The sequence below is a fragment of the Paenibacillus sp. CF384 genome (genome assembly GCF_900106745.1).
Lineage (GTDB): Bacteria > Bacillota > Bacilli > Paenibacillales > Paenibacillaceae > Paenibacillus_Z.
Genome location: NZ_FNNV01000032.1, coordinates 1 through 40543 on the forward strand (window position 1 = coordinate 1; position 40543 = coordinate 40543).

A 40543-nucleotide genomic window follows, 5' to 3' on the forward strand; every position below is an offset into this window, starting at 1 on the left:
GTGCAGCAATGCATGCAGCTGACGAATACTAATCGGTCGAGGGCTTATCCTACGAACATTCGCTCGGATGTTCAACTTCGGACAACATCAGCTAATTAAGACCTTCGCAAAGGTTCGTATCCAGTTTTCAAGTTGCAAACCAACCAATTGAATAACCCATTCGTGGGTTTTATTTCATTGAGTTGGGAAGACTTGAAACGTATACACATGCCGGTGTAGCTCAGTTGGTAGAGCAACTGACTTGTAATCAGTAGGTCGTGGGTTCGACTCCTATCGCCGGCACCATTTTTTCAAACTTGAGCCATTAGCTCAGTTGGTAGAGCACCTGACTTTTAATCAGGGTGTCGTAGGTTCGAGTCCTACATGGCTCACCATTTTCGTTTCACGACAATGGGGGCACATCACATTATGCGCGTATGGCGGAATTGGCAGACGCACCAGACTTAGGATCTGGCGGGCGACCGTGGGGGTTCAAGTCCCTCTACGCGCACCATATTTACCTGCGGAAGTGGCTCAGCGGTAGAGCATCGCCTTGCCAAGGCGAGGGTCGCGGGTTCGATTCCCGTCTTCCGCTCCATTTTTACAACCTTCAAGACCGCTACTCAGATCTCTGAGTAACGGTCTTTTTTGCATGCTGGAATAGAAAAGCCGCTGCTCCGATATTCAATATCGGCACAGCGGCTTTTTACTATTTCTCTTCAAATGGCAGGATTGTTTCTTTCACGAGCGGCTTATAGGATGGATCAAAGTAGGCGGTATATACAATGTTGGCCGATATAGGTTTGGAACTAGCGTTTATGCTCCCTGTTTTAGCAACGTCGAACGAATCCACTGTAATCAATCGTGGCAGCTTCTGCAGCTCTTCGATATAACGGAGTACATTGGAATAGCTTCCTTTAATGACGGAAGCGACCTTTAGTTTCTTTACATTAGGACCCAAAGGGTTGATGGAATCAGTAGTGCCTTCGTTCGTATCTGAGTTTTCGCCAGCGATTGATTGTCCCTCTTCAAGGTCAGGCGTAAAGCTCGCGGTTAACGTTTCCGTTCCGGTAACGGACTCAATTTGCTGTAGATCCAGCAGCAGCTGTTCTGTATTATCCCAGAGTGGAAGCGCGAGCTGTACAGCTGATTTGGAGTACTCATCGCTTGCTTTCTTCTTCTCGGCGAGTTTATTGCTTAATAGGGAGTATTGGTTGTTTAGACTTTCAATCTCAATTTGCTGATTTGCAATCTTATCCGTAGACGGTTTGAGCAAGTACGTGTAAATGACAAACAAGACAAGGAACAGAAGTGCGAGCAGGAGAACGGTCAACGAACGGTTCTTAGTTAGTTGTTCCATTGTTATCCTCCTCAGTTGCTGTTTTCATCTTGACACTGAAAGTAGCCGAGTACGCTTTAGATACCGCTATGTCACCGTCAGCACTTGCAGTTGCCGCTGTATGCTTGCCGAAGCTTCAGCTTAATCTCCAACATCCCGCTGCTGCAGCCCGATTGATCGTTTAAACATTTCAATCGAATGAAGGAATCGTTGTGCGTTGAAGCCTCTTGACCTAAATCCAAGGGCACAGCATTTGGTACAACGATAGATTCAATTGCAATTTCGCGATCGTTAATGAATAAGGCGTGTTTACCTGAATCATTCGGTTTAATGGCGATCCCTTCTTGAAGCGACGTGCCACCCGAATTCGAGTCATCGTCTGAGACAACCTCAGGGAACATTAATACAATCGATTGCCGCAGATTTCCGTTCGTCTGTAATTGCGAGATTCGACTTGGCCCCACGCGGTATAATTCTGAAATAATGGAAGACATGAGCAGGTCGCCTTCATCACGCAGTGTATTCTCGATCCGAATTTTGTTATATGTATTGAGGCCAAATGTGATAGAGGAGTAAATAACCCCCATTACGACGGACAATAAGGCCAGCGTAGCGATGAGCTCGATTAACGTATAACCGCCCTCTGCATGTTGACTGATCTTTATTCGCCGCCTTAATTTGTTAACGAATCGCTTCATCGGTTATGTATCCCTCCACTTCGGCGCTTTCACGCTTACTCGAGCTGACATCTTCTCCATCCGAAGGAGCTGATGTCACTATAACTTTAATCGGAATCAGATATTTGCCGATATTTCCATCTGTTGTGCTGTCTAGATCATTGAGCTCATCCTGGTATATGACCTTCACACGATAAGCGATACCGTTAATTTCGGGATTCAAAATATAGTAGAGTGACTGTGGATCTGAAAAGAGACTTTCATATTGCAAGCAAGAACCACTGTCCTTTAAGCAGTTTTTTGAATCAATATCATCTATATCATCACCAATTCCGATCGGTTGTCCGATCTTATAAAATTTGGTTATCGCATCAAAATTCGACTGCTTCTGCATATAAAACAGCGTGTTACGCGCCAGATTGACCATGACTGTCTTATTCTGGTTACCCTTGGCGTAGGAGAGGGCATGGACGAAAAAACCTGTCATCGCGAGTCCGGCGACGGAGAGGATGATGAGGCAGGTTAAGATTTCAACGAGTGTAAAGCCACTCTCTCTAGATGGCTGCTGCAGCTCGTGTGCTTTCATAAGCAATCACAGCTCCCTTCAATTAACATACATTTCCTAATTATCTTCGACACAGAACGTCGCAATTCCACCTAGTTCTAAAGTCTCATGAAATAAAAATAAGCCGCTCTCTCTCAAGTGTTAACTCAAGAGAGATGGCGTTATGGTAATAGGACTAATTACTTAGTATTCATTGGACCGGAGCCTAGCTTAACGGATAAGTGCCACTCGCTCTCAGAGTGAGGAGCAATGCGGAGAAGCTTGTCTCGTCCAACTGCTTCAGTTAGGCTGTCGTAGTAACCATTGCATGGCTCCAGTGCGCAAACAGCTTGCTCGTTGCATAATCCTTCGTCAATCCAGATGCCCAGGTAAGGCACGGATTCAGCATCCCACTCCAGCTTTAAGTAATCCTCGCTGTCTTGTTCATAAAGTCCGGTCCATCCCTCATCGACTGCCCCGTCAATATAGAATTTACGAGCATCCTTGGCAGAAGAGGGTCCAATCGTATCTAGGCGAAGCTTCGAACCATCCATAACCGTTTCCGGCCAATCGTACAGCTCGCCTTGCTGCAGCAAACCACCACCGTATACGCAGCGCACTTGTTTAGTGGCCCCAGGCAGCATAATCCGCGTGTTTGCCGTGGCAACAAATTGGGGATGCGCAAGCCAAAATGCCGCTAGCGTCTCCGAACTGAGGTTCCGAACTGTGTATTCAAACCGCAGCTGTTGATCACTCTCGAAGCGAATTGTTCTTGTCAATTCATAGGGGAGCGCTCGGCCGACTACTTTGCAAACGAGTGCATCCTGTTCTTCGAAAGAAACCTCCCATGGGATGGACCATACATCGCCATGATCCGGCATGAGTTGTCCAAAGTTGGCGCCTTCTAACGGATAGGTGCATGCGGCGACGGTAGGGAAACATTCATCCCAGCCGCTCATATCCGCTGCGAGAAAGTCAGAGCCATGTTCGACCTTGGCGAGTGGCCGGGCCCCCGTGCCGACGATCCACTCTTTACCGGTAAGGACGTTCTCTAGGGAGACGATTTTGCCTCCCAGCTCGGGAATGATGGTAATCCGCAGTGCCGTAGATTCCATGAGGACGGCGGGCCAGTCTTGATAGGTGGTATGGGTAATGATACAGCGTGATTCCATAGGGGTGCATCTACCTCCAAAATGGTTCGTTTATTAACCAGTATAACGCAAATAGTGGAGGGGATTGGAAAGAAATTCAGAGTAGGAGCGGAGCGACCGAAACGGCCTCGTACATCGGACGCCGCTGCAAGTGACTCTGATAGAGGGTTATGGCATCTGCTTGCCACTGGAGCGGGCTTCCACTCGGCAGCTTCCATCCCATCAGCTGCGAAGGCTCGAATGAGCTCTCGCCGGCGTAGTTCCGTGCAAGCGTGAGATGCGGATGGTAGGAGCGGCTCTCCGGCATAAGGCCGAGAGGCTTTAATACGCGGACAACGTTCTGCTGCAGCTTGTGCAGCTGCTCGACATCCCCTGCGACGTCGGCCCACAGGACGGAGGGGCGAATCGGGCGCCCGAAGACGCCAAGCGAAGTCACATGTAACGAGAAAGCTAGAACGGACGACGCTGCTTCACGTAGTGCTGCCGAGATGGCAGGGACAAGCTCTATTGGCGTATCGCCCAGAAATTGCAGCGTGATGTGATAATCGGCAGGATGTGCCCATTTACGAAAGGGAAGCTGTGGCTTGATATCCTCGCACCCTATCGAAAGGGACTGTTTAATGGAATCCGGTACAGGGACGGCAGCGAATAAGCGGACGGTCTGCGCCGGAGCGGCTGGCGTATTCACAGGCTTATAGCAACCCCTCTCTTCTCAAATATAACGCTAGCTCGTCTCACAGATGGAATCCTATTAGTCGTGATCCACGATGATATAGCCTTGCCCCAATTCCATCTCCATAAACCCGGCCATTCGGCGAGTCTGGTAGGATAGCGGCGTATTGCTGCCGGTCAGGATGTAATTTCGACGATCCGCGGCATTCTCAGCTGGCAGGGCAAATGCTTTCACGAATCGAAACACTTCTCGAAGTGTTGTATAGATGGCGTTAATATGTGCATCGTTCTCACGCTTCCCCATGAGATTGATAAGGATTGCGCCGCTCTCATCCAGCTTGTCGGCAGCAAGTTCGAAGAAGCTCATCGAGGTCAAATGCCTCGGCGTTCCCTTATCGGAGAAGGCATCGAGCACAATAAAATCAACCGTATGCTCAGCTTCGCATGAGAGCAGCTCACGGCCATCGCCAACCACCACATTATCGTCCCCATAGCCAAAGTATTGCTTGCTTAACGCTACGACTCGCTCATCCAGCTCAGCAACTTTGATCGTTGTCCCCGTATGATGTCGGGCAATTGTTCCGACGCCATGACCAATGATAAACAGACGCTGATCGGCCTGATTGCTGTCATTCATGAGGTGAAGCATAGCCTGTGGATATTCGAATAGAATCCGCTCCGGCTGATCCAAATCCACAGCGCCTTGCATGGCGTTGTTAGAGAACTGAAGGACGCGGAATCGCCCATGTTCCTCGCCGTATTTATTCGTATCGTAAACGGTAATCTCGTTTAGCAAGCTGTTTTCCCGGTGCAAAATCTGCACGATGTTCCAATCTCCTTCGTCCCGGCAAACCTACCGGACCTATTATAGATTCCAGCGTATCGCATCTCGAGGTCACATTCAATTGCTATGTGAGAGCAATGTGCCTCCCTCCCTGATGTTGGCATCACAGGCTGAAAGGTTTGGCAGTATTCCTTTGATAATCCAATTGAAAAGAATGGGTATGCAGGATGAAAGCGAAATCATGCGCACAATTCGATAGAATTGGCGGAATTAGCACGTAAATCAGGTTTTACATTCTCCTCGCACAAGAATAAGATTTGATTCATCAACGGAATACATTGCTTGAAACGCTGAGTCCTCGCAAGAGGAACGGGGGAACCAATCAGAAGCCGATTTCGATCAGAACGGCTTCTTGGGGTGAATCCATAACAGGTGTTATTTGTTAAGGTAGGGTACTCTCAAGCCCGAATCCGACAGCTAACCTCGTAAGCGTATGAGAGAGAACCCCCTTCAATCGAGCTTCCAGCAGCTTGTTTCTTTACGCATGCTGTGAAAGAGGCCCGGGAGTAGAGTTTCTCTGCTCCCGGGCCTCTTTGTGTTTTCCACCAAACGATTCAGGAGAGTGAGTATTGTGAAAGATTGCAAGATTCAGGCGATCGAGCTGTTTCAATTTGATGGGGAGCTCATGGATGAACGGCTGCCCGGACATAGTGAGGACTGCATTTGCGGTTTACTCGCCATCACCACGAATGACGGAGGCTGCAGCCTCATTGAATTCCAGATGCACGGCTGTAACCTGAAGGGGGACATTGTGCAGTGGACGGCCGTCTACCAGCGAATGAAGGGACTGACACTCGATGAGAGTATGGACTACATCCATCAGAAGCAAGACGCATGGGGGATGGAACGCGCGCATTTAATGGAATCGGCATTAATAAGCTTGGCCGAGCAGCTGGATTGCACAGCGAAAGGCATAACCAATCGAAATTGCGCCGAATGGAATCGTGCCTATTTATTCGACCATTCGCAGGCCTATGTCTCTTTCTAGACGGGGTTAGTGAGCGATTTTTATACTTTTTTTACACCTGACAGCCGGTTTCTTTACCCCCTTTTTACGGTAACCCGTATTAAGATTTTCGTATACCGACGAGGGGGAAATGATAAGCAGCATAATAAACGTCAAGCACATGGAAAGACAAAGAATAGTTTCAATCCGGCAGGGGAAAATATTCTCAATTCACTGCATGCAGCTATAGGAGGTAGTCAGAAGATATGGTCAATGATTTTACGATGGTGGTATTGTTTGTTGCTGCATTCGCTATATTCTGGGGATTCCTTAAATTCTGTGAGAGAGCCTAGGGAGGTAACGCTATGATTATCGTCGGCATTATTGCAGCTATTCTAATTTTGTATCTAGGCTTTGTATTAGTTAAACCAGAAAAATTCTAAATGGCCAGGGCGGAGGATTCATGACATGAGTATGGGGTTCGTACAGGTAGCCATTACGCTGATCATCATTATGTTGTTGGTTAAGCCGGTAGGCAGTTATCTTGTAAAAGTGTTTCAGCATGAGAAAACAGCATTGGATCGCGTGTTCGGTCCGTTTGAACGATTGCTGTATCGGTTGATGGGCATACGCGAAGATGAAGCAATGGGCTGGAAGAAGTATGTAGCAGCCGTCCTGCTCAGCAACTTTGTGATGATGCTCCTCTTGTATCTTGTATTACGGTTTCAAAGCTTTCTGCCGCTTAACCCGGACGGTATCGCAAATATGCCGGCAGGGCAGGCCTTTAATACTGCCGTATCGTTTATTACGAATACGAACTGGCAGTCGTACTCAGGTGAGAATGGACTATCTTACTTGTCTCAACTGCTCGCGATTACCTTTCCGATGTTCACGTCGGCGGCGACCGGCTTTGCAATAGCAGTTGCGTTCATTCGTGGACTCGTCGGCCGTCAGGATAATCTCGGTAACTTCTATGTGGACATCACTCGCGGAATTACGCGCGTATTCCTGCCGCTGAGCTTCTTGGTCGCTTTGTTCTTCGTGTTCCAAGGCATTCCGCAAACGTTCCAAGGTGCTGTAGATGCGACCACGCTTGAAGGCGCTCAACAGACGATAACCAGAGGATTAGTTGCAACACTTGAATCCATTAAGCACATCGGTACGAATGGCGGAGGCTGGTTCGGCACGAACTCGGCGCATCCGTTTGAGAATCCGACGCCGCTCACAAATATGATTGAAATTATTTGCATGATGCTGCTTCCAACCGCGCTTGTGTATGCGTTTGGTCTGATGGTCAAGAACAAGAAGCAAGGATGGGCCGTATTTGGGGCTATGGGGCTTATCTTCTTGGTCATGCTCACAGTCGTTTTTGTATCGGAATACAAAGGTGTTCCAGCGCTTGATGCAGTAGGTTATCACGGAAATATGGAAGGCAAGGAAGTCAGGTTTGGCGAATCTCAATCCGCCTTATTTACAGCAGTGACAACAGCAGCAACGACTGGTTCTGTAAATAATATGCACGAATCATTAACCCCGATGGGCGGGTTCGTTGCGTTAGCCGAAATGATGCTGAATAACGTATTCGGCGGTAAGGGTGTCGGGCTGCTCAATGGGTTATTGTATCTCATATTATCGGTATTTATTTGCGGTTTGATGGTCGGACGTACGCCGGAATTCCTCGGTAAGAAGATTGAAGGCAAGGAAGTGAAGCTGGCTGCCATTGCGCTGCTGATTCACCCTTTAATCATTCTTGCTCCGACCGCACTTGCACTTGCAACGCCGACAGCCGTCGCGTCCATAGCGAACGCCGGTACGCACGGACTATCTGAAGTGCTTTATGCCTTTACATCCGGCGCGGCAAACAATGGTTCCGCATTTGGGGGGCTGACCGCGAACACCGACTTCTATAATGTAGGAATTGGTTTAGTGATGTTGTTCGGCCGTTATATTTCAATCATTGCGATGCTTGCGATTGCCGGATCTCTCGCGGTTAAACGAGTTGTTCCGGTGACAACGGGAACATTGCGCACGAATACACCATTGTTCACGGGTATTCTCATCATGATCATTCTCGTGATCGGAGCGCTTACGTTCTTCCCGTCCCTTGCACTGGGACCAATCGCTGAACATCTGGCCATGTCGCACTAAACTTAAGGAGAGATAACGATGGCTGCTGCACGCAGAAAGACCATAACGAAGGAAATCGCATCGCAGGCGATACTTGATGCCTTTAAGAAACTGAATCCGGTCGTTATGATGAAGAATCCGGTTATGTTTATCGTTGAAGTAGGTACAGTGATTACGCTGCTGTTATCCATATGGCCGGATCTGTTTGGGACGGATACAGTAGGCCGAGGCTATAATGTGACCGTGTTTTTCATCCTGCTCTTTACCGTACTGTTCGGGAATTTCGCTGAAGCTTTAGCGGAAGGCCGAGGCAAGGCGCAGGCAGATACCCTTCGGAAAACAAAATCCGAAACGATGGCGAAGCTTGTTCAGCGGGATGGTACCTATAAGCAGGTGCCTTCCACGCAGCTGAAGAAAGGTGACATTGTTCGTGTGGAAGCCGGCGAGCTTATTCCGACCGACGGTGAGATTATAGAAGGTCTCGCATCCATCGATGAATCAGCGATTACAGGTGAATCTGCACCTGTAATCAAGGAAGCCGGAGGCGACTTCTCCTCGGTTACAGGGGGAACGCGAGTGGCCTCGGACTTTATCGTTGTGAAGGTCATGACGGATCCCGGTGAATCGTTCCTGGATCGCATGATATCGCTCGTAGAAGGTGCCAAACGGCAAAAAACACCGAACGAACTGGCGTTAACGACGCTGCTTGCGGTGTTAACGATCATATTCCTTATTGTTATTATCACGATGGTGCCAATGGCCAAATATCTGAATGTCAATTTGGATATCGCCACTCTAATTGCTTTGCTCGTCTGCTTAATACCGACCACCATCGGCGCGCTGTTGTCCGCTATCGGGATTGCCGGCATGGACCGGGTTACGCAGTATAATGTACTTGCGATGTCTGGTAAGGCGGTTGAGGCAGCCGGCGATATCGATACGTTGATCTTGGATAAAACCGGCACGATAACCTACGGGAATCGGATGGCTGCGGAGTTTATTCCTGTGAAAGGCGTCACCGCCAAGGAGATGACGTTCGTCGCATTGCAGGCTTCTGTGAAGGATGAAACGCCTGAAGGTCGTTCGATCGTAGAGCTGGCCGGCAAACTGGGCGAATCTTGGACGGCGAGCGAATATGCAAGTGCTGAAATCGTCGAGTTTACGGCAGAAACACGAATGTCCGGACTCGATATGGCAGGCGGCATTCAGATTCGCAAAGGCGCGGTCGATGCCATTAAGAAATTTGTTGCCGCGAGTGGCGGCAGCATTCCGAGCGACTTAGAAGAAATCTCGAACCGGATCGCCAGAGCGGGAGGCACGCCGCTGGCTGCGGCCGTAGGCAATCGCATCTATGGCGTCATTTACTTGAAGGATACCGTGAAGCCTGGACTGAAGGAACGTTTTGCAGAGATGCGGGCAATGGGCATCAAGACGATCATGTGTACGGGCGACAATCCACTCACGGCGGCTACGATTGCCCTCGAAGCGGGCGTCGATGACTTCATCGCCGAAGCGAAACCAGAGGATAAAATCGCTGCCATTAAGAAAGAGCAGCAAGAAGGCAAGCTCGTTGCGATGACCGGCGACGGTACGAATGATGCTCCGGCACTGGCGCAAGCCGACGTAGGTCTGGCCATGAATTCAGGAACGATGGCTGCCAAGGAAGCCGCCAATATGATCGATTTGGATTCCGATCCGACGAAGCTGTTGTCGGTGGTTTCAATCGGCAAACAATTGCTCATTACCCGGGGTGCACTGACAACATTCTCGATATCCAATGATATCGCCAAGTATTTTGCGATTATCCCGGCTATGTTCATCATCGCGATGCCTCAGCTGCAATCGCTGAATATCATGCACCTGGCTTCGCCGAAATCGGCGATTCTGTCGGCGCTTATCTTTAACGCCGTCATCATTCCGCTGCTCATTCCGATTGCGATGAAGGGCGTGAAATACCGTGCGATGACAGCAGATACGCTGCTTACGCGCAACGTTCTGATTTACGGCCTCGGCGGGGTTATCGTCCCTTTCGTAGGTATCAAAATCATAGACCTGGTGCTTCATGGTCTTCAACTTGTTTAAGGAGATAATCATATGAAGATGACACTGACCGCGATCCGCCTGTCCGTAGTGCTAATGCTGCTTTGCGGGCTCCTATATCCTCTTGTCACGACGGGTTTTGCCCAGGTATTATTCCCTAAACAAGCCGAGGGCAGTTTAATTAAAGTAGACGGCAAAGTTGTAGGTTCGGAGCTGATCGCCCAGGACTTCCAATCGCCGAAATGGTTTCACCCGCGAGCATCCAATGCGAAATATGATCCGACTTCCACGGCAGGCTCCAATATGGCTGTTGCTTATCCGGAGTATGTGCAAGCGATGAAGGAGCAAATTGACGCGCTTCGGAAGGAAAATCCGAGCTTAACGGACATTCCGGCCGATCTAGTAACCATATCCGGCTCCGGGTTTGATCCGGATATATCCCCGGAAGCGGCCAAGTTTCAAGTGCCGCGAATCAGTAAAGAAACTGGGATATCGGAGCAGGAGCTTAATAGGCTTGTAGATGCCCATACGACAAGCCGCCAGCTTGGCATATTCGGGGAACCGCGCGTGAACGTAACGGCAATCAATATGGAACTCATGAAGCAAGTGAAGTGATGATTAAGCAGCCGCCTCCATTTCATATGGGGGTGGCTTTCTCGGTTTAGTACATCGTTCACATAGGGGAGTGAAAATCGCCAATGGAGAGCTTCAAACGCAGAACGCCGGAAGATATCTTGCACTCCATCTCTAAGCTTCATCGCGGGACGCTGAAGATCTACATCGGTCCGGTGAGCGGCTCAGGCAAAACCTATCATATGCTGCGTGAAGGACAGACCTTGAAGCAGCAAGGCATTGATGTGGTGATTTGCGCAGTGTCGACGCTGCAGCGACCCGAGACGGTAGAGCAAGTAGGTGATCTGGAGCGGGTCCCTAGTATTCATTGGTATACAGACGGTACGGAATTCAAAGATTTGAACTTGGATGCTCTGATAGAGCGAAATCCGGAAGTCGTTCTCGTCGACGGACTCGCACACCGGAATCGACCGGATGCTCGGTTTCCTACAAGGCTGGAGGATATCAAATTTCTGCTCTCCCATGCGATTAGCGTGATCACAACCGTTAACGTCTATGAGCTTGAAGGTTACACGGAAATCGCGCATAAGCTTACGGGAATTGAAGCGGCATGTACGGTTCCGGCGGATACGCTTGAACTGGCCGATGAGGTAAGGCTGATTGACGTCACTCCGGAAACGGTCTTAAGTCGAATGGCGGAAGGACATTTGAAAGGCAACAAGGATGCAACGTTGTTTAAACGAGGCAACTTAGGCGTGCTGCGTGAACTGGCGCTTCGGCTGGTTGCGGAGGATGTGAATGGTTCTCTGAAATCACATCGTGAAGAAATGGGGCTCATCGGCCCATCGGGCGCAGCCGAGCGCATCTTGGTTACAACGCAATATCACTGGAACGGTTCGATCTACGTCAGACGGGGGCAGCAAATTGCCAAACGACTGAACGGAGATTTGGTAGTGATTACGTTTCGCAATTTGAAGAAGACGTTATCCAAGGAAGAGGCCACCTTCCGTAGGAGCACGATTAAGCTGGTAGAGAAAGTGGACGGCCAGTTTGAAGAGCTGCCTTTTCCGAGACGCAGGCGCATTCCAAGGACGTTAGTGAACTATGCGACCCAGCATAGTGTGACGCGCATCGTGATGGGACATTCGAAGCAAACGCGGTGGCAGGAATTATGGCAGGGGTCCATTATTAGTGAGCTTCTGAAGATCACGAGAAATATTGATTTGTTTCTGGTTGCCGATTCGACAGCCAATGAGGGGGAGCGGGTTCTCCCTGCCCAAATGACGGCTGCCACGGAGCAGCAGCAGTATAAGCGGCTCAGTCAGCAGGAGGTAGCGGAGAAGATCGACCAGATCAGACGCGGCAAGTTTAAAGTGTACATCGGCGCTGCTCCCGGCGTAGGTAAAACGTATATGATGCTGCGAGAAGGGAATGACCTTCTGAGGAAGGGCATTGATGTGCAGATTGGACTGCTGGAAACGCATAACCGAGCAGAGACGATTCAGCAAATCGGCAGCTTGAATGTCATTGATCGAAAGCGTATGGTGTATCAAGGGGTTTCCCTCGAAGAAATGGATACCGAAGAGATTATCCGAAGATGTCCCGAGGTCGTACTGGTCGACGAGCTTGCGCATACGAATGTACCTGGAAGCAAGTACAAGAAGCGCTATGAAGATGTGCTGGACATATTGGATGCCGGCATTTCCGTCATTTCAACGGTCAACGTACAGCATCTGGAGAGTTTGAACGACGCCGTCGAACAAATTACTGGGGTTCGCGTCCGGGAGACGGTACCCGACAGTATTCTTCATTTGGCCGATGAGGTGCAGCTCATTGACGTTTCTCCGGAAGCGCTCCAGCATCGGATGCGGGAAGGCAAAGTCTACGCCATGACGAAAGTCGATCAGGCGCTGAATAACTTCTTCAAGACAGGTAATCTGATTGCGCTGCGAGAGCTGGCGCTTCGCGAAATCGCCGACGATGTCGATGAACGATTGGAATCGTTCGAGCGGAAGAGCTCGCTGCGAGGTCCGTGGAGAAGGAAAGAAGTGATCTTTATCTGCGTCAACAGTACGCCGCATGCCGAACGTTTGATACGGCGCGGGTTCCGGACGGCGTACAGGCTGAAAGCCGCCTGGTATGTCAATTATGTACAGGTGGGCGGCAGCTGTTCGGAGGAACTGAAGAAACGGCTGGCCGCTTTGGAGAAATTGACGGAGCGATTAGGCGGAAAGTTTATTATCCACGAAGAGCATCAGAATAGACAAATCGCCGTTGTCTTAGCTTCCAAAGCGGAAGAGGTTGAAGCGACGCAGCTGGTCATCGGTCAACCGAAGATTTCCTTCTGGGAAGCACTGTGGAAGGGTTCCGTCGTCAATCAGCTCATTCGGCTTACCAGGCATATGGATGTATTAATTGTGGCTGACTTTGATGTTCAAACGCAATAACTTCAGGCAGCATATAGTCTCCTCCAGGATGTGATGAACATGAATCTGACCTATCGAATCAGAGCCTTTTCGATGAAGCCTTATGTTTGGGTTACCCTATGCGTCACCTTGTTAACCATTGTCCTCCATGCGTTTGAGCTGGCCTTCGATATGGTTAACATCGCCCTCATCTATTTATTTCCCGTGTTGTTCAGTGCTGTCTATTGGGGACTTGGACCTTCATTCTATGCGGCGGCATTAGGCGTGATTGCTTTTGACTTCTTCTTTGTCCCGCCTTTTCTCAGCTTTACGGTAGAGGATCTGCGTTATCTCTTCTCCTTTGTGGTCTACCTTGCCGTTGCAGCATTAACAGCCAGTCTAGCAGCAAGACTCAAACAACAGCTACTTCTGGCCAAACAAAGAGAAGCCCATACGGCATCGCTCTACACCTTAAGTCAGCAAATGACGGCCATTGCGGACCTTCAATCCTTGCTTGAGAACGTGTGCCGCCAAGTATCGACTACCATTAACTCGCAGGTGGCGCTATATCTGCCGGACAGCCAGGATGAGCTTACTTTAGCCGCGTCTTCTGCAAGCGGGGACTGGGGCAAGGGAGAATCGGAGACGGCAATCGCCAAATGGGTATATGCACACGGCGAGATGGCCGGCCGAGGTTCAGGCACGCTAAGAGAATTTCCCGGCTTGTATGTGCCGCTGTTAACGGAGGAGCGGGTGTACGGCGTAATAGCTATGAATCTTGCGAGTAATGGAAATTCGACGACTACTCTATCCATGGAGAATAAGAGGCTTCTGGAAGCCTATGCCGGACTGGCAGCGAGTGCAATTGCAAGGGTGAAGTTAGGGGAAGAGGCCAAGCTTGCCCATTTGACGGCTGAATCCGAGCGCCTCCGAACAGCATTGCTGGACTCCGTTTCCCATGAATTACGGACACCGCTCGCAACGGTTATTGGGTCGGCAACGGGACTCATCGAAGGTGATCGGATGTTCTCTTCCGAGGATCGACTTGAATTGCTAGAGACAATCAGAGACGGGGCATTGCGTATGAATCGGCTCGTCACGAACTTGCTTGGCATGGTCCAATTAGAGAGCGGCATGCTCCGGCTGCGCAAGAACTGGTGCGATGTTGAAGACATTATCGGAGTCGTCTTGTCCCAGGTGAAGGACTTTCAGCGCAATAGAGAGATACGGGTGAGCCTGCCGGAGCGTGTTCCAATCGTGCTTGGCGACGAGGTGCTGCTGGAGCAAGTGCTGGTTAACGTGGTCAGCAATGCGATCAAGTATTCGCCGGATGAGAGCACCATTGTGATTTCCGTCAGACAGGATGAAACGCATGTTATCATTAGGGTAGCGGATGCCGGTTTAGGTATCGCGGATGCGGACTTTGAGCGGATATTCGATAAATTTTACCGTGGCAGCACGACCAAGCATGTGCCCGGAACGGGTCTTGGACTGGCGATTTGTAAAGGAATTATAGAAGCGCATGGGGGAACGATTACTGCGGAGCCTCAACTGGCCAAAGGTGCCGTTATCCAAATTTCGCTGCCTGTAGGCGACCAGAGCTTCCTAGATGAATTATTGCCGAAGGGGAGCAGTGAATAGTAATGACAACTACAAGCGGTGCACGTATTCTAATCATCGACGATGAGCCCCAGATCTGTAAGCTGCTGAAAGTAACGCTGCAAGCGCATCACTTTGACATTCATACCGCAGCAACGGGAGAAGAAGGCGTCTATCAAGCGAGTATTTCCCATCCCGACCTTATCGTGCTCGATCTTGGCTTACCCGATATATCCGGAATGGAAGTGCTGCGCCGAGTCCGAGAGTGGACGCGGGTACCGGTCATCGTATTGACGGCCAAGGACCGAGAAGACGATAAGATTGCGGCGCTCGACAGCGGAGCGGACGATTACGTCACCAAGCCCTTTGGCATGGGGGAGCTGCTCGCGAGAATACGAGTTGCGCTTCGTCATGCAGCCAAATCTGCCGATGAGCCTGTTCTTCAGTTCGGCCGTCTTATGATTGATTTGGCGCAGCGGATCGTCGAGCTGGACGGCAATCGAGTGAAGCTGACGCCTACGGAGTACGACCTGCTTAAAGTATTAGCCTCGAGTGCGGGCAAGGTCATCACGCAGCGCCAATTGCTGCAGCAGGTGTGGGGCGGCCATCACCACGAATCAGACAGCCATTATCTGCGCATTTACATTGGCCATTTGCGCAAGAAGCTGGAGGAAGACCCGACGAGACCGGTCTTCATTGAGACGGAGCCGGGTATCGGGTATCGGTTCTTGCTGCAAGATTAGCGTCGCCACGTTACAAAGAAAGAAGTCGTACAGCTGAGCTGCACGACTTCTTGTCATTGAATATTATTTCGCTGCTTTCCAAGCATTAATTTGCTTCTGCATTTCCGCGATAATTTTGTCCGCACCGGCATCTTTCATCTTCGCTACGAACTCGTTGTATTTCTCCTCGGATGTAACACCCAAGCTAATCGCACGGGAGTACTCGTCGTTGACGGCAGAGGCTTTCGCGATTTCGCCTTTTACAGGCTCGGCATCGAACGTGAAGCCAAGAAGCTTGGAAGGCTCAGCTTCTGCATTCACTTTCTTCGTTTGCTCCCACACATCTGCAGGCATGCCTTTCTCAACATTAGCCAAGAAGTTGGATGCGAACATCCAAGGCACTTGCGGGTTGTAATCGGCTTGCGTAGGTCCTGGGATCATTAGACCGTCCGCGTCGAAATCGTATTGCTCGCCTTTAATACCGAAGTTCAAGAGGTTATACAGATCTTTGTCCGTATTGAGCAATTCCAGCAGCATCATCGCTCTTTCCGGATTCTTGGAATTGCGGTTGATCGCTTGCATCGTAGCCGTGATACCGCCTGTCGTCAAATGGGCAGTACCAGCAGGAACTTCAAGGTACGGCTCTCCGCCAAGCGCGGAGTCAAGGTTAGCACCGCCCGGCTTGAATGCGCCGCCGATGTTCAGTACCCATTTGCCGGCTTTGCCGTCTGTCCAATCATCGGTTTTCTTCGAAATCCGTTCTTTGGAGTGCAGGATGCCCTGCGCGCTCCAATCACGCAATGTCGCTGCGAATGTCTTCATTTCATTGGATTCGAACTGATTCACAACCGTAAGGGAATCATCGCCGAATTTCACTACGCCGGGAATATTGAAGCCTACGATGGCTTCCATGTTAAAGAAGTCCGGGTCGATCCCGATAACCGGGTATTTCTGAGGATTATCCTTCTGTACGGCTTGGATAAACGGCAAGAGCAGGTCTAGGCTGTCATAGCCGATCTTTCCGCCGATGGCATTCATGTCCAATCCGTATTTATCGATCAGTGCTTTTGGAACGGCAACAGCCGGTGTTCTTGCGGAAATTTGCTGATTCACGAAACCATAGATTTGCCCTTTGATTTTCGTTGCATCCCAGAAGGATGCTGGCATGGAGTTTAAAGTTGTCGGTGCGTACTTGGCAAGCAGGTCATCGAGCGGGAGGAATGCGCCTTTGGCTACGTTTTGCGTATAGTTGTTGATCCAGCCGGCCGTGAACGTGATGTCGTAAGGCTCGCCGGAGGCAATAACGACTTGCATTTTCTGATCAAAGTCACCGAATGGAATTGCCTTGAAATCAACGGTAGCATTGATTTTCTCTTTGATTACTTTATTGACTTCCGCGAAAATCTTATCTTGTTGAGGTTGCGGGAAGTTACCCGGGAAATACCATGTCAGCTTAACCTCGGGAAGATCTGCAGCCGTATTTCCATCCGTAGCTGCTGTATTATTAGTAGTCGCCGAGTTGTCTGTGGTTGCCGTGTTAGTTGAATCGTTCTTCGCTGCATTGCCGGACGTGTTCGCGTTCCCTCCATTGTTATTGGAGTTGCCGCACGCGACGGCCAGCATGCTGAATACAAGAAGCACAATCGTACATAGAAGGCCTAACTTGGACAAGCGGAATGCTCTTGCTCGTTGCATTGTGAATCCTCCCTTTTTTATAATGGCTCTTGCTATCTTAAATTGGATCATGGATCCACGTTTAAGCTATCCCTTGACTGCACCTACCGTAAGTCCTTTGACAAAATACTTCTGGAAGAAGGGGAAGACAGCGAGCATCGGTCCGGCTGCCAGGATCGCCATCGCCATCCGGGCGGATTCCGATGGGAGCTCAGCATTCTTCATACTAGGCGGCATCATGTTGGTTGAGCTGGTGAGATAGGCGATGTTGTTCATCATGCGGTAGAGCATATATTGCAGCGGAACAAGGTGTTCGTTCTCGATGTAGAGCAAACTGAGCCACCAATCGTTCCAGTACATCAGCAGGGTGAATAAGGAGACCGTAGCCAAACCCGGTTTGGCAAGCGGGATGATCATTTGGAAGAAGATTCGGAACTCGCTCGCACCGTCAATCATGCACGATTCGATAATGTTGAAAGGAATCTTCTGCATGAAGGAGCGCAGCAGCAGAATGAACCAAGGTACGGCCAAATACGGAAGGATAAGCACCCACATGGTATTTTTCAGATGCAAGTAATTGCTGATCAAGATATAGGTTGGCACCAAGCCGCCGTTGAACAGCAGCGTGAAGAACACGTAGAAGCTGAGGCTGTTCTTGAATTTGAAGTCGGAACGCGAGAGCGTGTAGGAGATGCCGGCCATGAACAAGACGGCGAGAAAGGTGCCGATGAAGCTGACCATGATGGATACTTTGAACGCGCCCAGAAGCTGGACAGGACGATATAAGACGTACGAATAAGCCTTCAAATCAAACATGCGGGGTATTAAGCTGTACCCGTTCTTAAGAATATCCACTTCATTGCTCAAGGAAATGGACAAGACGGAGACGAGCGGCAGGATACAACATAGGCTAAAGAGAATAAAGATCAAATGGATGAGAAGCTGCGATAGCTTCTGTTTCATCTGTGGCATGGGCTCATCTCCAGACGTCTTCTAAAATAATTTATTGTCATCATCGATTTTCTTCACCACGTAGTTGCTGGCCAATACGACGATAAAGCCCATCACGGATTGGAATAATCCGACTGCCGAGGACATGCCGATATCGCCTGATACTTTGAGCATCCGAAACACATAGGTGTCGATAACTTGAGTGACTGGGAACAATTGCCCGACCTCCCTTGGGACGAAGAAGAACAAGCCGAAATCCGAGTAGAAGATTTTGCCGATGGAAAGCAGGGTCATGATCGTAATGAGCGGCATGATGAGCGGTATCGTAATGTTGCGGATAATCTGGAGTTTGGAAGCGCCGTCGATCTCGGCCGCCTCGAAGTATTCCTGTGAAATGCCCAGAATACCGGCGTAGAAAATAATGCTGACATAGCCAAGCCCTTTCCAAATATTAATGAGGGTTAGCAGAATAGGCCAAACCCACGTCGTGGAGTAAAAGTCGAATGCTGCGAAACCCAGCTTCTCGGTCAACATCGTAAGAACGCCGTATGGACCGATGAAGGAGTACGCCATATAGGCCACGATGATCCAGGAGAAGAAGTAAGGGAAGAAGAAGACCGTCTGATAGGCTTTGACCCATCTGCGGCTGACGACTTCATTGAGTAGGATCGCGAATACGACGGATAAGAACGTGCCTACAACGATAAAGATGCTATTATATAGAAGCGTGTTTCTGACGACCATCCAAGCGTCGCTGGAAGTAAAGAAGAACTTGATGTTATCAAACCCGACCCACGGACTGTGCAGAATGCCATCGGTATAGTTGATATTTTTGAAAGCAATGAAGATCCCGCCCATCGGAAGGTACGAGAAAACGAAGATCACTAGAAAAGCGGGCAGTGCGAGCAGCGACAGCTGCAGATTCTTCTTCAGATGACGTGATGAAGTTAAGAACGGAATTTTGTTCAATGCAGCCAGACCTCCTTTAGGTAAGAATGTAAACGCTATCAAGGACTGACTTGATCATAGTTGATCGGATGGGGAGCTGACAATTTCTAAAATGCCTATTCAGTTCACTTTCGAACGAATGGAACAGTTCTCAAAATCACTTTTTGTTCTGAAAACAGGAATTTGAAGGGAAATCGGCAAACAAATTGAATCATTTTCGCGTTGTGTGATAGTCTTGGAAGTAGAGGAGTTGCATGCATAATGTTCAAGAAATTTGTTCTGAAGAACCCGTTTCAGCTCTTCCTGACGATTCTGCTTCCCTTCCTGGTCAGCACCGTGCTGCTGCTCTTCGTTCAATCCTCCTTATTGAGCCGAAATTTCGAGAATTTCGCATTGAAACAGGTGTATCGCGAGCAGCTCGCGGACCTTCAATATACGAGCCGAAACGTAAGCACGCTTGAACAAACGGCCAGATCGGTGTCGACAACGGCGTTCTTCGATGACATCATTACAGACTTGCTTTACTCGGATATTGATTCCGACGACTACGTGAAATACCAAATCAAATTGCAGTCGTACAAAAATATTTATCCGTTTCTCCAATCCATCTATATCTACAATGGTGAGCAAATCTATGCCGTCCCCCGAGCACAATTCATCTATGACCGCACATCCTTTGATGACCAAGGCATCTTCCCGATTCTCGATGACATTAAGAACCACCCTTCCCACAGTATCGTGCTGCGCAAAATTCCGAATATCATGTCCGGTATCGCCACGGGCGCCGTCAAGGATATGTACGTCTATTCGTATTTGTTCTTTGATTCCCAGGTCGCGAGCGGCAAAGTAAATGAAGCGATCATTCTCAACATATCGGAGGAATGGCTGCGTCAAAGCATTCATTCGCAGAACGGTGGCGGCAGCCGGATCTTCGTAACCGACAGTACGGGCATGCTGCTATCGGCAGATCAGGTGCATCCTCTGCTTGCCGATTTGTCGGACAAGCCTTATATCCAGCAGATTAATGCTTCTAAGGTGCAGGCTGGGAACTTCCGCATGAATGTGGAGGGCGTCGATTCGTTTATTACGTATACGAGCACAGATGCCTTCGACTGGAATCTGGTCAGCATTACGCCCTATCACGACATTGTCAAAGACGTGGAACGGATGAAGCAGAAGACGTATCTGTTCGTTGCCTTGTTCATCATCGGCAGCATCCTGCTCACCTTCTATTTCTCGCGAAGACTGATGGTGCCCATGTCGCTCGTCATTCAGAAATATAACCAGCTGGAGATGGAGAAGCGGGGGGAGTCCTACGACCGGAAGCAGCAGTTTCTACGCAAAATCATGCATTCCAAGGGGCCGTTGTCTGCGGACGAATTAAGGCGGCAATTTCTCAAATACGATATTTCTCTTGATCCTTCCACGGCTTTTCTCATCGTGCTGTTCAAAATCGATCACTTCTCGGACTTCTGCGCGACATACGGCAGAGGAGACCGAAGTTTATTAAAGTTTGGCATCGTCAATATTGTTACTGAGCTGATGCAGCAGAAGGCCGCACATGAATGCTTGGAGCTTGAAGAGGATCAGGTCATGCTGCTGCTCAATGTGGATTCGCTTGGTGCACCTTCCGAGCAGTTGGCGCTGGTGGAATGGATGCAGCAGATCCAGCAGCATACGAAGCAGTATTTGCGCCTTGCCGTATCCGTTACGTTCAGCGAGCCGTTCGAAACGCTCTCCCAGCTGAATTTTCATTATTTGAAGACGCTGGACTTGTCTTATTACCGACTGATTTACGGGCATGAAAGTATGATCTTTAGCGAGCACATCACGGTCCGAACGGATGACTTCAAATCGTCGCAGGAGAAGGATGATGAATTGAAGGATGCTCTTATCCAGGGGCATTTTGGGGAGGCGAAGGATGCGCTGTCGGCGATGCTCAAGGATGCTTCGGCCTACAGCTATTCGGCGCTGAGCTCCATGTTTATCCGAATCCTGCTGCTCATTCGTCATGCCATTGAGGTGCTGGAGACCAATCATGCGATGAAGGTGGATTTTCATTTCAACGCCTATCTCATGAAGCTGCAAAAGATGGAAACGATCGAGCAGATCATGGCGGACTTCTCCGCGCTGTTTGATCGTTTGGCACAGGAGCTTGAAGCGAAGAAAGACAATAAGTATTTGAAGCTGCTCGATATGGTGAATCAGATCGTTCATCGTGAGCTGGCGAATCCGGCATTGTCGCTGGATTACATTGCGGATGAAGTTGATCTGTCACCGCCATATCTGGGTAAACTATTTAAGAAGCATAGGCTTGTGTCGGTATCGGACTTCATTAATAATGTGAGGCTCGCATACGCTAGCCAGCTGGTTGCGACCTCCACGGATACGATCACGGATATTATGGATAAATCGGGGTTCGCGAGCCGGAGCCATTTCTTCACCCAATTCAAGAAGGCCTATGGCTTAACGCCCAGCCAATATCGCATGAATGCGAAGCAATCCGGCTATACGGACAAGCCAAACATTGACTTTCCTGAATCATTCTAGTAGCGTGTATAGAATAGTTAATCGAGGGAGCTTGATCGAAATTGGAACATACCGAAGAAGAAGTAGTAGAACAACCCGTTAGTTATGAAGAGTTGAAGAAGGCTGCTGGTCGTACATCGAACTGGCGTGAACGCCTTCGTGCTGTTGAGGAGCTTGGACAATTGGGCGGCGAGCAGGCAACTTTGTTGCTAAAGCGGATTGCGCAAAGCGATATGACGCATCAAGTACAGGCTGCAGCCCATCGTGTGCTGAAGGAGCTTGGCGAGGACGTGCAAGTGCCGGCACGCAAGACAGGCGAGCTGGTCAAAGGCGTGAACAAGATTCTGGTGCGGATCAAGAAGAGCTTGCCGGATGGCCACACCTACGAAGAGTTCAAAGAGAAGCTGAAGAAGATGAGATCCGACGTGTACGATATCTATGAAGGCGATAAAGAAGCAGATTTCGATAAGTGGCTTGAGAGCACTTGGGCTTCGCTTTCGAGAAGGTAGGCTAGTCATGGCGAAGAGTAAAGGCGGCGGTACAGGCCGCGGTACAGGCAAGAAAGGCTGGAATCGCTGGCAGGCTGCCGAGAATCGGAAGAAGAGCGCGCCGAAGCCGTATACGAGCAAAGGTACGAAGAATAATCCCGAGGGCACCAGCGGTGCCAACGGTTCATAGTTGGAATCAAGGCTGTCCCAATGGCGCGCATTCGCGGGTTGTGGGGCAGTTTTTTTGTTCGTGTGGCAGCTGGGAGTGGCGCCGCGACCCTGGCCTCCGTCCAGGTCCGCCGAAGCTCTAACGAACCACAGAGGTCTTATTTCACCCAAATGATGGGTGCTGAAATTCTAACGAACCGTACAGGCCTTATCTAGGTTGAAAAGGCTCATTTCAACCCACTTTACTAAAATAAGGCCGCCACGGTTCGTTAGATTAATATGCGGTCCAATTTCGCCCGAATAAGGCCTGTACGGTTCGTTAGCGTTCCGCGCCACCGCCGTCACTAGCACCATTGCCAATACCAACGGCAGCACCAGCATCAGCATCAGCATCAGCATCAGCATCAATGCCACCACTAGCATCAACACCTGGACCAACATCGTCCAATCCCAAGCATTAACGCCAGCACCACCACTGCACGATTACCGATACCAACGCCAGCACCAACTTCATCGCCGCCAGCACCAATTGTCAGCAGGAGCACCAACCCCAACCCCAGCATCAACGCCACCAACAGCATCATTCAATCGCAACACCAACACCAACACCAACACCAACACCAACATCCGCACCAGTACCTGCGCAACACCGCACTCGCACTAGCCCCAGCACCAACAGCGAACTAGTTCTCAAACCAGCAAACGACAGTTAATGTGGAGGCTGAGAGTTCCATTTTCGCACTCTCAGCATCCTGTGAAAGTGATGATTGGTTAGTGCGGAGACTGAGAGTTCCACTTCTGAACTCTCAGCATTTTTTCGAAGCAGTTTCGGCACTGAGAGTTCCATTTTCGTGTTCTCAGCATCCTGTGAGGGTGCAGATTGGTTAGTGTGGAGACTGAGAGTTACTTTTCTGAACTCTCAGCTTTTTTTCGATACAGTTTCGGCGTTGAGAATTCCATTTTCGCGCACTCAGCTTCTCGTCCCCCTACAATACCCGCGAGAGTTTGCGGTACATGCTTGGCGAGAGCCCTTCCTGCTTGCGGAATTGCCGGCTGAAGTAGTGGATGTCGGGGCAGCCCGTGCGTTCGCCGACTTCTTCGACGGACAAGTCGGTTTCGCGGAGCAGTCGGCGAGCTTCACGGTGCCGAATAGAGCGCAGGAATTCGCCGGGCGGCTGTCCGGCGACCTGTTTGAACAGCTTCGCAGCGTGATCCTCATTCATGAGCAGCGAATCGGCCAATCGTTTGTTGCTCCACGACTCGGATAACGATGACTCCATCTGCTTCATGAGCGACAAGAGACGCTGACCGTGAACCGTATCGGCAGCACGCTGATGGAGCGTGGATCTGGAACGCTGCAGCTGTGACAAAATGTTCAGCATCAGCGCCTTGCACGCCAGCTCGTATCCGGGAGGACGCGTAGTGAATTCCTCGACTAACTGCTCCATGAGCTGTACACAGAGCAGGGAGGGAGTATAGATAATTTGCTCCGATAGCGGCGGGAAGGTCTCGTTCATAGCCTCGCGGCAAAACTTCTCCGCAAGTGGATGCGTCTCATTCACAACCATATCCTCGTCGGAGCCTACCTCAAGCTCATCGAAGTAGTCGAAATGGATGCCGAGAAATTGCGCGTTTGGCTGGGAGACAACCTCATTCTGATGAAACAAACCCGCTGGTAAGTAAATCAGCTGGCCGGCCTTCCATTCGTAGCGCGTTTCCCTGATCGTCGTCGCGGCTTCGCCTTGGCTGACATACAGAATCTCATAGTCGTAGAGCCGCCGCCTTGGCAGTTTCCCGGGGGGCAGGCTTTGATATTTGGCATAATGGATGCTTGGCGACCACTCGCGATAATGGGCGTAAGCAAGTTGATGACGATCTTCCGCATGCAGCTGCTCCATCTGATCGAACCTCACTCTTCTTCACCGATTATGATCTCGGAAAAGTTCAAATTATATCTGTTTACGCTAAATATTTTTCTCGTCATATCTACTATACTTTGATTATTGTTGGCAGTTTTATTATAAATGATCAGCTACGCAATAAACAGGAAAAATACAAATGACTTAGGAGGCAAGCCGGATGAAAAAGGGTGTTAACATTTGGTCTTTTCCACAAGGGACGACAATTGCCGAATCGATACGCATTGCCAAAGACGCAGGCTTCGAAGGAATCGAGCTGTCCTTGAACGAAACAGGCGAGCTTAGTCTGGAAGCTACAGAGCAAGAGGTTCGCGATATCAAGTCTCAATTGGAGCAGGCTGATCTTGAAATTTGCGGTCTTGCTACAGGTCTCTACTGGTCCTATTCCATGACAAGTGAATCGGCGGCTAACCGCACGAAAGCCATGGATATTACTCGCAAGCAATTGGAGCTTGCGGCATCTTTTGGCGTCGATACCATCTTGGTTATTCCAGGAGCAGTTGGCGTTGATTTCATTCCGGACAGTGAAGTAGTGGACTACGAGCGTGCTTATGAACGCGCGCTTGAATGTATCAGCACGCTCTCTTCTGATGCGAAGGCTGCAGGAGTGTCGATCGGCATCGAAAACGTGTGGAACAAGTTCTTGCTTTCCCCGCTCGAGCTTCGGACGTTCATCGATACGGTTAATTCCGATTATGTCGGCTCCTACTTTGATGTGGGCAATGTCGTGGCTAACGGATATCCAGAGCAATGGGTACGGATTCTGGGCAACCGGATCAAAAAAGTGCATTTCAAAGATTACCGCAGACAAGCCGGCGGATTGCACGGGTTTGTTGATCTGCTTGCCGGCGATGTGAACTATCCTGCAGTAGTGGAGGCACTTCGTGCCATCGATTATAACAACTATGTCATCGCAGAGATGATTCCCGGATATACGCATCATGGCGAGCAAATCATTTACAACACATCCCGTGCGATGGATGCCATCCTGGGACGAGGCAACAACTAATAAGGGGGAAGCAGCATGATTAAGGTAGGTCTGATCGGCTTTGGTTTTATGGGACGTATGCATTTTGACAACTATACACGGCTTATGGCAGAAGGCGCGCCGGTGCAATTGAAGGCGATTTGCGATGTGCTTATCGAGGAATTGAAGGACGGCAAAGCAATCGGTAATATTGCGACGAATCAGGAACTGTATAACCTTGATCCGTTCAATCTCTATACCAGTATTGAAGATATGATCGCCAATGAAGATCTGGATATGATCGATATCACGCTGCCGACAGGGCTGCACGCCGATATTACGATCCGCATGCTGGAGAAAGGCTACCACGTGATGTGTGAGAAGCCGATTGCTCGCACCGCTGAGGATGCTTGGCGAATGGTAGCAACTGCGGAACGCACAGGCAAGAAACTGATGATCGGTCAATGTCTGCGCTTCTGGCCGGCCTATGAATATGCCAAAGCGTGCATCGAGGATGGACGTTACGGTAAGCCGCTTGGCGGCTCATTCTTCCGCGGCTCAGGCTTGCCGGCTGAATGGTTCCTTGATGGCAGCAAGAGCGGCGGCTGTCTGCTCGACATGCATATTCATGACACGGACATGGTTCATTGGCTGTTCGGCGTTCCGGATAAGGTTTCCACAATGGCTCGCAACGTTATTCCGGGCAGCGCTTATGATATCGTGTCGACGCACTATGTGTACGACAGCGGTCTCGTATTGAATGCACAAGCGGATTGGACGCTCCGTGGTGATTTCGGCTTTGAAATGAACTACCGCTTGAATTTCGAAGGCGGGAACCTCATCTTCGCGGACAATAAAGTGAAGGTTAATCCAAACGAAGAGCCAAGCTTCATAGCTGAGCTGTCCGATGATATGGGCTACTATTTCGAAATTCGCTCCTTCATCGATTCGTTGGCAAATGATAAGCCAATTACAGTATGCACGCCGGAGAGCGCAGCGCGCACACTGGATATTATCGAAGCAGAACAGAAGTCGGCAGACGCCGGCGGTGCCTTCATCTCCCTATAGAATCAAGAAAGCCGCATCCCGGTTGAGGGGTGCGGCTTTTTTTACGATATGCACGAATTCAACGCACAGGAAGGGAACTGCCGTTCCACCTTATCCAATCGAATAGTTGACCCACTCATCTTGCACGCCGCCCATTTTGTCAAAGAAGCACTGCGCTCTGGTGTTATCCTTAGCGGTGATCCACGACATGCGAGCATAGCCGAGATCATGCGTATAACGCTGACAGGCGAGGAACAGCTGCGACTCCACCTGCGTATCTCGATAGGGCTCCATAACATAAAGGTCGTTCATTACGGTGATCCGTTCGGCTTTCAAGGTGCTATATGTAAAATAGAGCGTGGCAAAGCCCACCGTTTCTCCATCTTTAATCGCTACGAATTGAATGCCCTCTTGTTTCTCGAGCAGTGTTTGAATCAATTGGCGAACAACGCGATCTCCCGGCCATGCCTTCTTATAGAAGTCTACGATATAATTATGCATTAAGGCTGCTAAGCCGTTTACGTCCCCAAACTCTACATTGCGTACTACGAGTGACATTAATGATCCTCCCTCACAATCTTATTACGGATAATTATATGACAACGTGTATAAATATACAACACGCTTCATGAAATTTTAACATGATTGATCGGGATTTCATTCCATATCCAACTGAGCTTGAAACGGAGCAGTGACAATGAAGTTATATTCAGTAATACTCACTGAAAACGACTAAAGCGCAAACGATTGCGCGAATCTCCACATGGATAAGAAGCACGCTGCGAATTTCGCCAATGATTTTCCTTAATGGATATCATTGACTGTAAAGCGTTTTCATACTAAGATAAAAGCAGTGATCTACACTGATTATCGCTAAATTAAGGGAAATGCTTTCCGGTCTTCGATATGCGAAGCGGAACAACCCTGGCTATCTCCTCCTTCTGGAGACAGCTCTTTTTATCGGCGGAAAGGGGATTTTATGGGCAATTGCGCAAACGTTTGCGCGAAATTTCATGTTTTTATCTACTCAGCTCAAGAGGCACAGCATCGTCAGTCATTTTAACTTAGGAGGCAAAGGAATGATAACCATGAAAGGCAAACGCCAAACTCGCATGTGGGCACTTCTTCTATCCATACTTATGGTGGTACAACTTGTAGGTATCTTTCCACAGCAGGCAAATGCAAACGCTGTCACTGAAACTGAATCCGCGATTCAAGCGGATACTTTCGTAGAGCAGCCGGGCGGCAACCACAAGTGGGTTGTAGTCGGCTCCTTCCAAGGCTGGAGCAACGATTCCGCCGTGACGCAGATGAAGCATCTCGTTGGTGAGTTTTACGCGTACTCCACCGTGCTGGAGGCAGGTCAATACGCCTTTAAAGTCGTGCACCAAGGCACGTGGGACGGCTACTCCAACGGCGGCAATAATATCGAATTTACACTGACGGAGCAGACGAAAGTCAATTTCTATCTTAATGATGACCTAGGTCAAGTGCGTATCAGCTTGCCAGGCGTAGCCGGTGCACAGCAGTATACACCGGCATTAAGTTCCACGGAATGGCCGCGGCTCGTTGGCAGCATTCAAGCCGTGTTCGGCGAATCCGAATGGGCACCGGATCAAGCGCAGCAGCTGTTCGTAGATTATAACTTCGACGGCTCGGTTTATAAGCTGCAACGCTCCCTTCCGGCTGCACGCTATGAAATGAAAGTCGTGCAAGGCAATAACTGGGATGCGAACAACTACGGTGCAGGCGGCGACAACTTCGTGCTGCAAACGCTGGATCCTGCGGATGTGACATTCACCACCGTTCTCGCGGATCGCACGATTACGACGGACTATAAACCGGCGGACAGCCAGTTCGACGGCATGATTCACCGCGATAAGCTGGTATTTGACTCCCGTTCGGTTACGTACAAGAAGCCGTTCGGCGCGATCAAAGAAGGCAGCGAGGCGGTAACGCTCCGCATCGCGACAGAAGCGGGCGACGCACAAGTGGTGCGCGTCGAGCTGAGCAACCCGCAAGGGCTGGCTTCGGCGTTCGATATGCGCAAAGCGACTTCTTTTGACGAGAAGGATTATTGGGAAGTAACCATCCCGGCTTCTGCGTTCCAAGGGATCGGCGTTTGGGGCTACAAATTCATTCTGATCGACGGTCCTGCGAAAGTGGAATACGGCGACGATGGATCGCGTGGCGGCAGCGGTGCTTCTGCGGATGAAGGCGTTCTTCCTTACGATTTGACTGTGTATGACAAAGATTTCAAGACGCCGGATTGGATGAAGAATGCGGTCGTCTATCAAATCTTCCCGGATCGTTTCTTAGATGGGGATTCTTCCAACAACCGCGCTAAGATCGTGGACGGCTATCGCGGCGGCGAAGTTCTTCCGGGCGAGAAATTGACAACAAAGAACGGTCATAAGCTGCAATATTTTGATGGCGGCGTATCGAATGATCCTGCATCCGATCAAGTGTGGGGATCATGGAATGACGTGCCTGAGAATCCGGATCGGACAACGCCTGAGCAGCAACCGTATTTCCCGGAGGCTGAATCCGATGGTCTATGGACGAATGAGTTCTATGGCGGCGACATTGCAGGTGCATCACAGAAACTCGACTATTTGAAGTCTATTGGCGTCAATGTCATCTACTTCAACCCTGTCGCTTGGGCGGCTTCGAACCACAAATATGATGCGACGGATTATAAGCATCTGGATCCGATGTTCGGCGAGCCGGTCTACAATACACCGGGCAATCCGGCTTCCGGACTTGATTATGAAGCAACGCGCATTGCTTCCGACCGTGTGTTCACGGCTTTCACGAAGAAAGCAAGCGAGATGGGCATCAAGCTGATCGTGGACGGCGTGTTCAACCATGTCGGCGATGACTCCATTTATTTTGACCGGTATGAGAAGTATCCGGAGATCGGCGCTTACGAGTTCTGGGCACAAGTGTACGACAAAGTGAATAACGATGACGCAACGTTAGCAGCTGCGAAGCAGCAGACAATCGATGCGTTCACGGCACAGATCAACCCTGCTACCGGGGAGCACTATGCATATCCGAATGATTTTGACTTTACCACGTGGTTTACCGTTTCCAATGAGCAAGTAGACGGTCACTACAAGTATGAAGGCTGGTGGGGGTACGATTCCTTGCCGGTTATCGATGCGCCGCAAGCAGCGGACGGTGACAACGATGCACTGCAGGGTAACCATGAGTGGAACGTGCAGGGCTATCGCGATCTCGTTATCGGTCACGACCTGAGCGGCAAGACGGACGAGGACGCAGATGCCTTGATGCAAAATGCGAACTCGCAGCGCTGGGAGTGGATGGGCGCGAACGGCTGGCGTCTTGACGTTGCGCCGGATGTGTCCTCAGGTACATGGCAGCAATTCCGCAAAGCGGTGAAATCGACAGCCGGCCGCGTAGACAGCAACGGCAACACGATTCCGGACCCGATTATTCTCGGCGAAGAGTGGGGCGTTGCAACTCGCTTCCTGCTTGGGGATCAGTTTGACTCCGTTATGAACTACCGTTTCCGCGGTGCGCTGCAAAGCTTCATTATCAGCGGTAACGCAGCACAGTTTAATGATGCATTGGAATCCATTCGCGAGGATTACCCGTTAGAGGCATGGCAAGTGATGCTGAACCTCGTGGATTCCCATGATACGATTCGCTCCATTACGAAATATGACAAGCCGGAGTGGGAAGAGGAGCATTTGGCGATTGCGCCTGATGCATCGGACAAAGCCCTCCAGATGCAGGCGCTTACGGCGATTTTCCAATTGGGTTATCCGGGTGCGCCTACGATCAACTATGGCGATGAGGTTGGTTTGACGGGCACGAAGGATCCGGATTCACGCCGCACATTCCCGTGGGAACGCGTTACGGGTTCCGACGGTGAATATGCAGGAGTAGGCAAGTACGCAGCGTTATTTGATACGTATCAGAAAGCAGCCAACATCCGCGAGGATAATGAAGTATTCCGTACAGGCGAGCTGAAGACGGCTTACAACCAAGGCGATGTAATTGCCTATGCCCGCAAGACGGACAGCCAAGCAGGACTTGTCGTTGTGAATCGCGGAACGACAGATGTGACAATCGAAGCTAATGTAGCTGGATTCCTCCCTGAAGGCATCACACTAGCTGATCAGTTGGGCAGTGAGATTGAAGGTACGGTCACAGGTGGCTCCATCGCACTTACAGTGAAAGCGATGAGCGGATTGATGATGACCTCCAAGACAGCGCTTGTTACAGTACCGCAGGTGCAGAATGTTGCAGCCGTCGGCGGTAACTGCGAGGTTGCGCTAACATGGGATGCTGTTCAAGGTGCAACGGGCTACAATGTGTACCGTGCGGCAATCGAAGGTGCTGAGCTGGAATTGGCCGGCCAAGCAGAAGGCAACACATGGACAGATGTGAACGTGGAGAACGGGAAGAAGTACTACTACACCGTGACTGCAGTTACGGGCAGTGGTGAGAGTTTGCTGAGCGAGTATGCATCGGCGACGCCTTCTTTTGCAGTGAACGGGGTAACGATTACGAAGCAATCGGATGCGGTTACGCTCGGCGTAGGTCACAAGACCTCCGAAATCCAAGTCACCATCGACATTCCGGGACTTACCGATAACGCAGCTTATGCAGGCAGCGAAGCGCCGAATTTGATTGCACGCCTTGCTTATTACAAGGAAGGTTCAAGCCAATCTGATGCGGTAGAAACTAAGCTGCGCTATAAGCAGGACACACAAGACGGGAAGAAAATATATTGGGCAGCGTTTGAGCCGATCGAGTCAGGTGCTTACTATTACTTCGCGAAAGTCTCCAGCGATAACGGGGATACATTCACGGAGTCCGAACAGCAGAGCGTTGATGTACACGCAGATAGCAGCGACACAACGGCACCGGAAGCACCTGTGCTCGCTGATATTATGACAGAGTCGAACCGTGTTCAATTGACCTGGACTGCGGCAACGTCTGAGGAAGCGGCGCATCATTATGAGGTGTATCGCAAGAAAGCGGACACGGACTTCGTGCGCATTGCAGTTGTAGACAATACGGCTGCATCGTATGTGGACTTTACGGTCAGCAATGATACGGCGTACACGTACAAAGTGGCAGCAGTGGATAGCGCCTATAATCGCGGTTATTCCGACGAGAAGTCGGTTACGCCGAAACTCGTTATGGTGGATGTGAAGCTGCGCGTTCATCTGCCAAGCTACACGCCGGTTCAAGATGATATTTACTTGGCAGGCGATCTTAACGGCTGGAATGCATCGGGCAACAAGCTGAATGTGCCAAGCGGTGCAACGACGCGCGATGTGGTGGAATACAGCTTCAAGATGATGGCCGGCAAAACCATTCAATACAAATATACACGCGGGGCATGGTCAACGGAGGCGCTGACTTCCCATACTCGTAAAGCCAATGATACCGAGGATGCAGGCAATTACGCTTACTCCTCGACGGATACGAATATGCAGCTGACGATCAAGAACCAAGGCGGCAACACGATGGTTGTGGACGATTACGTGCTGCGCTGGGTGGATATGCCGATGATCGTGACGATGCCGCGTATCTCCTACGGCGATGACATTGCATTCACAACGTCCGAGAAAGAATTTACGCTAAAAGCAAACGTGCCTTATGGCGTGAACTTTACCATTAACGGTCAGCCAATTGATGCAGCTGATATGGATGCAGCGGGAAATGTGCTTGTCGAGAACCTGCCGCTTGCAGTAGGCGCCAACAACTTTACGCTGCATATTGAGCCAAGCGCGGAGACGCTGGCACTTCCGTGGTATACCGATGCAGGACGTGCGAGCCAAGCGACGAAGACGCTGGAGCTGACGATTACAAGAGAAGGCGAGCTTTCGCCGCCTCCGTCAAGTACTTCCGGAGGAACCGTTAGCGAAACAGATAAAGGTACAGATAGACGTACAGAAGCACAATTGAAAGAAGTAATCGGCAAAGCAGCAGGCGACAAAGTAACCATCCATACGGAAGGGAAGAGTCAGCTGCTTCTACCTGTGAATACGGCAGAGCTTCTTGGCAACAAATCACTGGAAGTGAACCAAGGCGGCGTTAAAATCGGTGTTCCGACTGACGTGTTGAACGATCTGGTCAAGCAAGGCGAAGGCGGCAGTGCGAACGGAAGCGGCAGCCAAATTTCACTTCATATGCAGCCGCTAAGCGAGCAAGCTAAACAAGCACTTCTGGCTAAAGCCGAGCAAGAAGGCACAACAGAGCTACATGCGGCATCGGAAATTTACGATTTCCGTCTCGCGCTTGTAGATGCGAAGGGCAAGGAAACAGCAGTACTGAGCAAGTTTGCAGAACCGCTTACCCTTACCTTCAAGGTGAACGGCAATGCCAATGCGAAATTGATCGGAGTCTACTATATCGCAGATAATGGTCAACTTGAGTTTGTTGGAGGAAAGCTGAATGCTGACGGCACAATGACCGTCCGGATTTCGCACTTCTCCAGCTACGCTGTACTTGAGTTTACGAAGCACTTCTCCGATGTGTCCGCGTCTCACTGGGCAGCTTCGATGATTAGCGAACTAACGGCGAAGCATATCATGAACGGTGCAAGCGCGGATCGTTTCGAGCCAAATCGCAGCATCACCCGTGCTGAGTTCGCTGCATTGCTTATTCGCGCGCTGGAGCTCAAAGCGACGAAGTCGGCTGCATTCGCAGACGTATCAGCCGGCGCTTGGTACGCGCCTTTCGTGGCAGCGGCAGCTGAAGCGGGTATCGTGAACGGACGCAGCGCATCAACATTCGCGCCGAACGGCACGATTACACGTGAAGAGATGGCCGTCATGCTCATGCGTGCGTATGAAGTGAAGCACGGCAAGGGGACAGCTAATCAAGCTGAAGAGCTGAAGAACTTCTCCGATGCGAACGCCATCAGCAGCTGGGCTGCAGCATCGATCGGGGCGGCGAAGGAACTGGGCCTTCTAGATGGCAAGAATGGCGGCAGCTTCGAGCCGCAAGGTCATGCAACACGCGCCGAAAGCGCGAAAGTGATTTACAAATTGCTCGAGGCATAAGCTTTTATCTAACCTGCTTCCCGTTATGGGAAGCAGGTTTTTTTATCATAAGCCAGCAACAAGGCTCTCTAAATCTCGCTCTCATTGACGAATTGGATCATTGACGGGGTCCAACCGTCGTGCCTCCAGAAATGTCTCGAACATACGATGGTACTACGACAACGTATGACCACTTCCGCGCCGGAGCAGCTATCCCGGCAGTTGACGGATGCAGGGAGAGAGGACAGCATGAAGATATTGTTGGCCACCTTTTGGCAGGTTCCGCATGTTGGCGGCGTGTGGAAGTATATGATGCAGCTGAAAGAGCGTCTTGAGCTGATGGGACATCAAGTGGACCTGCTCGGCACCGCTCCTGATAAAGTGCATATGCCGGGCCTGAATAAGGAGATTGCCAAAGAAGCGCTGCGCCCTCTGATCGCCGCCAAGCTAAGCGCGTCTCGTGTCCCGCAGATTCACGTGGACCCTTATGTGATGCATTGCGAATATGAGCGCTATTATTTGGAGCTGGCTGCTGCGTATTTTGGACTCGAACAATACGACATCATCCATACCCATGATATATTCGCCGCTAGAGCACTTAGACGGGTGAAGTCCAAGGGGACGGCACTTGTAGCCCATGTCCATGGCTCCGTTGCGATAGAAGTGACGATGAACTATCGACTAAACCCTCAGTTAGGCGTTGCGGAGAACTCGCCGGCTTGGAATTATTTTAACGGCATCGAGCATTACGGGGCGACCTCGGGCGATGTAACGGTGACGGCGAATAACTGGCAGAAGCAGCTGCTAATGAACACGTTCGGAGTGCCGGAAGAACGAATCAAGGTGTTTCCATATGGCCTGGACATCGACGCCTTCGAGCGGCAGGCAAGAAAAGGAACGACGATGCAGCGCCCGCCAAGTAAGAAAATCATCATATGCCCCGCACGCCTTTCATTCGTCAAAGGAATTGACATCCTCATCGCGGCGCTGGGCATTCTGAAGTGGACACGCCGCGATTGGGTGTGCTGGATCGTGGGAGACGGAGAACAGCGGGCAGAGCTTGAGCAGCTGACGGCAGCTCATCAACTCCAGCAGGATGTGCTGTTTCTGGGTGTTCGGGATGATATTCCGGGGCTGCTGCGGATAGCCGATATTTTCGTTCATTCCTGCATACAAGATAATCAGCCCTTCTCTTTGATGGAGGCGCAGGTGGCAGGGCTTCCTTCCTTAGTATCGACGGCCGGCGGACTGCCTGAGATGGTCGAGCATGAAGTGACAGGTTTAATCTCCCCCGTGCGGGATTCGGTTAAGCTGGCTGAACAGCTGGGGCTGCTGCTTGCAAACGACAGTCTCCGAGAACAGCTTGGGCATAACGCAAGAATATGGGGCACCGCCCATTGGTCGATGGATAAGATGATGGAGCGGGTACTGGACGTCTATCAATCCGTTATGAAGAAGTAACGGTCGAGAAGTGAGGAGGGCACCTATGCCGAATGAGAGATTCATGGTGAAAGGCGATTTGTACAACCGTATATTTGCCGACCAAACGCCGGATCCCGGGGTCATGGTGGACTATGAGGTGTGGAACCGAATATTAGCCGGACTTAGACGAGCGAACGGCGGCTATAAGCTGCCGGATTGGCCTGTACTCTCGACAATGGTCGATAATCAACATAAGCCGTAACAAGAAAAGGGCGATCCGATTTGGATGCCCTTTTCTCCTTTACTCCTCATGGAGCGCAATTCCTTGAAAAATCTCTTTCCACAGCAGGTCGTTCCCATGCCATATTTCCTCATCTGGCAGTTGAATGGCGCATACATGCGGCAATGGCCAATGCTGCTCTACGATACCGCTCACCGGCGCGTGATTCACAATCAATAGGCGATAGCTGCCTGCTACCATAGCAGAGAGAACGTCGGTCAGTTCCTTCGTTTGCTCCATGGTGGCTTCGGTACGAATGAATAGAATGTGGTCGCTCAAAGCGGCTTTTTCCAGGAAGCGGGCAACCCTGCGGTCATACTTGGCTTTCACCTCCGGGTACGCGTTCAATTCCGGCGGAAAATTGTTGTGTGTGTAGAAGTCGTGATTCGAGTACACGTTATATTCGGTCTCTTTGACATAATACAGCTTCTCGCTTGCTTTGCTGATGACCTCCAAATGGCTGTAATCCATGAAGCGGGCGAAACGGTTTCGAAGCAGTCGGGTGACATCGGAGAGGTTCTGCGATTGCATCCAGTCCAGCGGACCTGCGAATGGTCGAATCTCGTTAAGCTCCATTTGGATGGCCGGCAAACAAAGATCGCCAAGGCTGTAGATGGCGTCGTAGCTCCCCTTCAAGTCTATGAGTTGCATCGTCCACACATCCTTCCTTTCGTAGATAGACTCTATTTAGTTAATGCTAGTGATAGGGAATCTGCTTGGACAAATGGTTGCGTTACCCTTGTTTTTGGGTGGCTGACCGGGGCGGTTTGGCCCTTGCGTTTGGATCTGCTGCTCATACGATAATAGAAGAAAGACGTGCGGAGGAGGGAGTTCATGGCTATATTTCGGCTGGATGCCGCTGCTTTTGCGAGAATTGATTGTCGGTATATTGAGTTCATTTCATGGTCCATCGTCAATGACGGCGATGACGTATTTGATTGCCTCGTGCACGTCTATAATAACGGGACTTTATTCTACGAGACGCTGCAGGAGATGGAAGCGCGGAAACAAATTGATTTGCCTCCATTAGCGCCGAACTATGCACCGTTCAGTCTGCTGATTGTTACGAATTATTCGACGCATAAGCCGATGCGAATTAAAGCCGTACTTCATAATAAAGGTACGCTGATTGCAACATTAACGGAGAAGGATTTTGATCGGCTGGATTGAGGACGGAGGAGGGGATGAAGCCGTTGAAGGTGCTGTTTGTCTACTACCTGCCAAGCGGAGGCATGGACACGCTGAACCGAATAAGGTGCAAGGCGCTGCGGGAAATCGGAGTGTATGGGCATTGCCTGTACTACAAGTGGGGGGCCGGTCTGCAAAATAGGGATGATTCCTCGGATGTACGCATTACCGATAGCGATATTGCGATTAAACAGCTGATCGATGCAGGCGGTTACGAAGCCATAATCGTCACGACGGACCATAAGAGTCTCACTCGTTTCCGGATGCTCGGTTATTATGGGAAGCTTATTTACGAGATTCAAGGCTATGGCCCCAAAGAAGATGCGAGACAGGCGCTTACGGCGGCCTCGCCGGTTATTCAGAGTCACGCTTCAGCGCTGCTTCATCCACGCACACCGCATATTGCCGCGATATTTCGCGACTTGTTCCCGAATAAGCTGCAGTTTCACTTCAATAATGCATTTGACGCAGCTGCGTTCTCGTATCGTCCCGCGCTCCTGACAGATGCATCTCCAATCATTGCGTGGCTTGGTCGATTGGAGGATAACAAGAATTGGCGCGAGTTTCTGCAGATTGGGTATCAATTATCGCTTACTTATCCGAGCTTACGACTGTGGATGTTCCATGATCCCCATTTGGCAGATCCGCAAGAACGGTTATCATTCGAACAGCTTGTAGGGGAGCTTGGAATTTCAGGACTCTTAACCGTGAGGTCTAATGTTCCTCATACCGAAATGCCTGATTGGTTCTCGATGATCGGAGATTCAGGAGGGTTCTTATGTGCCACCTCCAAAGTAGAAGGAGCCCCTTATGCGGTCCTAGAAGCGATGAGCTGCAGATGTCCGGTGCTGACGACCGATTCGGATGGCGTGGCCAGCTCCATCATGCACAATAGGACGGGGAAGTATTATACGCTTGGCGATATTGCTGAGGCACTGAGGGAAGCGCGCGAACTGATGGAGAACGCGGAGCTGCGAGAACGAATACGCACAGAAGCAATGAGCTTTGTGCATATGGAGTTTTCACCTCGAAAGTATGGGCAACATTTCTTGCATATGCTGCAAACCATCTAAAGGAATCGGAAGGAAGTGTGCGGTATGAAATATTCGGATAAAAGCAGTGCAGACGTCGGCAGCTTCGATCCTATCCTCGTGGGCCCAGAGCAGCTTGTTCTCACTTCAATATGGCTTGATTCCGTAGCGCCCGGCGACCGATTGGTGCTGCGGTTTGAGGTGGGGTGGGAGAATCCGGATCTAGCGAGCTGGGACTCGGGCGAGATGGAGATCATGCTGCGTGAGGATAGCCCGGATGGCGTGGTTGTTTATTGGAATATGGAATCTTGTTTTGCAAAAGGAAGATCGAAGGAGCAGCTGACGTTCGTTGGAACCATTCCGCAGCGGCGCTACTACTTGACCGTGCGTTCTAATGACACACGTGCGCGGATTACAGGTCCGTACACCCTTCAAGGTTCCGTATATGCACCGTGACAATCATACAGCCCCTTTCTTCACACTGAACGCTTTCAGAGTGAAGAACGAGGCTGTTATTATTTTGCCGCACATGCAGTCTGCTCGGTTCACTTCATGGCTCGGTCCAGAAACGGTACGTTTCACCGACTCCTCGTTCTATGCCGGTAATCGGCTCCCATTGTAGGATGTGCCGTGTTCGCTCACATGACAAGCAGCTGTGCATGATATCTCCCGGTTTCGCCGGTTGATACAGTACCTCGATTTCATCGGGGTGTAGATCTCGAAGCAGCTCAGCTAAATGGTTGATAGACGTTCGGAGCCCCGTGCTTACATGAAGAGTTTCGTGATCTCCGAGTGCCGCCGCCGCCAAATTTGCCGAGACAATATCGCCTACATAGATGAAATCCCTTGTCTGAAGTCCCTCTCCGTTGATCACGAGCGGCAAACCTTTTACCGTTCTCTCTATAAAATTCGCAATGACGCCGCCTTCGCCTTTGGCCGTTTGACCGGGGCCGTATACGTTGCCGTAGCGAAGAATCGTATAGCCCAGCCCGTAGAATCGGCTATAGAGGCGAATATATCGTTCGGCTGTCAGCTTGGACATGGCGTAGAATGAAATGGGATCCGTGGGATCCTGTTCGGTGATACGCTCCCGTTCTAAATTGCCGTATACCCCTGATGTGGAGGCGAAAATCATTTTGTGAACGCCGGCTTGTATACAGGCTTCAAGCATATTAATCGTACCGCCGACATTAATAGAAGCATCTCTGTTTGGATGTGCGATAGAACGCTGTACATCTGCCTGAGCGGCGAGGTGATAGACGACATCCGGCTTGACGGACGTGATGATTCGTTTGGCTCTACCGAATCGAATATCCTCTATATGAAGGCTTGCTTTCGGATGTACGCGTTCCGCCGAACCCGACGAGAGGTTGTCGATGACATGGACTTCCGCTCCGCGCGCAATTAAACTTCTTACGAGATGCGAGCCGATAAACCCGGCCCCTCCTGTGACAACCACTTTCATGCGTCTGTTCCTCCCGCGATGGAATCCCGATGTTTTATCGTACGCAGTGATTGGGAAATCCGCATGGGGCACAAGCCTTGCGAAGCTGGTGTTTTTTATCCGGAATCTGTTTAATCTGTGTCATCATCACGGTATAATAGGCTCGAAGTGAGGAATTTATTAGAATTACTTCCTAAAGAAGGAGCCCTTTGTATGCCTACATACAATAAGCTTGTTCGCGACCGAATTCCGGAAATCATCGCAAACAACGGCAAGACGTGCACGACTCGTATTCTGGATGAAGCTGCTTATCACGAAGAACTGCGCCTTAAATTATCGGAGGAACTGCGCGAGTACATGGAAGCGGAGGATAACAAGAGTGCCCTTGAAGAGTTGGCCGATATCCTTGAACTCCTTCATGCGCTCTCAAGTGTCCATGGCTTCAACGCGGCGCAATTAGAAACGATAAGAGCGGAGAAATCCGCACAACGCGGCGGCTTTAATGAACGAATTTATCTGGAAGCAGTACAAGAAGCTTAATCCACGCAGTTATTCAAATTCATGAGGAGGAACCAGCAATGTCCCAAGATCAATTAAAGCTGGCAAAAGAAAAGTTTGATCGTGATGGCTATGCCGTCTATCCGGATGTTCTCGATGCATCATTGATTCATGAAGCCCAGCAGCATGTGGAGTGGCTGATGGAGAAGAACCCGGGACTTCGCCCGGAGAACCTGGGTCATACGCTATTGGCGGATGATCCATTCTGGCTGCGTCTAGTCAGCGATGATCGGCTGCTCGATATTGCAGAGCAGTATATTGGTCCGGATATCGCCTTGTTCGCTTCCCACTATATTAGTAAGCCGCCATTCGATGGCCGCCCTGTTCTCTGGCATCAAGATGGCAGCTACTGGCCGCTGGAACCGATGAATGTAGTCACATTGTGGCTCGCAGTCGACGACTCCCTGCCTGAGAACGGCTGTCTGCGAGTGATCCCGGGCACGCAAACGATGGAGCTTCAAGAAATGAAAACCAACACGACAACGGCGAATGTTTTGGAATCCGAAGTGGATCCTGCGCTGGTTGAAGAGGACAAAGCGGTGGATCTCATCTTGCGTGCAGGCGGCGTTTCCGTTCATCACCCGAGCATCATTCACGGATCGGAAGCTAACCACTCCCCGCTGCGTCGCTGCGGCTTAACGATTCGCTATATTCCAACCAGCACGTTAATTAAAGTGCCGCAGTGGCCTTCGGCATTCTTGCTGCGCGGTAATGCTGTCCCGGGTATTAATGATTACCTGCCATTCCCTAAATTTGATGAAGCGCGTCATATGCCGTTTCAAAGCAGTGAAGAGTGGAAATAATGCAGTACTGAAAGCTAGGATGGAGGCGCGCTTGTTCTCGCAGGCGCGCCTTTCTATGAGATATATGGGATGTCAAATAATACCTGTTGCAACTGTGCAGACAATCATGGTATATTCTAATTCCGCCGCTGAGAGATACGGGATGCGGTGAACGAAACAAATAACAAGTTGAAAAATAAAGCTTGCAATTATGTTTCGAAGTATGGTAAGATCTGATTCTGGGTCATTGAGCCAGAGGGAAATAAACAAAGTATTTGTTCTTTGAAAACTGAACAATGAGCGACCAGTCAAATGGTCATAAATCGCGAAACTAACGTTTCGCAAAGCTAGTTTTTTGAATGAGCTAATAAGCGAATTCTTAAAAATGGCCAAGCCTTCGGGCTTACCACTTTTATGGAGAGTTTGATCCTGGCTCAGGACGAACGCTGGCGGCGTGCCTAATACATGCAAGTCGAGCGGGGTTATTCCTTCGGGGATAGC

At 50.3% G+C, this 40543-nt stretch carries 35 protein-coding genes, 4 tRNA genes, 1 rRNA gene and 1 riboswitch; of the genes, 26 read left to right on the top strand and 14 right to left on the bottom strand.

Translation table 11 applies throughout. From position 1 onward, the window contains the following. Window positions 1-209 precede the first annotated feature (209 nt). The 4 genes from BLW29_RS30035 (at window position 210) to BLW29_RS30050 (ending at window position 577) form a co-directional block, all read left to right on the top strand. A tRNA-Thr gene (locus tag BLW29_RS30035) sits at window positions 210-285 on the top strand. Window positions 286-298: 13 nt separating this feature from the next. Then, window positions 299-374: transfer RNA gene (locus BLW29_RS30040), tRNA-Lys, on the top strand. Window positions 375-410: 36 nt separating this feature from the next. Then, a tRNA-Leu gene (locus BLW29_RS30045) sits at window positions 411-493 on the top strand. 9 nt (window positions 494-502) lie between these two features. Next, window positions 503-577: transfer RNA gene (locus BLW29_RS30050), tRNA-Gly, on the top strand. Between the two features lie 111 nt (window positions 578-688). Here the strand turns inward: BLW29_RS30050 and BLW29_RS30055 are convergent. The 6 genes from BLW29_RS30055 to BLW29_RS30080 form a co-directional block, all read right to left on the bottom strand. Next, window positions 689-1339, bottom strand: coding sequence for a hypothetical protein (locus tag BLW29_RS30055; protein ID WP_090986630.1), 651 nt, complete (start codon window positions 1337-1339; stop codon window positions 689-691). A gap of 77 nt (window positions 1340-1416) precedes the next feature. Further along, window positions 1417-2016, bottom strand: coding sequence for a PulJ/GspJ family protein (locus BLW29_RS30060; protein WP_090986632.1), 600 nt, complete (start codon window positions 2014-2016; stop codon window positions 1417-1419). Next, window positions 2000-2581, bottom strand: coding sequence for a type IV pilus modification PilV family protein (locus tag BLW29_RS30065; protein WP_090986634.1), 582 nt, complete (start codon window positions 2579-2581; stop codon window positions 2000-2002). Before BLW29_RS30065 ends, BLW29_RS30060 begins: the two co-directional genes overlap by 17 nt. Before the next feature lie 158 nt (window positions 2582-2739). Next, window positions 2740-3711: an aldose epimerase family protein gene (locus tag BLW29_RS30070; RefSeq protein ID WP_090986636.1), complete on the bottom strand. Its 972-nt coding sequence runs from the start codon at window positions 3709-3711 to the stop codon at window positions 2740-2742. A gap of 76 nt (window positions 3712-3787) precedes the next feature. Further along, window positions 3788-4378: an RNA 2',3'-cyclic phosphodiesterase gene (gene thpR / locus BLW29_RS30075; protein WP_090986638.1), complete on the bottom strand. Its 591-nt coding sequence runs from the start codon at window positions 4376-4378 to the stop codon at window positions 3788-3790. A gap of 63 nt (window positions 4379-4441) precedes the next feature. Next, window positions 4442-5185 carry a spermidine synthase gene (locus BLW29_RS30080; RefSeq protein WP_090986640.1) on the bottom strand — a complete coding sequence of 248 codons (744 nt, stop codon included), beginning with the start codon at window positions 5183-5185 and terminating at the stop codon, window positions 4442-4444. 299 nt (window positions 5186-5484) lie between these two features. After that, window positions 5485-5653, top strand: a riboswitch (cyclic di-AMP (ydaO/yuaA leader). 124 nt (window positions 5654-5777) lie between these two features. On the opposite strand from BLW29_RS30080, the gene BLW29_RS30085 reads away from it, so the two are divergent. The 8 genes from BLW29_RS30085 to BLW29_RS30120 all read left to right on the top strand — a co-directional run bounded on the left by BLW29_RS30085 (window position 5778) and on the right by BLW29_RS30120 (window position 15639). Continuing rightward, the gene (locus tag BLW29_RS30085; RefSeq protein WP_090986643.1) at window positions 5778-6194 is read left to right on the top strand and encodes a hypothetical protein; all 417 of its coding nucleotides are present in this window, start codon (window positions 5778-5780) and stop codon (window positions 6192-6194) included. Window positions 6195-6517: 323 nt separating this feature from the next. Further along, window positions 6518-6595, top strand: coding sequence for a potassium-transporting ATPase subunit F (locus BLW29_RS32210; protein WP_090986693.1), 78 nt, complete (start codon window positions 6518-6520; stop codon window positions 6593-6595). A 31-nt stretch (window positions 6596-6626) separates the two neighbouring features. Continuing rightward, a complete protein-coding gene (gene kdpA / locus BLW29_RS30095) occupies window positions 6627-8300 on the top strand; it encodes a potassium-transporting ATPase subunit KdpA (protein ID WP_090986695.1) in 1674 nt (557 codons plus the stop codon). Window positions 8301-8318: 18 nt separating this feature from the next. Beyond that, window positions 8319-10361, top strand: coding sequence for a potassium-transporting ATPase subunit KdpB (gene kdpB, locus BLW29_RS30100; RefSeq protein ID WP_090986645.1), 2043 nt, complete (start codon window positions 8319-8321; stop codon window positions 10359-10361). Window positions 10362-10373: 12 nt separating this feature from the next. Next, window positions 10374-10934 (top strand): potassium-transporting ATPase subunit KdpC, encoded by a 561-nt coding sequence (kdpC, locus tag BLW29_RS30105; protein WP_090986647.1) that lies wholly within the window; start codon window positions 10374-10376, stop codon window positions 10932-10934. Window positions 10935-11017: 83 nt separating this feature from the next. After that, complete coding sequence (locus BLW29_RS30110) at window positions 11018-13339, top strand: histidine kinase (RefSeq protein WP_090986649.1); 2322 nt, start codon at window positions 11018-11020, stop codon at window positions 13337-13339. Between the two features lie 39 nt (window positions 13340-13378). Continuing rightward, a complete protein-coding gene (locus BLW29_RS30115; protein ID WP_090986652.1) occupies window positions 13379-14938 on the top strand; it encodes an ATP-binding protein in 1560 nt (519 codons plus the stop codon). 2 nt (window positions 14939-14940) lie between these two features. Continuing rightward, the gene (locus BLW29_RS30120) at window positions 14941-15639 is read left to right on the top strand and encodes a response regulator (RefSeq protein WP_090986654.1); all 699 of its coding nucleotides are present in this window, start codon (window positions 14941-14943) and stop codon (window positions 15637-15639) included. Between the two features lie 63 nt (window positions 15640-15702). Here the strand turns inward: BLW29_RS30120 and BLW29_RS30125 are convergent, their stop codons facing one another. The 3 genes from BLW29_RS30125 to BLW29_RS30135 form a co-directional block, all read right to left on the bottom strand. After that, window positions 15703-17313: a DUF3502 domain-containing protein gene (locus BLW29_RS30125; RefSeq protein WP_177186866.1), complete on the bottom strand. Its 1611-nt coding sequence runs from the start codon at window positions 17311-17313 to the stop codon at window positions 15703-15705. Window positions 17314-17379: 66 nt separating this feature from the next. After that, on the bottom strand, window positions 17380-18264 hold the full coding sequence (locus tag BLW29_RS30130; protein ID WP_218147150.1) for a carbohydrate ABC transporter permease: 885 nt from the start codon (window positions 18262-18264) through the stop codon (window positions 17380-17382). 21 nt (window positions 18265-18285) lie between these two features. Next, the gene (locus BLW29_RS30135; RefSeq protein ID WP_256209076.1) at window positions 18286-19212 is read right to left on the bottom strand and encodes an ABC transporter permease; all 927 of its coding nucleotides are present in this window, start codon (window positions 19210-19212) and stop codon (window positions 18286-18288) included. A gap of 240 nt (window positions 19213-19452) precedes the next feature. On the opposite strand from BLW29_RS30135, the gene BLW29_RS30140 reads away from it, so the two are divergent. The 3 genes from BLW29_RS30140 to BLW29_RS30150 are packed head-to-tail and all read left to right on the top strand — an operon-like array spanning window position 19453 to window position 22398. Beyond that, window positions 19453-21741 (top strand): AraC family transcriptional regulator, encoded by a 2289-nt coding sequence (locus BLW29_RS30140; protein ID WP_090986658.1) that lies wholly within the window; start codon window positions 19453-19455, stop codon window positions 21739-21741. Between the two features lie 41 nt (window positions 21742-21782). Further along, complete coding sequence (locus BLW29_RS30145; protein ID WP_090986660.1) at window positions 21783-22229, top strand: HEAT repeat domain-containing protein; 447 nt, start codon at window positions 21783-21785, stop codon at window positions 22227-22229. Between the two features lie 7 nt (window positions 22230-22236). After that, the gene (locus tag BLW29_RS30150; protein WP_090986662.1) at window positions 22237-22398 is read left to right on the top strand and encodes a DUF3934 family protein; all 162 of its coding nucleotides are present in this window, start codon (window positions 22237-22239) and stop codon (window positions 22396-22398) included. Window positions 22399-22565: 167 nt separating this feature from the next. Here the strand turns inward: BLW29_RS30150 and BLW29_RS30155 are convergent, their stop codons facing one another. Then, window positions 22566-22793: a hypothetical protein gene (locus BLW29_RS30155; RefSeq protein ID WP_090986664.1), complete on the bottom strand. Its 228-nt coding sequence runs from the start codon at window positions 22791-22793 to the stop codon at window positions 22566-22568. Between the two features lie 569 nt (window positions 22794-23362). Beyond that, entirely contained in the window at window positions 23363-24274 is a 912-nt protein-coding gene (locus tag BLW29_RS30160; protein ID WP_090986666.1) for an AraC family transcriptional regulator, read from the bottom strand. Between the two features lie 181 nt (window positions 24275-24455). Here BLW29_RS30160 and BLW29_RS30165 point away from each other — a divergent pair, with 181 nt between their 5' ends. Next, a complete protein-coding gene (locus BLW29_RS30165; RefSeq protein WP_090986669.1) occupies window positions 24456-25304 on the top strand; it encodes a sugar phosphate isomerase/epimerase family protein in 849 nt (282 codons plus the stop codon). A gap of 15 nt (window positions 25305-25319) precedes the next feature. Beyond that, window positions 25320-26330 carry a Gfo/Idh/MocA family protein gene (locus BLW29_RS30170; protein ID WP_090986671.1) on the top strand — a complete coding sequence of 337 codons (1011 nt, stop codon included), beginning with the start codon at window positions 25320-25322 and terminating at the stop codon, window positions 26328-26330. 90 nt (window positions 26331-26420) lie between these two features. Here the strand turns inward: BLW29_RS30170 and BLW29_RS30175 are convergent, their stop codons facing one another. Then, complete coding sequence (locus tag BLW29_RS30175; protein ID WP_090986673.1) at window positions 26421-26867, bottom strand: GNAT family N-acetyltransferase; 447 nt, start codon at window positions 26865-26867, stop codon at window positions 26421-26423. 521 nt (window positions 26868-27388) lie between these two features. Here BLW29_RS30175 and BLW29_RS30180 point away from each other — a divergent pair. From BLW29_RS30180 to BLW29_RS30190, 3 genes are all read left to right on the top strand, one after another. After that, window positions 27389-33358: an S-layer homology domain-containing protein gene (locus BLW29_RS30180; RefSeq protein ID WP_090986675.1), complete on the top strand. Its 5970-nt coding sequence runs from the start codon at window positions 27389-27391 to the stop codon at window positions 33356-33358. A gap of 228 nt (window positions 33359-33586) precedes the next feature. Beyond that, on the top strand, window positions 33587-34798 hold the full coding sequence (locus BLW29_RS30185; RefSeq protein ID WP_090986677.1) for a glycosyltransferase family 4 protein: 1212 nt from the start codon (window positions 33587-33589) through the stop codon (window positions 34796-34798). Between the two features lie 25 nt (window positions 34799-34823). Beyond that, window positions 34824-35021: a hypothetical protein gene (locus tag BLW29_RS30190; protein ID WP_090986679.1), complete on the top strand. Its 198-nt coding sequence runs from the start codon at window positions 34824-34826 to the stop codon at window positions 35019-35021. Window positions 35022-35060: 39 nt separating this feature from the next. Here the strand turns inward: BLW29_RS30190 and BLW29_RS30195 are convergent, their stop codons facing one another. Next, window positions 35061-35690: a DUF1796 family putative cysteine peptidase gene (locus tag BLW29_RS30195; protein WP_090986681.1), complete on the bottom strand. Its 630-nt coding sequence runs from the start codon at window positions 35688-35690 to the stop codon at window positions 35061-35063. 183 nt (window positions 35691-35873) lie between these two features. Here BLW29_RS30195 and BLW29_RS30200 point away from each other — a divergent pair, with 183 nt between their 5' ends. From BLW29_RS30200 to BLW29_RS30210, 3 genes are read left to right on the top strand one after another with little or no spacing between them, the layout of a single operon-like run. Beyond that, window positions 35874-36209: a hypothetical protein gene (locus BLW29_RS30200; RefSeq protein ID WP_090986683.1), complete on the top strand. Its 336-nt coding sequence runs from the start codon at window positions 35874-35876 to the stop codon at window positions 36207-36209. A gap of 14 nt (window positions 36210-36223) precedes the next feature. Further along, window positions 36224-37300 (top strand): glycosyltransferase family 4 protein, encoded by a 1077-nt coding sequence (locus BLW29_RS30205; protein ID WP_371264831.1) that lies wholly within the window; start codon window positions 36224-36226, stop codon window positions 37298-37300. Between the two features lie 24 nt (window positions 37301-37324). Then, window positions 37325-37714, top strand: coding sequence for a hypothetical protein (locus tag BLW29_RS30210; RefSeq protein WP_090986685.1), 390 nt, complete (start codon window positions 37325-37327; stop codon window positions 37712-37714). 94 nt (window positions 37715-37808) lie between these two features. Here BLW29_RS30210 and BLW29_RS30215 read toward each other — a convergent pair whose 3' ends face one another. Next, complete coding sequence (locus tag BLW29_RS30215; RefSeq protein WP_090986687.1) at window positions 37809-38723, bottom strand: NAD-dependent epimerase/dehydratase family protein; 915 nt, start codon at window positions 38721-38723, stop codon at window positions 37809-37811. A gap of 192 nt (window positions 38724-38915) precedes the next feature. On the opposite strand from BLW29_RS30215, the gene BLW29_RS30220 reads away from it, so the two are divergent. The 3 genes from BLW29_RS30220 to BLW29_RS30230 form a co-directional block, all read left to right on the top strand. Further along, on the top strand, window positions 38916-39242 hold the full coding sequence (locus BLW29_RS30220; RefSeq protein ID WP_090986689.1) for a nucleoside triphosphate pyrophosphohydrolase: 327 nt from the start codon (window positions 38916-38918) through the stop codon (window positions 39240-39242). A 38-nt stretch (window positions 39243-39280) separates the two neighbouring features. Next, a complete protein-coding gene (locus BLW29_RS30225) occupies window positions 39281-40063 on the top strand; it encodes a phytanoyl-CoA dioxygenase family protein (protein WP_090986691.1) in 783 nt (260 codons plus the stop codon). A 390-nt stretch (window positions 40064-40453) separates the two neighbouring features. Beyond that, window positions 40454-40543 (top strand): 16S ribosomal RNA (locus BLW29_RS30230); the annotation flags it as partial.

Coding starts and splice junctions, on each gene's coding strand:
- BLW29_RS30215 (WP_090986687.1), bottom strand. CDS start 38,723: ATGAAAGTGGTTGTCACAGGAGGGGCCGGGTTTATCGGCTCGCATCTC.
- BLW29_RS30065 (WP_090986634.1), bottom strand. CDS start 2,581: ATGAAAGCACACGAGCTGCAGCAGCCATCTAGAGAGAGTGGCTTTACA.
- BLW29_RS30185 (WP_090986677.1), top strand. CDS start 33,587: ATGAAGATATTGTTGGCCACCTTTTGGCAGGTTCCGCATGTTGGCGGC.
- BLW29_RS30125 (WP_177186866.1), bottom strand. CDS start 17,313: ATGCAACGAGCAAGAGCATTCCGCTTGTCCAAGTTAGGCCTTCTATGT.
- BLW29_RS30205 (WP_371264831.1), top strand. CDS start 36,224: ATGAAGCCGTTGAAGGTGCTGTTTGTCTACTACCTGCCAAGCGGAGGC.
- kdpA (WP_090986695.1), top strand. CDS start 6,627: ATGGGGTTCGTACAGGTAGCCATTACGCTGATCATCATTATGTTGTTG.
- BLW29_RS30070 (WP_090986636.1), bottom strand. CDS start 3,711: ATGGAATCACGCTGTATCATTACCCATACCACCTATCAAGACTGGCCC.
- BLW29_RS30115 (WP_090986652.1), top strand. CDS start 13,379: ATGAATCTGACCTATCGAATCAGAGCCTTTTCGATGAAGCCTTATGTT.
- BLW29_RS30175 (WP_090986673.1), bottom strand. CDS start 26,867: ATGTCACTCGTAGTACGCAATGTAGAGTTTGGGGACGTAAACGGCTTA.
- BLW29_RS30170 (WP_090986671.1), top strand. CDS start 25,320: ATGATTAAGGTAGGTCTGATCGGCTTTGGTTTTATGGGACGTATGCAT.
- BLW29_RS30110 (WP_090986649.1), top strand. CDS start 11,018: ATGGAGAGCTTCAAACGCAGAACGCCGGAAGATATCTTGCACTCCATC.
- BLW29_RS30055 (WP_090986630.1), bottom strand. CDS start 1,339: ATGGAACAACTAACTAAGAACCGTTCGTTGACCGTTCTCCTGCTCGCA.
- BLW29_RS30225 (WP_090986691.1), top strand. CDS start 39,281: ATGTCCCAAGATCAATTAAAGCTGGCAAAAGAAAAGTTTGATCGTGAT.
- kdpB (WP_090986645.1), top strand. CDS start 8,319: ATGGCTGCTGCACGCAGAAAGACCATAACGAAGGAAATCGCATCGCAG.
- BLW29_RS30180 (WP_090986675.1), top strand. CDS start 27,389: ATGATAACCATGAAAGGCAAACGCCAAACTCGCATGTGGGCACTTCTT.
- BLW29_RS30120 (WP_090986654.1), top strand. CDS start 14,941: ATGACAACTACAAGCGGTGCACGTATTCTAATCATCGACGATGAGCCC.
- kdpC (WP_090986647.1), top strand. CDS start 10,374: ATGAAGATGACACTGACCGCGATCCGCCTGTCCGTAGTGCTAATGCTG.
- BLW29_RS30200 (WP_090986683.1), top strand. CDS start 35,874: ATGGCTATATTTCGGCTGGATGCCGCTGCTTTTGCGAGAATTGATTGT.
- BLW29_RS30060 (WP_090986632.1), bottom strand. CDS start 2,016: ATGAAGCGATTCGTTAACAAATTAAGGCGGCGAATAAAGATCAGTCAA.
- BLW29_RS30165 (WP_090986669.1), top strand. CDS start 24,456: ATGAAAAAGGGTGTTAACATTTGGTCTTTTCCACAAGGGACGACAATT.
- BLW29_RS32210 (WP_090986693.1), top strand. CDS start 6,518: ATGATTATCGTCGGCATTATTGCAGCTATTCTAATTTTGTATCTAGGC.
- BLW29_RS30130 (WP_218147150.1), bottom strand. CDS start 18,264: ATGCCACAGATGAAACAGAAGCTATCGCAGCTTCTCATCCATTTGATC.
- BLW29_RS30195 (WP_090986681.1), bottom strand. CDS start 35,690: ATGCAACTCATAGACTTGAAGGGGAGCTACGACGCCATCTACAGCCTT.
- BLW29_RS30220 (WP_090986689.1), top strand. CDS start 38,916: ATGCCTACATACAATAAGCTTGTTCGCGACCGAATTCCGGAAATCATC.
- BLW29_RS30160 (WP_090986666.1), bottom strand. CDS start 24,274: ATGGAGCAGCTGCATGCGGAAGATCGTCATCAACTTGCTTACGCCCAT.
- BLW29_RS30140 (WP_090986658.1), top strand. CDS start 19,453: ATGTTCAAGAAATTTGTTCTGAAGAACCCGTTTCAGCTCTTCCTGACG.
- BLW29_RS30210 (WP_090986685.1), top strand. CDS start 37,325: ATGAAATATTCGGATAAAAGCAGTGCAGACGTCGGCAGCTTCGATCCT.
- BLW29_RS30190 (WP_090986679.1), top strand. CDS start 34,824: ATGCCGAATGAGAGATTCATGGTGAAAGGCGATTTGTACAACCGTATA.
- BLW29_RS30150 (WP_090986662.1), top strand. CDS start 22,237: ATGGCGAAGAGTAAAGGCGGCGGTACAGGCCGCGGTACAGGCAAGAAA.